Below are 55,254 nucleotides of genomic sequence, written 5' to 3'. Positions count from 1 at the left end.
GAACAGAAAGATATATTCGACCGCGACACCCATCGGCACCCCGTATACCCCTTCCGTCGATAGCATCAGGGTCGAGGTGAGCCGCCGCAGGTCATAGCCCGAATGCCCGTATTGGCCGGGGATCAGATAGCCGAACCACGCATAGCCGAGCGCCACGACAACCATGATGACCAGCGGCCAGCCGACCGTGAAGCGGACAAGCGCGATCAGCGCCAGCATCAGCCCGACGAATATCCACAGATCCGCCGGTCGCGACATCGCGCCGCGCATCACGATATCCATATAGCTGGCGTGGATATGAAAGCCCGGAATCAGCACAATGGCCGCCAGCGCATAAAAGATCACCCGCTGCCAAAGCGGCCCGCGACGCAGGCCAATCGCCGCAAGCCCAGCCGAGGCGACGAGCGAGAAGAACTCTGCCCGAAGAATCAGCGCCGTGATAAGCCCGAAATACGCGCCATAGATCACCAGCGCGGTGATCGCGATTGCCAGCCCCGCGAACCAGACCGAGACGACGAAGCGCTCGGTCGGGTTATGCTCACGCTCCGGGGTAAGGCCAATGGCCTCCATCAACTTGTCGAACATCGCGCCCACCCCCGGCATGGTTGCTTATTTGCTGTCGAAATAGGCCTGTGCGCCGGGATGCAGCGGTATCGGCGTATTCGGCCCCGTTTCCAGCGTGATCGCGGTCGCTTGCGGATGAACCTGCGCAAGTTCTGCCAGATTGTCGAATATCGCGCCGGTCAGCGCCTGCACCTGCGCCGGATCTGCATTCTCGGCGACCAGCAGCGTCGCGGGATCATTGATCGCGACGACCGGTCCGGTCTGGTCGGTATAGGTGCCGGCGGGGATTTCGTAAGGCTGATAATAGGGATAATCCGCGAACAGCTTTTCGACCTTTGCCGGGTCCAGCGACAGCAGGACCATGTCGTCCTGCGCGTCCAGATCAATCAGAGCGGCGGTCGGCGCGCCAGCCAGAACGACAGCGGCATCAACCTGGCCATTCGTCAGCGCGGTCACGCCTTCCGTGTAGGACAGGAACTGCGCATTGCCTGCATCGAACACGCCATATGCCTCCAGCAGTCGCTGTGCCAGAACTGCCGAATTGGAACCGGGCGGGCCCAGATTGACGCGCTTGCCTGCCAGATCCTCTAACGATGCGATGCCAGTGCCGCCCGTGGTCGCGATCTGCAGCACTGCCGGGTAAAGATAGGCCATTCCCGCGACGCTCTGCGGCTCGCCGTCAAATGGACCCTGCCCGTTCTTCGCCTCGAACAGGGTGGAGGATGACGAAAGCCCCATGGTCAGCTGCCCCTCGGCCACGCGACGCACATTCTCGACCGAGGCGCCCGTCACTTCGGCCCGCGCGGTATAGCCGTCCAGATGCTTGTTTATCATATCGGCGATGCCCGCGCCGATGATGTAGAACAGGCCCCCCGTCCCGCCTGTGCCAATGGATACGCGTTCCTGCGCCGCAGCGGGCAGCGCAATCCCTGTCGCAATCAAGGCTGCCGTGATTGTGGTTCTTATCTTCATCTTTTCCTCCTCCGTTGTGTTTTTGATCGCCAGAGGCGCTGTCAGGGCGACAGCGCGATCAGGCTGGCATGCGTGGCCGAGACGAGCTGGCCGATTGCCGTTTCGTTGTCATCTGCCGTGATCTGGCCCTTCGACAGACGCCCGATCCGCTCTGGGTTGATAAGCGTGTAATAGAGCGCGCCCAGCAGGAAATGTGCCCGCCAGACGATGTCGCCGCGCGAAGCGCCCGGCAGGCATTCGCTGATTGCGTCAATGAATTGGCTGGTCGTCTGATCGAAAGCCTGGGCAATGATGCGCTGTGCCTCGGGGTCACCTTCCGCCGACAGAAGCGCCCGCATCCGTGTGAACCTCGTGCCCCCGCCCATGAGGTCGCTGGACGACGTGAACGCCGGCAGAAGATAGGCGCGCAGGATCGCAGTCAGACGGTCCGCCCGGTCGGGGATGCGCCGCGCCTCGCCAAGAAGCTCGATCCGGCGGGCGTTCATCGGGCGGGTATGGCGATCATAAATCGCAGCGAGAATGCCGATCTTGTCGCCATGATGATAGGTGACGTTGGACACCACGACCCCTGCCTGACGTGCAATTTCCCGCAGCGACACGGCAGAAAAGCCGCGTTCGGAAAACAGCGCCTCGGCAACGTCGAGAATCTGCAAGCTCGTATCGGCTTTCAGGGCGGCATTGCGCATCGATCGGTCCTCCTGATGAGTGCGTATCACAATTTAGAACAGTTGTTCAAGTTTTTAATACGATGCGCCCATCGTTCAGACCGGAACGACGATCCGGCGCTTCATGTCTTCCAGCACCACATTGGTCTGCGCACTTTCGATCGCGGGAAGGCGAAACAGGAAGTCGTCCAGGAAGCGGCGATAGGCGGCCATATCGGCGCACAATACCCGAAGGTGGTAATCATATTGCCCCGTCGTCGCGAAGCACTCGACCACCTCGGCGCGGGACGAAAGCTCTGACATCACCCGCTGGACAGCACCGCGATCATGCCGCGAAAGGCGAACGTGAACGATGGCATGAAAGCCAAGCCCGGCGCGGTCGGCATCGACAATCGCCGAATATCCGGCAATGACGCCCGCCTCCTCCAGCAGCCGCACGCGGCGCCAACAGGCAGAGGCAGACATCCCGACCTTGTCGGCCAGCTGCGCATTCGACATGCGGCAATCGTGCTGAAGTGCGCGGATGATCGCCCGGTCAGCCGACGTGATCTCAATATCGGTCATGATTCCTCATCTATTCGGTAGATTATTCCGATTATCTTCGCATTACCGCGTAATTTTGACCAGATTTACCAGATGAACTGACCTATCCTGATCTCATCACAGGAGGAGCCGCCATGCTGGATCAGTCGAATCCGCAAAGCTACGCATTAGAGGATCGCTACGACGCAAAGACCGGGCGGGTTTTTCTGACAGGCACCCAGGCCCTTGTGCGTATCCTCATGGATCAGGCCCGCAGGGACCGCGAGGGTGGCCTGAATACGGCCGGCTTCGTTTCCGGCTATCGCGGGTCGCCCCTTGGCGGCGTGGATCAGGAGCTTTGGCGCGCGAAAAAGCGCCTTGCCGAGGAAGACATCACCTTTCTTCCGGCCGTGAACGAGGATCTTGGCGCGACGGCTGTTCTGGGATCTCAACAGGCGATCCTGGACCCCGACGCGCGGGTCGAGGGCGTGTTTGCGATGTGGTATGGCAAAGGACCGGGCGTCGATCGCTCCGGCGATGCGCTGCGCCACGGCAATGCCTACGGTTCGTCGCCGAAAGGAGGCGTGCTGGTCGTGGCGGGGGACGATCACGGCTGCGTTTCCTCGTCGATGCCGCATCAGTCGGACGTGGCCTTCATGACCTGGTTCATGCCGGTGCTGAACCCGGCTTCGGTTGCCGAATATCTTTCGTTTGGAGAGTACGGCTTTGCGCTGTCACGTTTTTCGGGCACGTGGGTCGGGTTCAAGGCGATTTCCGAAACAGTCGAATCCGGCGCCTCGGTCGAACTGCCAGCCGACCGCGAATTCACGATCCCGCAATTCGATCCGCCGCCGGGCGGGCTGCATATCCGCCCCGCCGACCTGCCAAGCCCAGAGATCGAGACACGCCTGACCCACAAGCTGCGCGCGGTCGAAGCCTTTGTCGAAGCCAACCCCATCGACCGGCGCATCTATGACATCAAGGATGCGAGCTATGGCATCGTCACGACGGGAAAGGGCCATCTTGACCTGATGGAGGCGCTGCGCCTGCTTGGGCTGGACGAAGACGCCTGCCGCCGCCTTGGCATCGACATTTACAAGGTCGGCATGGTCTGGCCGCTGGCACGGCGCGATGCGCTGCGTTTCATGCGCCACAAGGCCGAGGTGCTGGTGGTCGAGGAAAAGCGCGGCATCATCGAAAGCCAGTTCAAGGAACATTTCTACGACTGGCCCGGCGACAAGCCGCAGGCGATGGTCGGCAAGCACGACGAAACCGGCGCGAACCTGATCCCTTTCTCGGGCGAGCTGTCGCCGCGCCTGCTTGCCCCGATCATCGCCGACCGCCTGCACCGCCATTTCCCTGCCGAGAATTTTCCGGCACGGGCCGCGGCACTCGCGCAGGTGCCGGATCTGACGATGAATGTCGCGGGGGCAACGCGGACGCCCTATTTCTGCTCGGGCTGCCCGCACAACACCTCGACCAAGCTTCCCGATGGCAGCATGGCGGCTTCCGGGATCGGCTGTCACGTGATGGCAAGCTGGATGGACCGCAATACCGTCGGCTACGCGCAGATGGGCGGCGAAGGCGTGCCGTGGATCGCGCGGCAGGCCTATAACGGCGGCAAGCACATTTTCCAGAACCTTGGCGAGGGGACGTGGTATCACTCTGGCTCGCTGGCGATCCGGCAATCGGTCGCTGCGCAGGCAAATATAACCTACAAGATCCTGTATAACGACGCTGTCGCGATGACAGGCGGGCAGCCCGTCGATGGCCCGGTCAGTGCCGCAGCCATCGCCCAGACCTGCCGCGCCGAAGGCGTCGGGCGCATTGCGGTGGTCAGCGACACGCCGGAAAAGTTCGACCGCGCCGAATTTCCCGACGCCACCACATTCGATCACCGCGATCGCCTGGATATTGTGCAACGCGAATTGCGCGACATTCCGGGCGTCACGGTGCTGATCTATGAACAGACCTGCGCGACTGAGAAGCGGCGCCGGCGCAAGCGCGGGTTGATGGAGGACCCGGCAAAGGCCGTCGTCATCAACGAACGTGTCTGCGAAGGCTGCGGCGACTGTTCTGTCGCGTCGAACTGCCTGTCTGTCGAGCCGGTCGAGACGCCATTCGGCCGCAAGCGGCGGATCAACCAGAACAGTTGCAACAAGGATTTCTCCTGCCTTGGTGGTTTCTGCCCCAGCTTCGTGACCATCGAAGGGGCGTCGCGCAAAAAGCCCAGATCGGCCGATCTGGATATGGACGCACTGATGTCCGGCATCGAATTGCCCGACCTGCCGGAGCTGCGCCAGCCTTACGATCTGCTTGTCGGCGGCGTCGGCGGAACGGGCGTTGTCACAGTGGGCGCGCTTATCACAATGGCGGCACATCTGGAGGGCAAGGGATCAAGCGTGCTGGATTTCACCGGCTTCGCGCAGAAATTCGGCACCGTTCTGGGATACGTCCGCCTTGCCTCGCACCCGGACGAAATCAACCAGTTGCGGATCGAAAATGGCGCGGCCGATGCAATGATCGGCTGCGATATCGTGGTTGCCTCGGCCCCGAAAGCCTCGGCGCTTTACAGGCCCGGCACGCGCGCTGTCCTGAACCTGGCAGAAATGCCGACTGGCGATCTGGTGCTGAACCGCGATGCCGATCTGCGCGTCGACGCGCGGCTTGGCGCAATCAGCAAGGCGGTCGGGGCCGGCAATGTGATGGCGCTGGATGCGAACCGGGTTTCCCAGAAGCTTCTTGGCGACAGCGTGTTCGCGAACGTGCTGCTGCTCGGCTATGCGTGGCAGGCGGGGCTGGTGCCGGTCGGACTTGATGCGCTTTATCAGGCGATCCGCCTCAACGGCACCGCAATCGAGGCCAATCGGCGCGCTTTCGATCTTGGTCGTGTGCTGGCCGCAGCACCCGATCGCCTGCCCCTGACCGAACCGCCCGCCGCCACCGAGACGTCGGCCAGCCTTCTGGATCGGTTTTCCGCCGAGCTGACCGAATATCAGAATGCCGCCTATGCCGCGCAGTTCCGTGAGGTGATCGGCAACTTCGCAACCGCACTGCCCGAGTTGCCTCCGGCGAAGCGTGAGGCATTGCTGGCCACAGCGGCGCGCGCGCTGTTCAGGTTGATGGCATATAAGGATGAATACGAAGTCGCGCGACTGCTTAGCTCGCAAGCGTTCCGCGAGCGCTTGGCAGGGGATTTTGAAGGCGGAAGAATGGTCTATAATCTCGCCCCGCCCTTCCTGCCGGCGCGTCGGGACACGCGCGGGCGCCCGGTAAAGCGCCGCTTCGGGCCGTGGCTGACACCATTCCTTCGCGTTCTCGCCCGTGGCAAAGCCCTGCGGGGCACGGCTTTCGATCCGTTCGGGCTGCTCGCCGAGCGGCGCGAGGAACGGGAGCTGATCGACTGGTACAAGGGCGTTCTGAAGGCGCTTCCGGCGCGGATCAGCGCCGCTGAGGTCAACACAGCGCTGAAAATCCTGGCCGCGCCGACGGAAATGCGTGGTTATGGCCCAGTGAAACAGGCAGCGATCGCCCGCAATCGCGCCGCAGCTGAGGAGGCGCTGGACGGTCTTGCCGCCAACCTTGCCGCAGCATGAGACGAGAAGCTGAGGCGTGGCCGCGACGCCGTCCGCCAAGGTTGTCCTCTGCAATGCTGGCGCTGCTCAGGGGCGTCAGGGTGCCGCTTTACGCTCGATCAGCAGGGCAGAGATGTCGTCTTCCTGCTGACCACCGCTGAAGCGCAGGACCGACCAGACCATTGCCTCCATCAGACCCAGGCCTTCGCTCATCCGGTTGGTCTGCATGATCGCGGACAGCCCATCCGTGCCCAGCATCTGGCCCGATGGATTGGTCGCATCCCAGATACCGTCCGAGGCAATGACAAGCTTGTCGCCGGGGTTGAGCGTCAGGGTGATCTCTTCGTATCGCGCATTTTCGATCACGCCGATCGGGAAGCCGCCATTTCCGACAAGCTCGACCTCGCCGCTCGCGCGCTGCACCATCGGGTGGGGGTGGCCGGCCTGAACCAGCCTGACCTCGCCGCTTTGCTGGTCGATTACCGCATAAACCATGGTGAAATACGTATCCACGCGCAGATCGGACAGCATCTGGTGGTTTAGATATCGCGCCAGAACTGCGGGAGGCCGCGAATCGTAAAGGCCGTATTCGTCGATGAACAACGCCGCGTTCTGATCGAGCGATGCCGAAAGCTGCGTCGCAAGCCGCGCCGTCATCAGCGCCGCCGCCACGCCGTGACCAGAAACGTCTATGGCAAAAACGCCGAAACGCTGTGCATTGATTGCGAAACTTCCGGTCAGATCGCCCCCGACATGGCCCGCCGGACGCAGCAGGTTGGACACGCTGAAATCACCGAATTGCGTATGCCGTTCGCCAATCAGCCCCTGCTGAAGTCGCCGGGCTTCGTTCAGGTCGCGATCCATCGCGACCTGCGCCTTGCGCAGCGCCTCCAGCGTTTCGGTCAGGCGTGCATTGACCTTGCGTGATTCGTCCTGAAGCAGGAGTATACGTTCGCCGGCACGCAATCGCGCCAGAAGCTCTGCCGCAGAGGTCGGCTTGGTCAGGAAATCGTCCGCGCCACTTTCCAGGCCGAAGGCAATATCGGCGGGCTGATCCTTCGACGACAGCAGGATGAAATAGACATATCCGTCGGTCGCCCCGTTGCGCAGTTTCTGACACAGTTCCGGCCCCGTCATCCCGGCCATGACCCAATCTGACAGGACCACATCCGGGCGGCGCGATGTGCAGAAGGCAAGCGCATCGTCGCCGTTCGTCGCCTCGTTCACCTCGTATCCGGCGCGGGTCAGATGAATGCGAAGCATGGCACGCTGCGCACGGCTTTCATCGACCACAAGCACCATCCTTCGGCGCGCAACCGAAGTCGAGGCAGGTCTGGAAGGGCGAATCCCTGTGGGCATGCGCATGGATTAGCGCAAATTACCTAAGCTTCGGTGAATCGGCGCTCAGGCATCGTCAGGATCGGGAAAAATAGAACGGGCCGCGCCATCCGGCAGCGGCCCGCGAGATCTACGGAGATGGTCCGGTTAGGGATCGAAGATCCGTCCGTCCCAGTCAGGGTTCTGAACCCAAAGGTCTGCCCCTAGGCCGCGGCCCCCCTGACTGTCCCAATACCTCTCTCCAATATCACTCTCGACACTGGACCACCTCCTTTCAATATGTTGCCACGTAAGGAAAGGGTGCCACAGCTTGTGGATAAGTCAACTCAAATTACAGGGCGTGGACGCAAGATATTGCGGACAATGAGACGGAAGGGCACCAGTGCCAGCAAAGCGAGCAACATCTTCATCAGCCAATCCGCCGTGCCAAGCGACGCCCAAAGCGGCGCGTCTGGGCCAAATCCCAGCAGGGGCAGGTGCTCATTCGCCCATGACACATCGTCAGACGGGTCAATGAAGCTGAACCGCGCAGCGAACGCGACCGAGAAGAACAGCGCCGTATCCAGCGCCGATCCGAAGAACGAGGACAGCAGCGGCGCTTTCCACCAGCCGCCATTGTTGCGCAGCGCGTTGAACACCGTGATGTCGAGAAGCTGCGCAAGAAGGAACGCCGCGCCAGAGGCAATCGCGATTCGCAGCGTCGTCTTGTCCATCCCCGCTGCAATCAGAGAGCAGAGCACCCCGACGACGAAGCCTGCCAGCACGATACGACGCGCGGCAGCCGGGCCGTACACGCGGTTCATGACGTCGGTGACGAGAAAGGCGAAGGGATAGGTGATCGCACCCCAGGTCAGCCACGCGCCAAGGTGGTACTGAACCAGTATATTCGAGGCCACGACAATGATGGTCATGGCGACAACGCCGGGAAGGAAGCGGGTCATATACAGTTTCCGTTTTACAAGGTGGCGGAACAACTCGGCCCGCGGTTGCGGACGTTGGCCGCATAGGGCGTGCGCGCGCCACTTGTCAACAGGGTTTACCCACGGCGCAGCTGCTGCGGCACCTTCGGCATCAGGCAGGGATCACTCTGAAACGCGGTATTCGACAAGTTCCGTCCGCTGCACAGGAAGAAAGTTGTCATCGGATATCATTGTGATGCGCATTCCAAGGGCATCCTCCCAGACCGCCAGCCCTTCCAGATTGTCATATTGCAGCGTGCCCGATGTCAGAAGCGTTTCGCCGCCGCTGACACCCCCGTCGTTCAGCACGAACCGCCGCACGCGCGAGCGGAAGCCAAGAATGCCGCGAAAATTGCGTTCCAGAAGATACAGGCGCCCGTCGGGGCCGATATCGGCACCCACCGCCTGCCAGCCCGGATCGGCAGGGATGGTGAAGGGCTGATCCCATTTGCCGTCGTGAAAGCGCCAGACCGGGAAATCCCCGCCCTCCGGCGCATATTCCGGCAGCGTCAGCAGGTCGCCCGCCGCGTCGATGGCAAGCGCCTCGAATCCCTCATTCGTTTGCAGCGCGCGCCATTCCGGCGGCACCGGCACCCGGCGCGCGGGGCGGTCGAAATCGTCATAGCGCGCGATGCGGTTAAGCCCCTCGAAGCTGACCCAGGCCACACCGTCCCGGCCTATGGCAAGGCCTTCGCTGTCGCCAAGACGGCCGGGTTTCAGCGGCTGTCCCTCGCTGTCCTGCAACTGCGCGCGGCCCGACATGGACAGCCCGCGGATGCGACCGGCATTGTCGCGTTCGACATTGCCCCAGCGGACCCACGCGCGGTCCGAAAGGACGTGAAAGCCTGCGCCGTCATCGCTGATCTCTATGCCCGAAAACCCGCCGAAATCTGCATCGGGCAAGGACCAGACATAGCTGCCCACATATTCGACCCGCGCGGCCCCGGAAACAGAGCCAGAGCAGGCGGAAACGAGGACAGCAGCGATCAGCGCGCGGTAGCGACGGCCTGACATTGCCTCGGCATCTCGCTCAGCCGGAAGCTGCGGGGGTGGCGGTAATTCGGGTTCGACGTGCCTTTCGGACGGCTGGAGGGATTGGCACGGTAGGCGATCTCTTGCCGGGCCGCGCCGCAGCCATTGTCGTTGCCCGACAGCGCGGCGACAGGCGCGGCCGGGTTGCTGCATCCGCCGCTGCCGGCGGGGCAGTTCAGGCGGACATGGAAGTGGTAATCGTGGTTCGGTGTCGGGCGCAGCTTCTGAAGCCATGCACCCCGGTCGCGATTGGCATCGCACATCGCGACCTTGATCGCGGCATCAAGAAAAATGCGGTCGACGCGCGGGTCCATCGCCGCCGACTGGATCAGCGCACCGTGAATACCGCTCCAGTTGCCGTTAACGCCCAGACCGTTCTTCGCCACCACCGAGATGGAAGAAATGTTTTCGCGCTGCGCCGGCGACAGGTTCAGGCTGGACGGCGGCAGCATCCAGATATCGGCGTCCAGACCAAGCTGGTGGCTCGCATGACCCGACACCATCGGCCCGCCGCGCGGCTGGCTCATATCGCCGACATACAGGCCGCGCCAGCCGAGCTTTCGCGCCGCCTCGGAAAGACCAATGACAAAGCCGACCATTTCGGGATGGGCCCAGTTGCGATTGCGCGACAGGCGCATCGCCTGCCATGTCGGCCCGCTTTCGGGAAGCTGCGCAGCACCCGAAACGCAGCCCTTGCTGTAACTGCCGATGGCTGCGGGCCGTCCGCCGGTCGGGCCGGGCTCGCTTCCGAAGACGTCCTTTGCCAGCGGGTCGGCGGCCGCGGGCGCGGCCAGCCCCGCCACGGCGGCGATGGTCAGAATGAATTTGCGGATCACTGCTCTGTCTCTCCGTTCTTGTTGACCCATCTTAGCAGCAAGATCGCCAGAAGGAACATCACGATCAACGGAGAGATGCCTATTCGCTGGCTGCCGCTGAAATCGGTCATGCGCGCGATCAGGAATGGCGCGAGGAACGCCGTGGCCTTGCCCGACAGCGCATAAAGACCGAACACCTCTGTCGCGCGCTCCTCCGAGGTGTGGCGCACGGTCAGCGTGCGCGACGCCGCCTGCATCGCCCCGCCCGCCCCGCCGATCAGGACACCGCACAGGAAAAAGATCGCATCGGGCAGTTTCGATCCGGGCGGCAAGGGCATGCCGAACAGCGATTCGCGGCTCATCCCGACAATGATGAGACAGACGGCAATGAGCATCAGGATAGAGGCGAGGATAACCGGCTTCGGCCCCCAGCGACGGTCCGCCTTGCCGCCAAGCCAGGAAATGATCGCGGCTGCAATACCGCTGACGATACCGAAGATTCCGGACAGGATCACGGGCCAGCCCAGCACGGTCCCCGCGTAAACGCCGCCAAAGCCGTAAAGCGCATTCAGCGCATCCCGCGACAACATCGAGGAAATGAGCCAGTTCGCCAGACTGCTGCGCCGTCGCAGGCTGCGGATCGTGGACCAGAGATCGCGCATCGCAACGCCAAGCCGCAACGGCTTGCGCTGACCCGCAGGCTCTTTCACCCAGAAGAAGAAGGGCAGCATGAAGACGATATACCACAGCGCCGTGAAGGGGCCGACAAACCGCGTGCCCTCGCGCATTGCCGGATCAAGTCCGAAAAGCGGCTTCAGCCCCAGCAGGGTGCGACCATTCGCGCCCTCGGCAAAGAACAGAAGCATGATCGCCAGCGCTACCAGACCGCCAACATAACCGAACGCGAAGCCAGATCCGGAAAGCCGCCCGATCTCGTCACGCGGGGCAAGGCCGGGCAACAGCGCGTTGGTAAAGATTGTGGTGAATTCCAGCCCGATCATGCCAAGGCCGAAAAAGGCGATCGCCGTAATCAGCCTTGGATCGGTCGGTGTCAGCCACCACAGGCCCGCGGCGCCGACGACAAGAACCCCCGAAAAGAACCAGACCCAGGGCAAGCGCCGCCCGGTCGTATCCGCGATCGCGCCAAGCACCGGCGCGAGAATGGCGATGATCGCCCCGCTGATCGCCAGCCCGTCGCCCCACATGCTTTGCGCATGCGCACCGGCCTGCGCGGCATCCATCCCGCGCGCGATGAACGCGCTTTTTGCGACTTCTGCGTAATAGATCGAGAAAATAAAGCTGACGAGCAGGGTGTGATAAGGTTGGCTCGCCCAGTCGAAGAACCACCAGCCCCAGATGCGTTTGCGGTTCAAGTGGCCTCCTACCCCATTGCTTAGGCGAGATAAGTCCCATCCGCCCGGTCTTGGCAACCTTCTTTTCACATCCGTCCCGGTGTTCTAGTCTTCTGGCTGCACAAGAGGGGATGGAGCATGCTGACTGGAAGCTGCCATTGTGGCCGCCTGAACTGGCGTTTCGACGGAGCACCGCATGAAGCCACGATATGCAATTGCAGCGTCTGCCGCCGATACGGCGTCATCTGGATCTACGGCTATGAAGCGGATGGTGTCTCGGTGACGGGTGACAGCCGCATATACAAGACCGACCGTGCGCGTCTGGAATTTCACTTCTGCCCGGATTGCGGCTGCATCACCGCGTGGCGCATGGCCGAAGCGACAGCGGATGGGCGGCGCAGAATGGCCGTCAACCTGCGCCTGACCGAGGACCAGGACGTGATCCGCACGATCCCCCTCGGGCGCTATGACGGCCTTCACGAAACCGGAGAGATGAAGCGCGACGGGCGCATGGTCGCCGATCTCATGCCCTGATCGGTGGGGCCTTCAGGCGTTGACGGCTTCTTGCGCGTCCGGCTGCAGGATCGGCGGCCAGGGGCGCGTGCTGTCTGCCTCGATCCACGCGTTAACCCAGTCGGGCAGGTCGGGCTGTTCACCCTGATAACCCATTGCCTCGATCGCCCTTGCAGGCGGCACCATACCGGCCTTGCTGGTGATCGCCCCACGCAACAGCATGTGATTGCAGCATTCGCCCTTTCGCCACATCGACTGTTCCATATAGATGAAACGCTCGTCCCAGCCGATCATCCGCGTGACCATCGTGAAACGGTCAAAGCCCCGGACCCTGCGACGATAGCGGGTCGAGTTTCCGGCGACGGTTATGCCCCAGCCCTCGCGCCGCATCGTATCGACCAGCCCGGTCCGCGCCGCCATCGGGATGCGGCCAAGATCGTAAAGCGTCAGCGTGCGCCCGTTATTCAGTTCGATCCACGGGTCCAGATCCCACGGCCAGCAGATATGGGTCGAGATGTGGCTGTCCAGCGGCCCCAGTTTGGGCGCGTTGCGAAACTTCAGCATTTCCTTGACGAAACGGATCAGCGGATACATGGGCGACCTCCTGTTGATGCGGGGGTAACAGTGCCGTGGCCGGTGTCAACGCGGACGCTACGCAACCTTGCACGAAGGGCCTTCCTGCCTTAGTGCAGTGCAGGAATTTGCGCGGAGTGGAAGCGATGGCGATGAATGGGACGCCGCGCGTCGGCCTGATCGGCTGGCGGGGCATGGTGGGCTCGGTCCTGATGGACCGGATGGAGGCCGAGGGCGACTTCGACCATATCGAGCCTGTTTTCTTCTCGACTTCCAACGCCGGCGGCAAGGCCCCGAATGGCGACCAGCCGCTGGCGGACGCTTACGACCTTGACGCGCTGAAATCCTGCGAGGGGATCATCACCTGTCAGGGTGGGGATTACACGTCTGAAATCTATCAGAAACTGCGCGAGACGGGCTGGAATGGCCACTGGATCGACGCGGCATCGACGCTGCGCATGTCGAATGACGCGCTGATCGTGCTGGACCCGGTGAACCGCCCGCAGATCGACGACGCCATCGCTGCTGGCAACCGCAACTGGGTCGGCGGCAACTGCACGGTGTCGTGCATGCTGATGGGCGTCGGCGCGTTGTATAAGGCCGGGCTGGTCGAATGGATGTCGACGCAGACCTATCAGGCGGCATCCGGCGGCGGTGCCAAGCATATGCGCGAGCTGCTGACGCAATATGGCACCCTGAATGCCGAGGTGCGCGACCTGCTGGACGATCCGAAATCGGCCATTCTGGAAATCGACCGCAAGGTGCTGGCGCGCCAGCAAGCGATGCTGGGAACGGACGAATCGGCCCAGTTCGGCGCGGTTCTGGGCGGCAGCCTGATCCCCTGGATCGACAAGGATCTGGGCAACGGCATGTCCAAGGAAGAATGGAAGGGCATGGCCGAGACGAACAAGATCCTCGGCCTTGGTCCCGACGCGCTTGGCGGGTCGAACGAGCCGGCGATCCCGGTCGATGGCTTCTGCATCCGCATCGGCGCGATGCGCTGCCATTCGCAGGCCCTGACCTTCAAGCTAAACGGCGACGTGCCCGTGGACGAGATCGAGGCGATGATCGCCGAAGATAACCCCTGGGCGAAGGTTGTCCCGAACGAGAAAGAGGCCTCGATGCGCGACCTGACGCCGGTTGCGGTGACGGGCACGCTTAATATCCCGGTCGGGCGCATCCGCAAGCTGGCCATGGGGCCGGAATATGTCGGTGCCTTCACCGTTGGCGACCAGCTTCTGTGGGGCGCGGCCGAACCGCTGCGCCGTATCCTGCGCATCCTGATCGAGGCCTGATCCATGACGACCCTTTTCCAAGCCATCATGATCATCCTTGATGTGATCTGGTTCCTGATGATCGCGCATATCATCATGTCCTGGCTGATAAACTTTCAGGTTCTGAACCTGCGCCAGCCGCTGATCGCGCAGCTTTGGGACGGGCTGAACCGGATTCTGGAACCGATCTATGCCCCGATACGGCGAGTGCTGCCCTATGCAGGCGGCATAGACCTTGCGCCTCTGGTCGTCTTTATCCTGCTGCTGATCGTCCGGCAGGCACTGATCAACAATGCAGGCTTCTTCCTGGGCTATTGATGCCTGCGGACCTTCTTCGCGAGGTCTGGGGCTTCGACGGATTCCGCCCCGGACAGCTTGAAATCGTCGAGGCGGTGGCCGCTGGCCGCGACGTGCTGGCGATCATGCCGACGGGCGGCGGCAAATCGCTGTGCTATCAACTTCCGGCGCTGATGCGGGACGGGGTGACTGTTGTTATCTCGCCTTTGATCGCCCTGATGCGCGATCAGGTGCGCGCTTTGCGCGAGGCGGGCGTGGCGGCGGGTGCGCTGACCTCGGGCAATACCGAGGCGGAGACTGACGAGATCTTCGCCGCTTTGCGTGAAGGTACGCTGAAGATACTTTATATGGCACCGGAACGGCTCGCCTCTGGCGGCACGCTCCCGCTTCTGCGTCGCGCGGGCGTCACCGCAATTGCCGTGGACGAGGCCCATTGCGTCAGCCAATGGGGCCATGACTTCCGCCCCGATTATCTGCGCATTGGCGAACTGAAGCGCGCGCTTGGCGTCCCGCTTTCAGCCTTTACCGCCACCGCCGATCAGGAAACCCGCGCCGAAATCGTCACCCGCCTTTTCGCCGGGCAAGAGCCTGTCACCTTCCTGCGCGGCTTCGATCGTCCGAACATCCATCTGGCATTTCAGCCCAAGGACAGCCCACGCCGCCAGATCATGGAATTCGTCGCCGCGCGCCCCGGCCAGCCGGGGATCGTCTATTGCGGAAGCCGCGCAAAGACAGAAAGCCTCGCCGCCGCGCTGAACGCAGCCGGCCACGCGGCGCTGCATTACCACGGCGGCATGGACCCCGATGCCCGGCGCGAGGCAGAGGCGCGGTTTCAGCGCGAGGACGGGTTGATCGTCGCCGCGACCGTGGCGTTCGGAATGGGCATCGACAAGCCCGACATTCGCTGGGTGGCCCATGCCGATCTGCCCAAATCCATCGAGGCGTATTATCAGGAAATCGGGCGCGCCGGACGCGACGGGTTGCCCGCAGAAACACTGACGCTTTACGGACCGGACGACATCAGGATGCGCCGCGCGCAAGTGGATGAGGGGCCGGCCGACAACGACCGCAAGGACGCCGACCACGCCCGGCTGAATGCGCTGCTGGGTCTGGCCGAAGCGACTTCGTGCCGCCGCGTCAAGCTGCTGGGTTATTTCGGGGACGAGGCCGCCCCCTGCGGCAATTGCGATCTGTGCGACTCGCCGCCCAGCACCTTCGACGCGACAAAGGCGGTGCAGATGGCGCTGTCGGCAATGCTGCGTTCGGGCGAATGGTTCGGTGCCGGCCATATCATCGACATTCTGACCGGAAACGAGACTGACAAGATCCGCGAACGCGGCCATGATCGCCTGCCCACATTCGGCGTCGGCAAAGACTGGTCGAAACCGCAATGGCAGGCGATCATCCGCCAGATGATGGGCCGCGACCTGTGCCGTCCTGACCCGGCACGCCACGGCGCGCTGCATATCACCGGCGACGCGCATCCGATCCTTCGCGGCGAAATCAGCGTCACCTTGCGCGAGGACAGCATAAGGCGCGCCAAGCCCGCCTTTGTCCCGAAGATGCAGGTGGCCGAGGAGGACGCACCGCTGTTTTCGGCCCTCAAGGCCAAGCGCCGGGCGCTTGCCGAAGCGCAGCGCGTCCCCGCCTATGTCATCTTCCCCGACCGCACGCTTCAGGAAATGGCCGAGCGGCGGCCGCAGACGCTGGACGAAATGGCAAGGATCAACGGCGTCGGCGCCAAGAAGCTGGACAGCTACGGCGACGCATTTCTGTCAGTCATTGCGGGCGAAACCCTGCCCATGCACCCGGCGCGCCGCGCCCTTGCCGGACGCGAGGCGGGGCCGCTGTTCGATCGCCTTGCCGAAACGCAGATGCGCCTTGCCCGGGGCGAGGACGGGACCGAAAAGCCGCTCAGCTGTTCGACCAGTCAGCTGAAGCGCATCGCCGAACAGCGGCCCGCCAGCCTTGATGCGCTGTCGCGTCTGCTGGACGATGCGCGCCTGAACCGTTTCGGCGACGCCTTTCTCAGCGAGATCGCGATCGGCTGACCCCTTTGCCCCTGCCGTTTCAATCCGCTAGGCTCCGCGCAGCCAAACAGAAGGAAACGCATCATGGCACTTGGTGAAGGTGACAAACTGCCCTCGGGCAAGCTGCTGCAAATGACAGAGAACGGCCCGGCAGCGGTCGATCTGGCCGACTACCAGACCGGCCGCGTCGCGATTTTCGCGCTGCCCGGTGCCTATACCGGCACCTGTTCGACCCAGCACGTGCCCAGCTTCATTCGCACAGCCGACCAGTTCCGCGGCAAGGGCGTTGACCGGATCGTTTGCATCAGCGTCAACGATCCCTTCGTGATGGGCGCATGGGCGACGGATACCGGGGCCGACAAGGCGGGGCTGACATTCCTGTCCGACGCCGATGGTGCGTTCACGAAGGCGATGGGCATGAATTTCGACGCGCCGCCCGCCGGGCTGCTTGGCCGTTCAAAGCGTTACGCGATGCTGGTCGAAGACGGCACGATCACCGCATTTCAGGCCGAGGAATCGCCCGGCCAGTGCAGCGTCTCGGGTGGCGAATCGCTGCTGGAACGCGCCTAAACCGGGATCATCGTGCCTTGCAGCATGGCCACATGCTTGCGGGCACCGCCCATTTCCGCAAACACATCCGCGGCGACCACCACGATACGGCGGCCGGCGCGGACGACACGTCCTTCGGCGATCAGCCGGTCACCGATGGCGGGCGACATCAGGTTGATCTTCATCTCGACCGTCATCACCTCGGCACCCTCGGGCATGACCGTCAGCGCCGAATAGCCTGCCGCTGAATCACCGATGGAAAATGCCAGCCCGGCATGACCTGCGCCCTGTTGCTGCAAACTTGTCGGCAGGATCGGCGCCGTAATCACGACCTGGCCCGACGCCACGCTGTCTATCGTCGCGCCCAGGGTCTGCATCATCGTCTGTTTGCTGAAGCTGTCGCGAATGCGTTCGTCGATGCTCATGCGCCTCTCCACCATTGGTTTGGGTCAAAGAAAGCCGATCATCCGCCCGGCGACAAGCGCCGCCAGCCACGCAGACAGGGACACCGCGCCACCAATGCGCAGCCCCGTAACGATCCGCCCGCCGGAAATCGCCCGCCTCCAGCCGTCGCTGAAATGAACCACAGCGACGTTCACAAGCGCGATCATGATCAGAAACATCTTCCACCGCAGCGCCGGATTCGCCAGATATTCCGCCGGTCTGACAGAGATCAGCGCTAGCCCCGTCAGCACCGCGATCATAACCCCTGCCGCCGCGACATGGCTGAGGAAGGGTCCGATCACGACAAGCGAAGGCCCGCGCAGCACGCCGATCAGCCGCAGGTCCAGCGGGATGACCGCACCAAGGATCAGGCACACCCCAAGGATATGCGCGGCGTTTACCAGTGCGTAAAGTGTCGCTGATCGTGCCAGAAGCGAAGATGACGGCAGCGCCGAAAGCAGGTCCGCCAGCGCCTGCAAAATCAGCTTTCCGGTATCCGTTCCGGATAGAAGGTATAGTCGCGCCCATCCAGCCGGATGCGGACCGCCTTCATCAGCGTCTCGTCCTGATCCTGCGACTGGTTGCCAAGGACGTGGACCTCGTCGCCGGCGCTTGCCACGCCTTCGATGAAACCGGCGCGTTCGGTGCGGCCCGGATTGCCAAGCTGGACCGTCCACATCTTGCCGTCCGCAGTCTCGACCTGAAGCACCGGATGCGGCGGGGTGATCGCGACGCTGCGGATGGTCCCGGTCAGTTCGGTCAATTCGCCTTCGGCCCAGCCCCAGCCGTGATGCGCAAGGGCAGGCAAGGAAAGCGCCAGCGTGGCGGCGGTCACAGCAAGCAAGCGTCGTAGCGGGTTCATGGCGACTCCTCCGGCTTTGACGGTCAGACTAGTGCCTTTCCGCAGCGGTCCGGAAACTTTCGGTTCACAGTTGGTTGAACGCCTACTCCTCGAACAGCGCGGCCTGCTGCGGGCCCTTGGGCGCGTCCAGCCCGAGATGTCGCCACCCCTTCGCCGCCAGCATCCGCCCCCGAGGCGTCCGTGCGATCAGCCCCTGCTGCAACAGATAGGGCTCGATCACCTCCTCGATCGCATCGCGGCTTTCCGACAAGGCTGCGGAAATCGTCTCGACCCCGACGGGGCCGCCGCCGTAATTCTCGGCGATCAGGCCCAGATAGCGGCGGTCGGCACCGTCGAGACCAAGGTCGTCCACGCCAAGCCGGGTCAGCGCGTTATCGGCGACCGTGCGCGAGATCCGGCCATCGCCCTCGACCAAGGCGAAATCGGCGACGCGGCGCAGCAGGCGGCCCGCGATCCGGGGCGTGCCGCGTGCGCGACGCGCGATCTCTCGGGTGCCGTCCGGGTCAGCCTCGTATCCCATCAGCCGCGCGCCGCGCCGGACGATCTGATCAAGTTCATCGACCGTATAGAATTGCAGGCGCGTCGGGATGCCGAAGCGGTCGCGCAATGGCGTGGTCAGCAGGCCAAGCCGGGTCGTGGCGCCGACCAGCGTGAATGGCTGAAGCTCGATCCGCACCGTTCGCGCCGCCGGTCCTTCGCCGATCATCAGGTCCAGCTCGAAATCCTCCATCGCGGGATAAAGCACCTCCTCGACGGCGGGGTTCATGCGGTGAATTTCGTCGATGAACAGGACGTCGCGCGCTTCAAGGTTGGTCAGGATCGCCGCCAGATCGCCGGCGCGCGCCAGAACCGGACCAGAGGTCATCTTGAAATTCACGCCAAGCTCGCGCGCCATGATCTGCGCCAGCGTCGTCTTGCCCAGACCCGGAGGGCCGTGAAAAAGGGTATGGTCCATCGCCTCGGCCCGCCGGCGGGCGCTTTCGATGAACACCGCGAGGTTCGCGCGCGCTTCGGCCTGACCAACGAATTCCGACAGCGCCTGCGGGCGCAAGGCGCGGCCGGTCTCATCCTCGGGCATCGGTTCAGGGCGAAGCGTCGGATCAGGGATGGCCATTCACGTTCAATCTGTTCAGGGCCTCGATGCGCGATTCGGTCGAGGGGTGGGTGCGAAACAGGCTGTCCATGCGCAGCGCGCCAAGCGGGTTGATGATGAACATGGATGCCGAAGCCGGGTTGCGTTCGGCCGGCACGTTCACCACCTGACCCGCCGCCGCCGAAATCTTGCGAAGCGCGCTCGACAGCCCCTGCGTCTGGCCCGCGATCTCGGCCCCAAGCGCATCGGCGCGATATTCCCGCGTGCGCGAGATTGCCATCTGCACCAGCCCCGCCGCGACGGGGGCAAGGATCATCGCCAGAAGCCCGCCCAGCATCCCGCCACGGCCTTCCCGACCGCCGGTGAACAGCGCCATGTTGCCCAGCATCGCAATCGCCCCGGCGAGCGTGGCCGCAATGGTCATGGTCAGCGTGTCGCGGTTGCGGATATGGGCCAGCTCATGCGCGATCACGCCGGCCAGTTCGTCGCGGTTCAGCGTGCGCAGAAGTCCCTGCGTGACCGCGACGGCGGCATTATCGGGATTGCGCCCTGTGGCGAAGGCGTTCGGCTGATCGGATTGCATCACATAGACCGCAGGCATCGGCAGATTGGCGCGCTTAGCCAGTGCGGCGACCATCTGCACCAGTTCCGGCGCGCTTTGTTCATCGACGCGGACCGCGCCGTTCTGACGCAGCAGCGCCTTGTCACTGTTCCACCAGGCCCAGATATTGCCGACACCCGCGAAGATCAGCGCGATAATCATCCCACCGGTCCCGCCGATCAGCCAGCCAAGCGCCATGAGCAGCGCGGTCAGCGCAGCCATAAGCGTGAATGTGCGAAGCGTGCTGGACATGATGACCTCCCTATTCCTTCGGCGCCAGCGAGCGAAGCGCCATGCGGATCAACGCGGGCATCGCAGCATCGGGTTCCGCTGCGGCAGCGCGCGCAACCGCCGATGCGGCCTCTGACGGATTATATCCAAGGTTGGTCAGGGCGGACAGGGCTTCGGACTGTGCCGCTGCCGCAGACGGCGCGGGCTGTGTCGCAGGGGCGGGTTTCACTGGTGTCGCAGGCGCTTCGGTTTCGATGACCGGGGTGCCGGCATCCACGGTCAGCGCACCACCCATCGCCATGACGGACGGCGCCTTGTCCTTCAGTTCCAGAACCACGCGCTGCGCCAGCTTCGGCCCGACGCCCGGCGCCTTGCGAACGGCCGACCAGTCGCCAAGCGCGATTGCCCGGCCAAGCCCGTCTGCCCCCAAGGTTCCCAGCACCGCCAGCGAGGCTTTCGCCCCGATCCCCTGAACCGAGGTCAGCAGCTTGTGCCATTCCTTTTCCAGCAGCGTCGGAAAGCCGAAAAGCTGCAACAGATCCTCGCGCACCAGCAGATCGGTATAAAGCGCGGCCGCCTGACCGACGGGGGGCAGGCTGGCGGCGGTCCGCTCGCTGACATGAACAATATAGCCGACGCCGCGCACGTCGATCATGACGTGATCGGAGGCCCGGTGCAGGATCACCCCTGCAATCCGCCCGATCATGCCCGCACCTTGATGCGGATGCTGCGCGATTGCAGGTGATGGGCGTGGCAGATCGCGATGGCGAGCGCGTCGGCAGCGTCGGCACTTTCGAAGACCACGCCGGGCAATTGATGCCGGACCATGTGCTGAACCTGCTCTTTGCCGGCATGACCGACCCCGACCACGGCCTTTTTCACTGCATTCGGGGCATATTCGCCGATTTCCAGCCCCGCCTCTGCCGGGGCCAGCAGGGCGATGCCGCGCGCTTGCCCAAGCTTCAGCGTGCCGACCGCGTCCTTGTTGACGAAGGTCTGTTCCACCGCCGCCGCCGAAGGCGCATGGGCGATGATGACAGCGCATAGCCCGCGATAAAGTCGCAGCAGGCGGTCGCCAAGCTCTCCCTTATCCGAATGCACGACACCGTTCGCGATGTGACGCAGGCGCGGACCGTCAAGTTCGATCACCCCCCAGCCCATATTCTGCAAACCGGGGTCAATGCCCAATACTCTCATGCCCTGCCCTCATTTGTTTTCAGCAGGCTAGCACGAAACGCGAACATCGGGGAAGAGGTCCTTTTCAGGGTCCGGGTTTGCTTGACACTGCCCCCCCATTCCTTGAGACAAAAGCAAAACACTTTGCGGAGGACAGATGTCGCCAGCCCTGATCGCAGCGCTGCCCTTCCTGGGCGCCCTACTGCCCGGCCTTCTGATCCGTTCGGGGCGAAATGTCGCGGCAATTTCCTGTGGAACGATGTCGCTTCTGGCGCTGATCGGCCTGTGCCTGCACATCCCCGAGGTCATGGCCGGAGGGGTCGTCACCGCAAGCTTCAACTGGCTTCCGCAGATCGGGCTGAATGCAAGCTTCCGCATCGACGGCCTCAGCCTGCTGTTCGGCATCCTGATCCTTGGGATCGGCATCCTGATTATCATCTATGCCCGCTATTACCTGTCGAAATCGGACCCGGTCGGGCAGTTCTACACCTATCTGATGCTGTTTCAGGGCGCGATGGTCGGCATCGTCCTGTCGGACAACATCCTGCTGCTGCTGATCTTCTGGGAACTGACATCGCTGTCGTCCTTCCTTCTGATCGGGTATTGGAAGCACCTGCCCGAGGGGCGGCAGGGTGCCCGCATGGCGCTGACGGTCACGGGCGCGGGCGGGCTTGCGATGATCGCGGGCATGATGATCCTCGGCAATATCGCTGGCAGCTATAATATCGGCGAAATCCTTAAGGCGAAGGACGCGATTCAGGCCTCTCCGCTTTATCTTCCGGCATTGCTGCTGATCCTCGGCGGCGCGTTCACGAAGTCAGCGCAGTTCCCGTTCCATTTCTGGCTTCCTCACGCAATGGCCGCGCCGACGCCAGTGTCAGCCTATCTGCACAGTGCAACCATGGTGAAGGCCGGGCTGTTCCTGATGGCGCGCCTGTGGCCGGTGCTGTCAGGCACCCCGGAATGGTTCTATATCGTGGCCACCACCGGGCTTGTGACGATGCTGATCGGCGCGATCATTGCGCTGTTCAAGGATGACCTTAAGGCAATCCTCGCCTTCTCGACCGTCAGCCAGCTTGGCATGGTGACGATGCTGCTGGGACTGGGGACCGAGGCGGGGGCCATTGCAGCCGTCTTCCACATCATCAACCATGCGACCTTCAAGGCCGCGCTGTTCATGACCGCTGGCATCATCGACCACGAGGCCGGGACACGATCGGTGCGTCTGCTGGGCGGCTTGCGCAAACTGATGCCAATCACCTTCGTGATCGGAACGATCGCGGCACTGTCGATGGCCGGCATCCCGCCGCTGAACGGCTTCATCTCGAAAGAGATGATGCTGGAGGAGGCGTCGCATACCGTATGGGCAGGCCATCACAACCTTTTCTTCATCGTGGCGGGCGTCGCGGCGACCTTCTCGGTCGCGTATTCCTTCCGCTTCATCTGGCAGGTGTTCTTCGGTCCCGAGCGCGAAGAATATCCCCATCACCCGCATGATCCGGGCATGGGTCTGATCTTCAGCCCCGGCTTCATGGTCGTGCTGGTCGTCCTGATCGGTCTGATGCCGATGACCATGGCGGGCTGGCTTGTCACGGCTTCTGCCGACTCCGTTACGGGGCTGGAGACACATCCGCACCTGGCGCTTTGGCACGGCGTCAACCCGGCGCTGATAACCTCGGCAATTGCGACCGTCCTCGGCGCGGTTCTGGTGGCGCTGCACCCGCTTCTTCAACCGATCTGGGACGCGATGCCCCGCCCCGAAGCGAAAACCATCTTCGACGCCATTATCCGCCGCGTGGTCCGCTGGTCGCAGGCCGCCAATGACGCGCTGCATGATGGCAGGCTGGCACGCGGCGCGGGGATGATGGCCGCGACCATCGTTCTGGCCGGCACGTTTGCATGGGCCACGGGACGCGCCGGGCCGGAAACCCGCGCCATGCTGCCGATCCAGCCTATTCCGGCCATCGGCTTCGTTCTGCTGATCGTTGCGACCGCCTGCATGGTCGCCTTCCACCGCAACCGCCTGCTGGCGCTCGTGCTGATCGGGATTGTCGGGCTGATCGTGTCTTGCGGGTTCGTCTACCTGTCGGCACCTGACCTTGCGCTGACGCAGATCTCGGTCGAGGTGGTGACTGTGATGCTGATGTTGCTGGCGCTGAACTTCCTTCCCAAGCGCACCTGGGTGGAAACCGGCGCGTGGCGTCGCGGTGCGGATGCACTGATCGCAACAGCGGTCGGGCTTGGCATCGGGGGGCTTTCCTATGCCATCATGCGCCGTGATTTCGCGTTCGAGACGATTGCGAATTACCACCTTTCAAACAGCTATAAGCAGGGCGGCGGGGATAACGTCGTCAACGTGATCCTCGTGGACTTCCGGGGCTATGATACCTTTGGCGAGATCACCGTGCTGGGGATCGCGGCCCTTGTCATCTATGCCATGACCGAGACGCTGCTGACCGGGCGTTCGGCCCGCAGGCTGACGAACTGGCGGCACGACCAGCGGCGCGCGGGCGACCGTCACCCGCTGATGCTGGTCGTGGCGACACGGCTGATCCTGCCGATCTCGCTGACGGTCGGGCTGTTCATCTTCCTGCGCGGACACAATCAGCCGGGCGGCGGCTTCATCGCCGGTCTGATCGTCGCGATCTCGCTTTTGATGCAGTATATGGCATCCGGTTTCGCATGGGCGCAGGAACGCCAGCGCGTTCCATTCCACGCCATGATCGGCATCGGCGTCGTTCTTGCGGCTGGCACCGGGATCGGGGCCTGGCTGTTCGGACTGCCGTTCCTGACGTCGAATTACGGCTACTTCAAACTTCCCTTCCTTGAGGAGATAGAGCTTGCCACCGCGATGGCCTTCGATCTGGGCGTGTTCCTGTGCGTTCTGGGCGCTGTCATGCTGGCGCTGAATTCGCTGTCGCGCATGGCCCGCCGCACCGGAGAGGTCATCAATCGTCAACCCATGGATGTCGATCCCTCACGCTCGAAGAAGGAGGCACATTGATGGAAGCCCTCGTCGCAATCGCCATTGGCGCCATGAGCGCGGCAGGTATGTATCTGGTGCTGCGCCTGCGGACATTTCCGGTCGTGATCGGCATGACCATGATGTCCTATGCCATTAACCTTTTCCTTGTCGCGACGGGCAGACTGGCGATCAACAAGCCGCCGATCCTGCACGGGCATGGCGCGGTCGATTACAGCGCCTATACCGACCCGCTGCCGCAGGCCCTGACGCTGACCGCGATCGTGATCTCGTTCGGGATGACTGCGGTCGTCGTGCTGCTGTCGCTTGGCGCCTTTCTGGAGGGCGGCGACGATTACATCGACATGCCCGAGGCCGACCGGACCGAGCGCGGGGAGAAGGAATGAACCACTTCATTATCGCCCCGGTCGTTCTGCCAGCCATAATCGGAGGCCTGATTATCCTGTGGATGCGTCACGATCTGCTGCTGCAGCGCGTGTTTTCGACCGCAGGTTCGCTGGCGCTGCTTGGTGTCGCGCTCTATCTCGCGTTCTATGCGAGCAGCGGCGAGGTGTTCGTCTATCGCCTTGGCAACTGGCCTGCGCCCTTCGGCATCGTGCTGATGCTGGACCGGCTGGCTGCGCTGATGCTGGTGCTGGGCGCGTTTCTGGGGCTGGTTGTGCAGCTTTACGGAATCGGCTCTGGCTGGGACCGAAAGGGCTGGCATTTCCACGCGCTCTGGCAGTTTCAGATGATGGGCGTCATGGGCGCCTTCCTGACGGGCGACGCCTTCAACCTGTTCGTCTTTTTCGAGGTGCTGCTGATCGCGTCTTATGGCCTGATGATTCACGGCGGCGGCGGGCTGCGGCTGCGCGCAGGCGTGCAATACGTGGTCATCAACCTGATGGGTTCGACCCTGTTTCTGGCGGCGCTCGGAACGCTTTATGCGGTGACCGGCACGCTCAACATGGCCGATATGGCCGTGAAGGTCGCGCAGATGCCGGCCGACGATACCGCATTGCTGCGGGCTGGCGCGGTGCTGCTGATGCTGGTCTTTGCAATCAAGGCGGCGCTGGTGCCCCTGCATTTCTGGCTGCCTTCGACCTATGCGAATGCGCCGGGACCGGTGGCAGCGCTGTTCGCGATCATGTCGAAAGTCGGGGTCTATGCGATCATCCGCTTCTACACGCTGGTTTTCCCCGGTGATTCCGTGGTCGAGGGGATCGTCGCGGACATGCTGCTGCCGGCTGCGCTGATTACGCTTGTCGTCGGTCAGGTGGGTGTTCTGGGCGGCCGCAACCTTGGCCGGGTTGCGGCAATGTCAGCAATCGCTTCGATCGGAACGCTGGTCATCGCTGTGTCGATGTTCACACAACCCGCGATTTCGGCGGCGCTTTATTACACCATCCATTCGACGCTGGCTGCGGCGGCGCTGTTCCTGATCAGCGACATGATCGCCGCGCGGCGCAACGGCGACCTGTGGCTGACGCTTCGGCCGAAAATCCAGGACAGCGGGCTGATCGCATCCTTCTTCTTTGCGGCTGCGATTGCTGTTGCTGGCCTGCCGCCCCTGTCGGGCTTCATTGGCAAGCTGCTTGTCCTTGATGCGACGCGCATCGACCCGTGGTGGGTCGGGATCTGGTCCACGATCCTTGTGACCTCGCTCTTTGCCATTGTCGGCTTTTCACGCGCCGGTTCGACCCTGTTCTGGCTGCCCTTCCAGCTTCAGCGGGCCGAAAGGATCGCCGAGGCAGAGGGCAGGCCCGCGCCGAAGGCACCGATCCCGCCAAAGCTGGAGCCTGACGAGCATATTCAGGATATCGGGGATGCCGTTTCGCCGACCCTGACCTTCGTATCGGCGGGGCTGTTGCTGGCTGGGCTTGTTGCACTGACCCTGTTTGCGGGACCGGCGCTTCACATGACCGACTCCATCGCGGCGCAACTTTTCGACACCGCTCCATATGTTGAATCCGTGCTGGTCGAGCAGGAGGGCGCGCGGCCATGAGACGCATTTTCCCCCACCCCATTCTTTCCGCGATGCTGATCCTGTGCTGGCTTCTGCTGGTCAACGACTTCCGCTGGGGATCGCTGGTTTTCGGGGTGATCCTGGCGGTTCTCATCCCGGCCCTGATCGCCCCCTACTGGCCGTCACGCTCGGCGCTGCGTTCGCCCGGCAAGTATGTCAGCTATCTGTTCCTGGTCATCTGGGACATCATCGTCGCCAATATTCAGGTCGCGAAGATCGTGCTGTTCATGCCGAATTCGCGGCTGCAGCCCGCCTGGATCGTGATCCCGCTTGAAGTCCGCTCGCCCGAGGCGATTACGGTTCTGGCCGGAACGATCACCCTGACGCCCGGCACGGTCAGCTGCGATCTTTCGGAATGCGGGCATTCGCTGCTGGTTCACTGCCTGCACGCACCCGACCCTGACAGCGTCGTCACCGATATCAAGTCGCGATACGAATCGCGCCTGAAGGAGATCTTTGCATGATCGCCTATGCCATCTATTTCGCCTTTGCCTGCTTCGGCGTCGCGCTTCTGTTCAACCTGTATCGGGTTGTCATTGCCGTCGGCGTGCCGGACCGGATTCTTGCGCTGGATACGATGTCGATCAACATGATCGCCATTCTGGCGCTTTTCGGCATCAAGGAAGGCACGGGCATGTATTTCGAGGCCTCGCTGCTGTTCGCGATGATGGGCTTCGTGTCAACGGTGGCCTATGCCAAATTCATCCTGCGCGGCGACATTATCGAATAGGGGGCGGTCATGGATATGTTCATTGAAATACTCGTCTCGGCGATGCTGGTCATCGGGGGTATCTTCGGCTTCGTCGGGTCCTACGGGCTGGTCAAGCTGCCGGAACCGATGACCCGCCTACACGCCCCGACCAAGGCCGCAACCCTGGGCGTGGGCGGCGTGCTGCTGGCCTCGATGATCTATTTCGCGTGGTTCGGCGATCATGTCAGCTGGCACGAGCTGCTGATCGCGCTTTTCATCTTCCTGACCGCGCCGTTGACCGGACTGATGATCGCCAAGGCGAATATTCATCTGCAATGGACCAAGGACGAACTGCCCCCGACCGGGACGGGAACGCCGTGGGCCACGCAGTCGGATCGGCCCAGCATCATGGATGACGGCGCCGATCTGCGCCTGACCAGCGAAGGCGACTGAAAAAGGCGCCCGGATCGGGGCGCCTTTCGCGAAAAGTGGTGGGTGCCGTCAGATCAGCCCGGCGTGGCGCATTGCCTCGTCAACGGCGTTCCGCGTCGATTGTGTCAAACCAACGAGCGGCAGGCGCACACGCTCATTCACCATGCCAAGCTTTGACAGCGCATATTTCGCCGCCACCAGACCCGGTTCAATGAACAGCGCGATGTGAAGCGGCATCAGCTTGTCCTGCAGTTCCAGCGCCTTGCCCCATTCGCCATCCAGCGTCGCCTGCTGAAATTCCGAACACAGCTTCGGCGCGACATTGGCGGTGACGCTGATACAGCCCACACCGCCATTCGCATTGAACGCCAGCGCGGTGTCGTCATTACCCGAAAGCTGGATGAAATCCGGCCCGCAGGTGATGCGCTGCTGGCTGACACGTTCCAGCTTGCCGGTCGCGTCCTTGACAGTGGTGATGCGCGGCAGCTTTGCCAGCTCGCCCATCGTTTCGGGTGTCATGTCCACAACCGAACGGCCGGGAATATTATAGATCACAAGCGGGATGTTCGTGGCATCGTGGATCGCGGTGAAATGCGCGATCATGCCCGCCTGCGTCGGCTTGTTATAGTAAGGCGTCACGATCAGCAGCCCGTCAGCCCCCGCGCCTTCGGCATGCTGGGCAAGCCCGATCGCTTCGCGGGTCGAGTTCGAGCCCGCACCCGCGATCACCGGAACGCGCTCATCGGCGATGCGCACAACCTCGCGCACCACGGCACGGTCTTCGTCATGGCTCAGCGTCGGTGACTCGCCGGTCGTGCCGCATGGCACCAGCCCGTGGCTGCCCTGATCGATCTGCCATTCAACGAATTTCTTGAGCGTGTCCAGATCCAGCTCGCCGTCCGGGGTGAACGGCGTGATCAGTGCGGGCATCGACCCTTTGAACATGACACGCTCCTGTCGCATGAGGTTATAAATGTCGCAGGACACTAGACGCGGCGGCTGGATTTGCCAAGGATGTGAATTGCAGCCGGCGCGACGCCGCCGCACATTGGGCGCAATGATGTATCCTTTCCGTGACATAATACTGGCCGGACTTTTCGCGGTCGCCGCCGCCCTGCCCGCGCGGTCGGAATCGCTGCCCGATATGGCGACAGCGCTGACCGCGGCGGGGGCAAAAAACTGGACTGCGGCGAATGATGCCGCGGCGAAATCCGGCCCACTGGCCGAGCGTTTGGTGAGCTGGCACGAACTGCGCGCCGGGCGGGGCAGCTTCGCCGACTATCTGACCTTCGCACGCGATCACGCCGACTGGCCGGGTATGGAACTGCTTTACAAGCGGGGCGAGGCAACGATTTCCGCCACGACCCCGGCACAGGATGTGATCGACTGGTTCGCCGGACACGAACCGCAAACCGGGGCCGGTGCGTCCGCGCTTGTCGCGGCGCTGAAAGCCCGCGATCCCGATGCCGCCCGCACCGAAGCACAGCGCATCTGGACCAGCCTTCCGATGAGCGCGGCAGAAGAAACTGCTTTCCTTGCCGCGAACGGGGCCGATCTGGCCAATCTGGCCGATGCGCGCGTCTTCATGCTGCTGGATCAGTTCGAATGGCAGGCCGCGCAACAAGGGCTGTCGCGCATGACCGACGCCGCGCGTCCGCTGGCCGAGGCACGGATCGCGACGCAAGCCCGGCGCGGCGGCGCCGATGCCCTGATCCTTGCGCTGCCCGAGGCGCAGCGCGACGATGCCGGTCTTGCGATGGACCGTTTCCGTTGGCGGGTGCAGGCCAAGATGGGCGATCTCGCGGAAGAGTTGATGCTGGAACGCTCGACCTCTGCCGAGGCGTTGCGCAGGCCGGATGTCTGGGCGGATGCCCGCGCCGATTACGCCCGCGCGCATCTGCGGGACGGCGAATGGGCCAAGGCAGAGGCGATTGCCGCACCGCATTTCCTTTCACCGGGAAGCGAGGCCTTTGCGGATCTTGAATTCCTTGCCGGCTACGCGGCGCTGCGCGGCGGCGTGGCAGACCGCGCGCTTCAGCATTTCATCCATCTTGCCGACGGCACCAAGGGTGTCGTCAGTCAGGCCCGCGCCTTCTATTGGCAGGGCCGCGCGAACGAAGCCGCAGGCAAAGCCGACGCCGCGCGCACCGCATTCGAGGCCGGGGCGAAACTGCAATCGACTTATTACGGACAGCTCGCCGCCGAACGCATCGGCGCCCCGCCCGACCCGGCGCTTTCGGTTCCGGGTCGTGCGGACGCTGCCCTGCCGCAATGGCGGCGCTCTGCACTGCTGGAAAACGAGGTGTTTCAGGCGGGCATATTCGCCTTTGCTGCGGGCCAGCCCGACCTTGGCCAGCGTTTCCTGCTGCATCTGTCCGAAAGCGCCACGCCCGAGGATATAGCCCGCATGGCCCGCGTGACGCTGGAAATGCGCTATCCCTGGCACGCCTTGCGCCTTGCCAAGCGCGCGGCGGCACAGGGCGCAGTGTTTCCCGCCGCTTATTTCCCGCTGACCGGACTTGAACACGAAAAGCTGGACCTGCCGGCAGAACTCGTCATGTCGATCTCTCGCCAGGAATCAGAGTTCAATCACACCGTTTCGTCGCATGTCGGCGCGCTTGGGCTCATGCAGCTTATGCCGGCGACGGCGCAGCAGATGGCGGAAAAGACCGGGCTGCATTACGACCGCGCCCGGCTGACCGAAGACCCGTTCTATAACGCCCGCCTTGGCACCGCGTATCTGAACACCCTGCGCGAGCGTTTCGGGCCGTCATCGGCGCTCGTCGCTGCGGGCTATAACGCAGGGCCGGGGCGGTCGCGCCAATGGACCGAACGGTTCGGCGACATCAGGACTGAAACCGATCCGGTCGACTGGGTCGAAATGATTCCCTTCGACGAGACCCGCAACTATGTCATGCGCGTGACCGAGGCGCTGCCGATCTATCGTGCGCGGATCGCGGGTCATCCGGTCCCACCGACGCCGACGAAGGATCTGACCGGCGACGGCTATGTTCCACCGCCGCCAAAGCCGCGCCAGACCCTGGCCGAGGTGCTGACCCGTTCGAACCCGCCCCCGCAGCAAGGAGATCCGCTGTCAGCCGCTGCTGCCGCATTTGCCGAGACAGAGGCACTTGCGCCGGCCCCGGTAAGCGCCGCGCCGGTCGGCACACGGCCCGCGCCGCGTCCGGATGCTGCAGCTTCGGCAAATCCGGCCGGCGGCTAAGGCATTACAGGCGCGTGCCCCGGCTCATATGGCGCTTTCCGGCATAACCCGGCGCGCGCTCGACCCGGAAGCCTGCCGCTTCCAGCGCGCGACGGACGTGACCGGCCGCGGAATATGTGGCAAAGGTTCCACCCGGAGCCGTGTGCGCACCGACTTCGCCCATCAATGCAGAACCCCAGAGTTCAGGGTTCTTCGCGGGCGAAAAGCCGTCAAGGAACCACGCATCCGCCGCACCCTGCCAGCGCGACAGCGTGTCGCGCGCATCGCCGATGACCAGGTCGACGTCGACCAGACCGACCCGGAACCGGCGCGTGCCATAGCCGAGGCGAAGTTGTTCGGTCAGGCCGGAGAGCTCCGGGAATGCCTGATGCGCGCGCGCAAGCTGCGCATCATCCATCGGAAAAGCTTCGAAGCTGGTGAAGCGGATCGGCTGGGTCGCGATCTCGGCCAGTGCCAGCAGGTTCAGCCCCGTCCCGAACCCAAGTTCAGCAACATGAAAGCCTGGCCTCAGCCTTTGGGGCAGGTCATTCCCGCCCAGAAAAACGTGCCGCGTCTCGGCCAGACCGCCAGCGAGGCTGAAATACGGATCGTCGAAAATGGTCGAAACCGGCACGCCGCCATCGCGCCAATCCAGTTTGGGAGACTGGTTCTGAATGCTCATCGGGTTTAACTCCTTGCGGCGGCACAACTGGCGAAAGGGCGACGGAATGGCAAGCGTCACCGTGATTGGGGCGGGAATAGCGGGGCTTTCCGCCGGCTGGGAAATCGCCCGGCGTGGCCACAGCGTGCGCGTGATCGAAGCCAACGGGATCGCCGCAGGTTCATCGGGCGGAACGGTCGGCGCGCTGGCACCGCATGCGCCCGATAGCTGGAACGTCAAGAAACAGGTGCAGCTCGACAGCCTTCTGGACGCGCCACGCTTCTGGCAGGAGGTCGCGGAAACATCTGGCCGCGATCCGGGATATGCCCAGACCGGACGCATCCAGGCCGTATCGGCCGCCGATCTGCCAAAGCTGCGCGCCCGGATCGAGGGCGCGCAGCGGCACTGGCAGGGTGCCGCACGGATGTGGTTGACGCAGACGCGCCCCGAAAATGCGCTGATTCCCGACAGTCCCGATAGCTGGTGGCTTCTGGACGATCTGACCGCGCGCCTGTCGCCTCGCCAAGCCTGCGAGGCGCTCGCCGCAGCGATCCGCACGAAAAGCGGCGATGTGACAGTGGGGCAGCGGGCAGAAATCGGCGCGGTGTCGGGGCTGGTGATCTGGGCCAACGGCGCACCGGGTCTTGCCATGCTGGGCGACGATCTTGGCCGGAACGCTGGTCAGGGCGTCAAAGGTCAAAGCGCGCTGCTGGATTTTTCCGCACCTGACGCACCGCAGATCTATGCCGATGGCCTGCATATCGTCCCGCATGCGGACGGAACGGTCGGGATCGGCTCTACCTCGGAAAATAGTTTTGCGCATGATGCTGTGGACGGCCTGCTGGACGCGGTGATCGCCCGCGCCCGGATCACCTGCCCGACCCTTGCGGATGCGCCCATTCTGTCGCGATGGGCGGGCATCCGGCCGCGTGCCCGTTCCCGCGCGCCGCTGATCGGTGCATGGCCGGGCAGGCCGGGACAGTTCGTGGTGAATGGCGGCTTCAAGATCGGGTTCGGCATGGCCCCCGTCACGGCAAGGATGATTGCCGATCTGGTTCTGGACGGGCGCGACACGATCCCCGAAGCCTTCAGGCTTCAGGGCAGCGGCGACACCCCGATCAGCGGCTGATGCAGCTGCAGGATCAGCAGCCAAAGCAGCAGCGCAATCATCAATCGCATCACGGAAGGCGCGCCGCGCGGCCGCCACCGGCCGGAGATCAGCGCAGCGCCGGGCCAGAGGGATGTCCGCCTGGCAAGCATGTGAAAGTCGGGCAGACTGCGCCGGGCACGGATTTCGGCCCCGATGACGCCTGACAGCGCGAATGCCAGCATGACGCCGAACAGCAGAACATGGGCCAGATCACCATTGGCCAAAAGATGCGCACCCGCCCAGATGGCAAGCGCCCACATCAGCGGGTGGCGCGTCAGCCCGATGATGCCGGGGCGGTCGGGGTCAAATCCGTCCGCCCGCCCCAAGAACGAAAACGGATTGCGCCGCCCGACAGCCAAGACCGAGAGCAGCAGCGCAAGCGGCATCGCGATATTCACCAGCCAGCGCTGCCAGATCGCCTGCGGCCATATTTCGACGTAAGGCGCGCGGCCGGCTGCCAGCAGCAGCCAGTAAAGTAAGCCCAGTGACAGCAGGCTGAAGGCAAGGATATAACCGGCCCGCCCCAGCATTGTGACAAGGCGCGATTTCAGCCGCGGCCGCATCGGGATCATATGTGCCGCCAGAAAGGCAATGAAGGCGGTAATGAACTCTGCCCAGCCTGACATGACACCCTTGTCTTGAGATCGCGCGCCGCTCGTGTTTGGCTGACAGGATCTAACCAGAATCGCTAACCGATACCAGTATGACCCGACCCGTCATCATCATCGCCCATGGCCAGCCCTCGGACCCTGGCCCACAACAGGCCGCGATCGAGGATCTTGCCGCTGCCGTGTCGCAGCTTGCTGCGCGCCCGGTGCTGGGTGCGACGCTCGCCGATGCGGATGCGCTGGCGCGGGCCGTCGCGGATGCACCGCGCGCGCTGATCTATCCGATGTTCATGGCGGCGGGCTGGTTCACCGGCAAGGAACTTCCCCGCCGGCTTGCCGCACTTGGGGCGGCTGATCCCTATCTCCATGCGCCATTCGGCCTTGACCCGACGCTGGCAGAGCTGTGCCTGACGAAGTTGCGCGATGCCGCATGCGATGCCGGGCTGAGCCTGAACGATGTGACGCTGCTGCTGATCGCGCATGGTTCGAAGCGGGCGCGCGGCTCTGCCAACGGGGCCGAGGCGATGGCGGAACTTCTGCGTCTGCGCCTTGGCCGCGTTGTCACCGGCTTCATCGAGGAAGCGCCCTTCTTGCGTGACGCCGCCCGCGATCTTGGCCCGAATGCCATTGCGCTGCCTTTCTTCGCGACCCGGGCCGAACATGTGACAGACGATATACCGCAGGCGCTGGCGGAAGCGGGTTTCGAAGGCAGGCTTCTTGACCCGATCGGCCTCGCGCCAGAGGTTCCCGCGCTGATAGCCGCCGCGCTTGACCGGGCTGACGCAGCGATTGCGTCGCGGCGCGCGGACGCTTAGGTTCCGGCCATCGACGACATCAGGAGTTCATCCATGACCCAGCAGCAGCAGCGCCTGCACCTCGTTTTCGGGGGCGAGCTGAAAGACCTTGACGGGACAGAGTTCCGCGACACCTCGGCCATTGACGTGGTCGGCGTGTTCCCGGACTTCGCATCGGCCCATGCAGCATGGAAGGGCGCGGCACAACGCACCGTGGACAGCGCCCAGACCCGCTATTTCATCGCCCATCTGCACCGCCTGATGGACGAAGGCCGCGAGACAAGCCCGACGGCGGAACTGGGCATCTGATCGTGGCGCAAGGGCATGGGCTGCGCGGCTGGATGCAGCGCTGGCGCGAGCCACATTCCGCGTCCGCCGCCGCCCCGCTGCCCGAACTTGCCCTGCCCACCGGCGACGGTCCTCTGATCTGGCTGCGCATCGGCGGCGACGTCGCCTCGCTTCCGGATGGTGGGCTGCCGCCGACGCTGATCCAGCTTCTCATGCAGTTGCGCAGGCGCGGGCTGCAGATCGCCGTCAGTCGCGCTGCGGGGGGGCCGCCCGATCTTGCAACGCGCGGCATCAGCGCCGTGCCTGACGCTGCGCTGAGCGTGGGGCAGGCGGATGCCCATATTTCCGCGATGCGCCCGGCGGCGATCCTTCTGATCGGCGCCGATCTGCCGCGCCCGCTGATCGAAGCAGCGCTGGCGCGCGACATCCCGATCGTGCTGGCCGAAACCCGCCTCAGCGCCTCTGAACGCGGTTGGGGCTTGGCCAGTCTGGGCCTTGGCAGGCGGTCGGTTCTGTCGCAACTGACGCTGCTTCTGCTTCCCGACGCCGCCAGCCGTGATGCGGCGATCGACATGGGCGTCAGCGAAAGCCGGATCGAAGTGACCGGCCCGATCACCCAGACGAGAGAGCCGCTGAAGCATCTTGAGGCCGAGCGTGAATCGCTGGCCGAAGCGTTCACGGGCCGCCAGCTTTGGCTCGCGATCAACGTGACAGAGCCAGAAGAGCAGGCCCTGATAGATGCCCACATGACGGTGCTACGCTACAGCCATCGCGCCATTCTGATTGCCCTTCCGGACGATCCGCGCCGGGCAGACGCCATGGCCAGCCGGATGAGCGATGCGGGCCTGATCGTTGCGCAACGCAGTCTGGACGAGGACCCGACAGACGAGGTGAATGTCTACCTTGCCGACGACCTGTTCGAGCTGGGGCTTTGGTATCGGCTTGCGGCATCCTGCTTCATGGGTTCTACCCTCGCAGGGCCGACGACGACCGCCCGCGATCCGTTCGAAGCCGCGTCGCTTGGTTCCGCTGCCATTCACGGCCCGCAGGATGGTCCCTTTTCTGCTGAATGGGCGCAGCTTGACGGCGCAGGTGCAGCGCGCAGGGTCGAAGATGGATCTGGCCTCGCGCAGGCGGCGGTGGCCCTTCTTGCCGCCGATCAGGCCGCCCAGATCGCGGCGAATGCCTGGGCCGTCTCGACCGGGGGGGCGGGCGTTGCCAACAGGATCGCCCACGCCATCCGTGACCTTGCGACCGGAGACACCGCATGAGCCGACGCCCGCCAGCCTTCTGGTTTGCCCGCAAGCCCGGCCTTTCGGCCACGCTGCTGCGCCCGCTTGGCGCTGCTTACGGCGCGGCGACGGCGCGGCGGCTGGCGCGCGGCAACCCCGCCGAACTTGCTGTTCCGGTCATCTGCGTCGGGAACATAAATGCGGGTGGCACCGGCAAGACGCCCACGGTTATCGCGCTTGCGCAGCGCCTTCAGGCAAAAGGCATCGCCGTTCATATCGTCAGCCGGGGTTATGGCGGGACAACGCGCGCGCCCACGCGGGTCGATGAACGCCGCCACAACGCAGCCGAAGTGGGGGATGAACCGCTGCTGATGTCCGCCTTCGCGCCCGTCTGGGTGGCCGATGACCGCCGCGCTGGCGCGGAGGCGGCAATCGGCGACGGTGCGGCGCTTATTCTGCTTGATGACGGCTTTCAGGACCCGGCGCTGAAGCACGATCTGTCGCTTGTTGTCGTCGATGCCGCGAAGGGTTTCGGAAACGGTTTGTGCATTCCCGCCGGCCCGCTGAGAGAGCCGGTCGCAGCCGGTATTGCGCGCGCGGACGCGGTCCTTTCGATCGGACCGTCTGCGATGCAGGACCGCTTTGCTGCCGAATGGGGTCAGGCACTTGATCTGCCGCACCTGAAAGGTGCGCTTGCGCCGCTTGAGACCGGGATCGACTGGCGCGATCATCGTGTCCTTGCCTTTGCAGGCATCGGCCATCCCGAGAAATTCTTTGCCACATTGCGCGATCTCGGTGCCGATCTGGTGCGGGGTGAAGCGCTTGACGATCATCAGCCCTTTACGCCCGCGCTGTTGCAGCGCCTTCAGACCGAGGCGAGGCTGACCGGCGCGCAGCTTGTCACGACCGAAAAGGACGCCGTGCGTCTGCCGCAGGACTTTCGGCGCAACGTGCTCGCCCTGCCGGTCAGGCTGGAACTTGAGGATTGGGAACCGCTTGACCGTATGCTTCAGCCGCTGATCGGGTCGTCCTGACCAAGGCGCGGCGACGGCCTGTCTATGGCCAGTGTCGCTTCGGAAAACGTCACCGGCAGACGCACGCCCGGAACCCCGCCCGGCGCGATCTGCATGGCACGCGCGACGACCTGCGGATCGGCAAAGACATCCCCCATATCGTTGATCGGCCCCGCCGGGATGCCCTGCGCCTCAAGCGCGGCAAGCAGCAGGTCACGCTTCTGCCCCCGTGTCACCGCCGAAATCGCTGCGGTCAACGCGTCCCGGTTGCGGATGCGGTCGGCATTCGTAGCATAGTCGGGCGCAGTCGCCAGTGCGGGCAGGCCCAGCACATCGCATAGCCTGCGGAACTGGCTGTCATTGCCGGTGGCGATGATGATCCACCCATCGGCGCAGTCAAAGACCGCATACGGCACAAGGTTAGGATGTGCGTTTCCCATCCGAGAGGGCGCATCGCCGGTCGCCAGATAGTTCATCGCCTGATTGGCCATGATCGCGACGGCGACATCCAGCAGCGCCATGTCGATATGCTGGCCGCGCCCGGTCCTGTGGCGCATCTCGACCGCCGCGAGTATCGCGGTCGAGGCATATATCCCGGTGAACAGGTCCGTGACCGCGACACCAACCTTCTGGGGCTGGCCGTCCGGCTCTCCGGTGACGCTCATCAGGCCCGACATGCCCTGAATGATATAGTCATAGCCGGCGCGATGCGCATAAGGGCCGGTCTGGCCGAAGCCCGTCACACTGCAATAGATGAGGCGCGGGTTCAGCGCCGAAAGGCTGGCATAATCCAGCCCGTATTTGGCCAGCCCGCCCAGCTTGAAATTCTCGATCAGAATATCGGCATCGGCGATCAGATCGCGCACCTTCTGCTGACCCTCGGCAGTGCGAAAATCCGCAGTGACTGACTGTTTTCCACGATTGGCAGCGTGGAAATAGGCGGCCGACCGGTCGCCCTCGCGGTCGATGAAGGGGGGACCCCACCGGCGGGTATCGTCGCCTTCCGGTGCCTCGACCTTGACGACGTCCGCACCAAGATCGGCAAGGATCTGGCCGGCCCAGGGACCGGCCAGAATGCGCGCAAGCTCGACGACCTTGAGACCGGTGAGCGGCGTCATCAGTTGGCCGCAGGCGCGGCCGCGTCCGTGGCAGGTGCGGCGGCGTCACCCGAACTGGCTTCTGCTTCGGCAAGCTTTTCGTCGATCTTGGCCTTCAGATCTTCCCAAGGCTGGTTCTCGACCTGCTCGCCGCCGATCATGAAGGTTGGCGTGGCCTTGATACCGTCTTCCTCGGCATTCTTCTGGAAGGTCGCGACCAGATTGGCGACCTGCGCCTGATCGTTCCAGCACGCGTCCATCTGCTCGGCGGTCATGCCAGCCTTCGCGCCGATCTTGCGCAGGTTATCGACAAGCGCGGCACCGTCCTGCGCCCCCAGCCATTCGGACTGTTCGTCCATCAGCATGCCGGCAATCGGATAAAACTTCGCAGGCTCGCAACGCGCCATGATCCCGGCCCACAGACCGACCTGATCGAAATAGACGTCGCGCATCGCGAAGCGGACCTTGCCGGTGTCGATATATTCGCTTTTCAGCGTCTCGAAGCTGTCCTTGTGGAACGCGGCGCAGTGCGGGCAGGTAAAGCTCGCATATTCATAGATCGTCAGCGGCGCGCTTTCCTCGCCCAGAAACAGGTCTTCCTGAATGACAGGCTCGGCCGCGGCGGGCGCGGGGGCTGCTTCAGCCGTGGTGGCATCCGCTGCGGGCGCGGGGGCTGCGGCATCCGGCACCGGGGTCGCATCCTGTGCGGCAGCGGGAAGCGCCAGCGCGGCAGAGATCAGCGACGCAGACAGGAAATGACGGATTTCGAAGCTCATGAATGGGCCTTTCGGTTGGGTTTGGCCGCACGGGCCAGCTTAAGCGCCGCCAGCCGCGCGACGGCAGCCTGCAGCGCAGGATCGGATATACCCGCCGCCAACGCCGCAGCGGCGCGCCGGGTTTCAGGGTCGGGCTCGGCATCTTTCGCAACCGAGGCGCCATAGTCGAAATCGGCCTGACCTTCGGCAAAGCCGGTTGGCGCGGTCTGCGTCAACGTCACGCGCGAAATCGCGTTATAGCCATAGCAGGCATTCACCCGCTCTCGGATCGCGGGAAGCTGCATTTCCAGAAGCGGCGCATAGGCACCCGTGGTCAGAAGCGTCAGCGTCGCGCCAAAGCTGCGCCGCCCATGCGATATCCTGACCGGGCGGGCTTTTGCGGCGGTATCGGCCCCGACGACCTCGACCCAGTTGGTCAGAAGCCGCGCCACGGCGAAACCCCGCCCTTCGGCGGCATGTCGGATCGGCTTATCAAGCAGGCTGGACGCCTGCCGGAAACCGCGCGACCGGCGGGGGGGCTGTGACATGCGGGCTCCGCAGGTTAAGAACGGCGTCAGTTTAGCAAGCCGCCGCAGGTATGCCAGTGAGACCGACCAAAAAAGCTGTGAGCCATGCGTGATCTCGCCCCTGTCCTGCTGGACTGGTATGACCGCCATGCGCGCGACCTGCCCTGGCGCGTTTCGCCAGCCGCGCGGGCGCGCGGCCAGCAGCCAGACCCCTATCGCGTCTGGCTGTCAGAGATCATGCTGCAGCAGACAACCGTTGCCGCCGTGCGCGACTATTTCCTGCGTTTCACGACGCTGTGGCCGACGGTGAAGGCACTGGCGGCGGCAGATGACGCGCAGGTCATGTCCGAATGGGCCGGTCTTGGATATTACGCGCGGGCCCGCAACCTGCTTGCCTGCGCGCGGGCCGTGGCCGCCGCAGGTGGATTTCCTGCGACGCGGGCAGAGCTGCAGAAACTGCCCGGCATCGGGCCTTATACCTCTGCCGCGATCAGTGCCATCGCCTATGACCAGCCGGAAACCGTGGTCGATGGGAATGTGGAACGTGTCGTCGCCCGCCTTTTCGCGGTCGAAACACCCCTGCCCGCCGCCAAGCCCGAACTCGTCGCGCTTGCCGATACTCTGACACCGACCGGTCGTCCCGGCGATTTTGCGCAGGCGATGATGGATCTGGGCGCGACGATCTGCGCGCCGCGCAAGCCCGCCTGCGCGATCTGCCCGCTTGTGAAGGACTGCGCCTCCCGCGCTGCCGGTATCGCGGCAGAGCTGCCGCGACGCAGTCCGAAACCGGAAAAGCCGCAGCGTCACGGCATCGCGTGGGTGGCGCTGACGGATGATGCAGTGCTGCTGGAGAGACGCGAACCGAAGGGGCTGCTTGGGGGGACGCTGGCTTTCCCGTCAAGCGGATGGGACGGGACGGACCTGCCAGCCCCGTTAGAGGCAGACTGGCACAGCCTCGATCCGGTAGAGCATGTTTTCACGCATTTCACGCTGCGGCTGGATGTGCGGCTGACCTGCGCCGGGGGCGCAGCCACACGCGGCGTCTGGACGCCGCGGCACGAGTTTTCGCCCCTCGGGCTGCCCGGCCTGATGCGCAAGGTCTGGACGCGTGCCGAGCGCGCGCTGCGTGACTGATTATTCTTCGCGTCCGCGCTCGATCCGGGCGTATTCGCTGGCCTTGCGGCCTTCATCGCCATCGCGCGAATGTGGCCTGCGATGCAGGGCTTCGACGGCGGGATGCAGGCCGGATTCGCGTTCCTGCGTCGTGTAGGCGCGCACGCGGCCAGAGCCGCTGCGATGTTCGTGATCGGTGGGTGACTTGGTCATCGAACTTTCCTCCTCCAATTCAGCCAATATAGGGCCGAATCGGCGGGACACCAAGTCAGGCAGCCTGCATACCGGGACCAGAGGTCAGAATCGCGTGCAGCGCCGCCGGGTCGGAATTGGCCCGCAGCTTCGCGCGCAGGTCGTTGTCGCGCAGCGTCCGCGACACCAGCGCCAGCGCCTTCAGATGATCCACGCCGCTGTCTTTCGGCGCGAAAAGCGCAAAGACCAGATCGACCGGCTGACGGTCGACCGCATCAAAGTCCAGCGGCTTGTCGAGCTTCACGAAAACGCCCGCCACGGTGTCCAGCCCATGCAGCCGCGCATGAGGCAGCGCCACGCCGTTGCCAACGCCTGTCGGGCCAAGACTCTCTCGTTCCTGCAGGGAATCGAGCGTCTGACTGGCATCAAGGCCATAGACCTGATGCGCCAGATCGGCGATGTCCTGAAAAAGCCGCTTCTTGGACGTCACCTGCGGATAGGTCCGTACGGCGCCCGGCTTCACGATATTGCTGAGTTGCATGCTGATCCGTCTTTCTGACGCCCCGGACACCGGCCCGAGGCGTCAAACCGCGCTGCGGCTTATCTGATGTTGCGCGGGTCGATCCAGCCGATATTGCCGTCATCGCGGCGATGCACGACGTTCACGCCCCCATGTTTCTCGTTGCGGAACACCAGCAGCGGCGCGCCGGCAAGTTCCATCTGCATGACAGCGTCACCGACCGAAAGCGTCGGAACGCGCGATTCCATTTCCGCGACAATGACCGGCTGCAGGCCCGTATCGTCCTGCGATTCCCACTCATCCTCGTCGGCGGGAAGCACATACATGCCGGCTGCGCCGTATTCAACCGGCTCGGACCTGTCCTTATGATGATCCTTCAGGCGTCGTTTATAGCGACGCAGCTGCTTGTCCATCCGCTCGCGGGCTTCTTCGAATGCAGCATAGATTTCCGCTGCGTCGCCCTTGGACTGAACCGTCAAACCTGTGGAAAGATGCACAAGAACATCGCAGACCAGCATATGCGCCTTCTTCGAGAAGGTGACGATGGCTTCGGTCGGGCGCTGAGAGTACTTCCCGATGGTTTCCCCCAGTTCGTTCTGCACGTGCTGGGTCAAGGCCTCGCCGATGTCGATCTGCTTACCACTGATCTGATAACGCATTCTTTTATCCCTTTCTTCGTCCGGCCCCCGCCGGACTCTGGCAGGGACGCACCGGATCGGGCCAGTCTGCGACCGGGCCGCGGGTCTGTCAACGACGGGCTTGATGCGCAATCCGCGCCAACCGCCGGATTTCTCAGGAAAGGCTGAATGTATCGCCCAAATATACTTCGCGGACGCGGGGGTCGGCGATGATCTGATCGGTGGTGCCGGACATCAGCACATGACCGTCATGCAGGATATAGGCACGGTCGACGATTCCCAGTGTCTCGCGGACATTGTGATCGGTAATCAGCACACCGATCCCGCGCGATTTCAGATCATGGACCAGCCCGCGAATATCGCCGACCGCAATCGGATCGACCCCGGCGAAGGGCTCGTCAAGCAGAAGATATTTCGGATTCGAGGCAAGGCAGCGCGCGATCTCGGCGCGCCTGCGCTCCCCGCCCGAAAGCGCCATTGCCGACGCGTTCCGGATATGCCCGATGGAGAATTCGCCCAAGAGTTCCTCCAGCCGGTCACGGCGGCGATGGGCGCTCGGCTCCACCACCTCCAGCACGGCGGAGATGTTCTGTTCGACCGTCAGGCCGCGGAAGATCGACATTTCCTGCGGCAGATAGCCGATGCCCATGCGCGCACGCCGGTACATCGGCAGTGCGGTCACGTCCTGCCCGTCGATATAGACATGTCCCGAATCAGGCGCGACAAGGCCGGCTATGCAGTAAAAGCAGGTGGTCTTGCCCGACCCGTTCGGACCCAGCAGCGCGACGACCTCGCCCCGCGCGAGGTCCATGGAAACGTCGCGGATGACGGGGCGCTTTCGGTAGGACTTGCGCAGATTTCGAACGGCGAGGCCCTCTGCCGGCACAGTCTCGGCCATCAGTTGCTGCCCGGTTGCAGAACGGACCGCACGCGCCCGGATGCCTGCGCCGTGCCATCCGCCAGATTGACAAGGATTTTGTCACCCGACATGACATTTTCCCCTTGGGTCAGCAGAACGTCACCAATCAGCGTGATATTTCCGCTGGACACCTCGTAAGTCGCCTGCTGCGCTTCTGCAGCGTCAGCACCATTGACCAGCGTGACGTTGCCCGTCGCCTCCAGATTGTCGATCTTTTTGGTATCGCCCTGCACATACTGCACGACGACCTTGTCGGCAGACAGCTTCATCTGTCCCTGCCCGATGCGAACATTGCCGGTGAATTCCGCCTGCCCGTTCGACTGGTTGACGGTCAGGTTATCAGCCGCAAGCTCTACCGGGGCAGAGGTATCGGCCTTCATCCCGCCAAATGCCACGGTCTGCGCGGCGACCGGCAGAGCGGTCAGCCCCGACATGAGAAATGCGAAAATCGTAGCGCGGCGCATCATCGTTCCTTTCAGGGCGGATCAGGGTTGATATACCAGACGCACGTCGCCTGATAAATTCAATAGCTGCTGACCGTCATCGGTCCGGGTGATCTCGACCGTCTGCGCGTCAAGCCGGCCCATCGGTGCAAATGCGGTCAGCCCGCCGGTTCCCAGAAGCCGATCCGTTTCCATATCGCTTTCGACCTGTGGCACCGTCATCGCCCATCCATCAGATGTCGTCATACGAACGCCGCCGGACATCAGCACGACCTGTCCGTCAAGCTTCGCATCGGGCGCGGTCAGATCGGCCGCAAGCCCGTCCTTCGTGCGCCATGTCAGCCGTAAACGCTGTGCCGAACTGTCGGTGCCAGCGCCGGGCCGAGCCTCTGCCGCGGTAAGCGTCACCTCTGCCCCGCCATCGCTGACGCCAGCGAATTCGGGGCGGGTCATGCGCGGGTCGCGGGCCAGATCTTCGGCATCGACCTCTGCATAGGGCAGCGCATCATCAGGATTGGGGGTCCGACTGACAAGGAACATTGTCGAAAGGATCGCCAGCGCGGCCAGCGGCAGAATGATCCTGAGCCATGCGATCAGCCGAGAGCGCAGCATCAGACCATCCCGGCACGCAGGCAGTCGTGGATATGCAGGATGCCGCGCGGCATTCCTTGATCGACCGCGAAAAGACAGGTGATCTTGCGGTCCTGCATCTGGGCAAGCGCCGCCTCGGCCAGTTGATCGGCGCCGATCGTGCGCGGGTTCGCAGTCATCACATCAGCGGCGCGGTGATCCAGCAGCCCGTCCATGTGCCGGCGAAGGTCGCCATCGGTGATGATCCCGACCAGCCGCCCGTCGGCCCCGGTGACGCCGGTCACGCCGTAGCCTTTCTGACTGATGGTCAGCAGCGCCTCGGTCATGGGCGTGTCTTCCGTGACCAGCGGCATGTCTTCGTGCATCAGATCGCCGACGCGGGACAGCAGCGCGCCCAGCTTGCCGCCGGGATGGAAGGTGCGGAAATGTTCGGGCGTGAAGCTGCGATGTTCCATCAGCGCCACCGCCAGCGCATCGCCAAGCGCAAGCGTCATCGTGGTCGAGGTGGTTGGCACGATCCCCTTGCCGCATGCCTCGGGCGACGCCGGCAGGATCAGCGCCACATCCGCCTGGCGGATCAGCGTCGAGCCTTCGCGGCTGGCAATCCCGATCAGCGGAATGCTGAAGCGGCGGGTATGGGCAACAATATCGGCGATTTCGGGTGTCTCGCCGGAGTTGGAAATCACGATAACCACATCGCCTTCCGCCACCATGCCCAGATCTCCGTGGCTGGCCTCGGCCGGGTGGACGAATTGCGACGGCGTACCGGTGCTGGCGAAGGTCGCCGCGATCTTGCGGGCGATATGGCCGGATTTGCCCATGCCCGACACGACGACGCGGCCCCGCGCGGCCAGAATCGTTTCGATCGCGCGATCAAACGTATCGCCAAGACTGGCAGACAGGGCCGCCAGACCATCAGCCTCGGTCGCGATGACGCGGCGGGCGGTATCCAGATATTCGCTCATCGCTGGCATCTAGTGATGGAAGATGTCGTTTTCATCCCCCCAGCCCATCAGGTCCAGCTGGGCGCGGGTAGGAAGAAAATCGAAGCAGGCATGCGCCAGTTCAGTCCGGCCTTCGCGGGCCAGCAGCTTTTCCAGTTCGTCCTTAAGCTGATGCAGATACAGGACGTCCGATGCCGCATATTCCAGCTGCGCCTCGGTCAGCTCGGCAGCTCCCCAGTCCGATGTCTGCTGCTGCTTTGACACATCGACGCCCACCAGCGCCTGAAGCAGATATTTCAGCCCGTGCCGGTCGGTATAGGTGCGGATCATCTTGGACGCGATCTTCGTGCACCAGACCGGCGCGGTCACGACCCCGAAGGCATTCAGCATGGCGGCGATGTCGAAGCGCCCGTAATGGAACAGCTTCACGACGCCGGGATCGCTCAGCATCCGCGTCAGGTTCGGCGCAGAGGTCTGTCCCGGCGCGATCTGCACCAGATGCGCGTCCCCATCGCCCGACGACATCTGCACAAGGCACAGCCGGTCGCGGCGCGGGTCCAGCCCCATGGTTTCGGTGTCAATGGCGACCACCGACCCAAGGTCCAGCCCATCGGGCAAATCGTTCTGATACAGGTGGATGGCCATGATAAACTCCTGTTTCAGAGGTCTATACGGCGCTTTTCGCCGAAGGTCAGCCCTTCACCGATCAAAGCGCCGTCAGCGCGCCACGGGAACCTGTGCGACGGGCGGCGTCTCGACCACGGGCAGGGTTTCGACATTCAGCGTCGCCTCGACGATGGGCGCGTTCAGGTTCTTTGTCTGCATGAAGATCCGCCCGATATACTCGCCAAGGATACCCAGGAACATCGCATTCAGCGTCATCGACATCAGCAGCAAAATGACCAGTGTCGCAAAGCCCGGCGGCCATTGCTGACCGAACAGCAGCTTGCCGATCAGATAGCCCAGCAGGATCAGGAAGGTGAAAAGCCCGGCGAACAGCGACACGGTCGAGGCCAGCCGAAGCGGCACCAGCGAGTGATTGACCATGCCGTCCACCGCCAGCGAAAGCATCGCCTTCAGCGGGAATTTGGACTCCCCTGCTGTGCGGGCGGCGCGGTCGTAATCGAAGCCGACCTGCTTGAACCCCATCGCCGAGATCATGCCACGCATATAGGGAGAGCGATCCTCGCTGCGCCGGATCTGGTCCAGAACAACCCGGTCGGTCAGCCGGAACTCACCCGCATTGCGCGGCAGGTCGTCGGGGCTGATCCGGTCAATGAACCAGTAAAACCCGCGCCGCAGGGCTGCCACGACCGGCCCGTCGGGCAGCTTCTTGCGGATGCCATAGACGACCTGATTGCCCTGCCGCCACAGATCCAGCATCTGCGGTATAAGCTCTGGCGGGTCCTGAAGGTCGCAGTCCAGCTGGATCGCGCAGTCGCCGCGCGCGGCCTTATAAGCGAACATGACCGAGTTCTGATAGCCGACATTGCGCGAAAACCGGAAAACCCGCACGCGCGAATCCTCGGCCGCGATCTCGCTGAGGATAGCGAACGTACGGTCGGTCGAATGGTTGTCGGTGAAGATGATCTCTGCCTCTATATCGGGCAGACCCTCCAGCACGGCAGCCATGCGGTCGTAGCAGTCACGGACATTGGCCTCTTCGTTATAGGCGGGGACGAGGAGGGAAATGAAACTCATGCAAGATGCCTTCTTCGCGATGTGGCATCGCGCTCGCGCTGCCAGTCAATGACCTGCGCGATGCCTTCGCGCAGCGTTACGCGCGGCATCCAGCCGAGCGAAGCCAGCTCCGCCGAAGGCGGGCAGGAAACGATGTCGTCTGCGCCTTGATCGGCGGACACGACCTGAGAAAGCGCCGTCTCGGACTGTCCCGTCAAGGTGGCGATGATGTCGCCAACGTCGCCGAGACGCTGCGGATCACCAGTCGAAAGATTGATCGTCGCGGGCAACTCGCCGGCATGATCGGCAATCAGCTGAAGCGCGGCGACGACATCATCGACATGCAGCAGATCCCTGCGCGCGCCGGGCTGGCGCGGTGCCTCGAACCGGCCGTTCAGCGCCTTGGCAATTGCCTCGGGGATGAAGAAATCCTCGGACTGGCCAGCGCCATATGTAAGGCACAGGCGCGCCGTTACCGCGGGTATCCCGGTCCATTCGCGCCAGATGCGCTGCAGATGCGTGCCCATCAGAAGCGAAAGGCCATAGATATTCGCGGGCGCATCCTCGACCGCGGTGTCGGTCGATATCTCGGCAAGGGTGCCGGTGCGGACCACGGCGGCAGGCGGGTCGGGCAGGTCCGAAATCGCGTCCAGCATGATCCGCAGCGGGTCGACATTGGCGCGCAACGCCTGATCCACCTCGCCCAGCCCGCTTTTGCGGCGAAACCGCGTGGCCGCCGCAATCAGGAACACGCGCTGCGGATTTTCGGCATCCAGCACCTTTTTCACCGCGCGCGGATCAAGAACATCAACGGTATGAAGCCGGATCTGCGGCAGCACATCTTCAAGCCGCCAAAGATCGCTGCCGGGCCGCGTCAGCACGGAAACGTCGTCCCCACGCTTCAGGCAATCCCTGACGAGGTGCGCGCCGATAAACCCGGTTCCCCCGGTAATTAGGACTCGCACCATACACCACCTCTTCCAGCCTAAGTAACAACATGCGGAGAGGGCAGAGGCAAGATGAACCGACCACCCGCAGCTTCATAGTCAGCAAGCTGGCGGCGTATTTCATCGAAGAAGTTCCACGCCAGAACCAGCAGATAATCCGGCTTGCGTTCGGCGATTGCGGATGGGTCAAGGATCTCGATTCCCATCCCCGGCGAAAGCAGGCCCTGCTTCAATGTATTGCGGTCGACGAGATAATCCAATGTCTCCGGGCCAATCTGGAAGAAGTTCAGCAAAGTATTGCCTTTCGCGGGCGCGCCATAGCCTGCGATGGTCTTTCCTTCGGCTTTCAGCTTTCCAAGAAGGTCGCGAAGGTCGTCCCCAATCTGCCGGGCGCGGTCGGCAAAGGCCGTGAAGGCAGCCTCGCTGCCCATTCCGGCCTCCTCCTCCTCGGCGAGCATCCGCAGGACTTCGGCGCTTGGGGCGCTGGCGGCGCCGGCTTTGCGTATGAAGACCCGCATTGATCCGCCATGAACAGGCAGATAGGTCACATCGACAACGGCCATGCCGGTCCGCTCGGCCAGTTTGACCAGCGATTTCAGGCTCATCTCCGACATATGCTCGTGATAGACATTGTCGAACTGATTGGTGCGGATGATGTCACGCGCCCAGGGAACCTCGATCACGAACCAGCCGTCGTCAGCCAGAAGCAGATCGACCCCCTGCATGAACGCCGTCAGATCACCGATATGGTTCAGCGTGTTGGTGGTCGAGATCACCTTGGCCGGTCCGCGCGCGTCGCGCAGTTCGCGGGCGGTTTCGGGGCCGAAATAGGCGACATGCACCTCCACCCCTTTCTCGGCAGCCTTCTCTGCCAGATTGGCAGCAGGGTCGACGCCAAGCGTTTTCGCGCCAATTCGGTTCGCAAAACCGAGCATGAGGCCGTCATTGCACCCGATATCGACGATCAGCCCGCCATCCGCACGATCTGCCAGAACCTTCGCCAGCCCCTCGAAATGGCTGTGCATCGTCGTCGCGCCCGAGGGGATATAAAGATAATGCCTGAAGAATCCGTCAGGAATCTGATCGGCAACCTGGATCATCCCGCAATCGAGACAGGCTTGCGTGTTCAGCGGAAAGGCGGGCTGCGGCTTATCTGCATCTTCCGGGCGAACAAACATGTTCGCGGGCGGGTGATCGCCCATCGGCAGGAAAAGCATCATGCGCGGCGAAAGGCAGGCGCGGCAATTGTCCATGACACTCGGGCGCGAATCGGTCATCGAAGTGTTCCTCAACGGTATTGGTTGGCGAAGGCGGTGAAGGAATCGTGCATGTGGTCGATCTGTGGCTGATCGAGCCCGTGATGGCAGGCCAGCAGGATACCGCCGCGCATGACCTCGTCGGCGACGGGATAACCGTCGGCCCTGGTCCGCGATTCGATGTTTTTCATCGCCGGCTGGCGCAAGATGTTGCCGGTAAAGACGGGCCGCGTCTGGATATCGCGCGTTTCCAGCCAGATCTGCATCTCGCGCCGTGTGAAGGGCGCGGATTCGCGAATGGTCAGCGGGAAGGCCAGCCAGCCCGTGCGCGAATCGGGCAGTTGCCGCGGCAGGATGAACCATTCCTCGAACTGGCGGAAGAAATTCAGATGCTGGGCAAAGTTTTCCTCGCGTGCCGTGATGTTACGGTCCAGCTTGCCCAGTTGCACAAGCCCGAATGCCGCGCTGACCTCTGAGGGTTCGAGGTTGTAGCCAAGTTCCTCGAAAAGGAACTTGGCATCGTACGAAATCCCGTCGAGACTGACATTGAAGCGGTTTTCGATTGCCTCACTGCCTTCCTGGAAAAGCGAAGAGGTGCGCCCCCAGCTTCGCAGCAGCAATGCGCGCCGGCCGAGATCATCGTCATTGACGCACAGCATTCCGCCATTTCCAGCGCCGTTGATGACGTGGCTGCCGTAAAAGCTGGTGGTCGAAATATCCGAATTCACCCCGGTCGAGACGCCGCCGATCGTTGCGCCAAGCGTGTCAGCGCTGTCTTCGATCACCTTCAGGCCGTGCTTATCCGCGATCTTTCGGATGCGGACCCAGTCAGGCAGGTTTCCGATCAGCGACGGGATCATGATGGCCTTCGTGTTCGGGCCGATCATTTCCTCGATCTGGGTCGCGTCAGCATTATACGTCCCCTCCTCCGCGTCGATGAAGGCAGGGATCAGGCCATGCTGCACGATCGGGGCAACGGTGGTCGCGAAGGTCAGTGCCGGCGTGATAACTTCGGACCCGGTCGGCAGATCCAGCAGCGCGACAGCGATAAAGTTCGCTGAAGAGCCGGAATTGACCATGATTCCGTGGCGCTTCTCGAACAGGGCGGTGACCCCCTCCTGCATCTCGCGGACGTGCTTCCCCATCTGGGTCGAACTGCGCAGAACCTTGACCACGGCGTCAATCTCCTCTTCGCCGTGGACTGTCTGACCATAATTCACGCGCATCTCGATCTCCTATTCTTCGTGCCGTGGGGAAGGCGTCATCAACGCCTCGAATTCCTTTATCTGTGTGAGGGTAAGCGCATTCAGGTCCGCGGCCTCAGCATGGGCGCGGTACCATTCCGCTGTCATGCGCAGCGCATCGCGAAGTCCAAGCCGGGGTCGCCAGCCGAGATGCAGACGCGCGCGCGTGCTGTCCAGCCGCAGAAGCCCCGCCTCGTGCGGGGCATCGGGGTTGTGGCGGAAGGCGAAGCGCGGGCCGTTATCGCCCCAGCATTCGGCAAAGATGCGACAGATGTCGCCGACCGGCACCGTCGCGTCGATATCGGGGCCGAAGTTCCAGGCCTGCGCTGCCGCTGAGGCATCATCACCCAGCAACCGCGCCGCGACAGTCAGGTAGCCCGATAGCGGTTCCAGAACATGCTGCCAGGGACGGACGCTGGCCGGGTTCCGGATCTCGACTTCCTGCCCGGCTGCGGTCGCGCGCACGATGTCGGGGATAAGTCGGTGCGGTGCCCAATCGCCGCCGCCGATGACGTTCCCCGCCCGTACGGATGCCAGCCGCGCCGTTCCGGGCGCGCTGAAGAAAGACCGGCGATAGGCCTGTGCGACTAGCTCCGTGCAGGCTTTCGAGGCGCTGTAGGGGTCAGATCCGCCAAGCGGATCAGCTTCCCGATACCCCCAGTCCCATTCGTTGTTTTCATAGCATTTGTCGCTCGTCACCACGACCGCCGCCCGGACGGACGGCATGTGGCGCGCAAGTTCCAGCACATTGGCGGTGCCGGTGACATTGGTCGCGAAGGTCGCGACCGGCATGTCATAGCTGTCGCGGACGATGGCCTGCGCCGCCATGTGGATGATCAGTTCTGGCTGAAAGTCAGCGACCGCATCCCACAGCGCAGCGCCGTCGTTGATGTCACAGAAGCGGCTGTCACAACGGCGATCCACCCGAATGACATCGAACAGGGCCGGATCGGTTTCGGGCGCCAGCGACACGCCACGCACCTGTGCGCCAAGGCGATCAAGCCAGAGCGTCAGCCAGCTGCCCTTGAAGCCCGAATGGCCGGTCAGCAGCACCCGTCGACCGGCAAAGATGCCGCCGAACGGATCGCCTGAACCTGCTTCCCCAGCAGCAACCATCAGATGACCGCCCTTGGCGCCGATTGGGCGTCCTTGCCGACATTGTCGAAATCCAGCCATGGCGGCGGGTCGCGGTCGCTGACCTCGTTCAGGGCATTACGGTCGCGGATGGTGTCCATCGGGTGCCAGAACCCGTAGTGACGATAGGCCACAAGCTGACGATCCTCGGTCATCTGCACCATCGGGGCCTGCTCCAGCGGCTCGTTATCGTCGGTGAAATAGTCGAATACGCCCGGTTCGAAAACGAAGAAGCCCCCATTGATCCAAGTCTCATAGCGGCGCACCTTCTCGGTGAAGGCGTGGACCTGCCCCCCGTCGCCAAGTTCCATATTCCCGAAGCGCGCGGGTGGCTGCACGGCGGTCACCGTCGCAAGCTTCCCATGCGCGCGGTGGAATTCAAGCAGCTTGCCGATATCGACATTCCCCAATCCGTCCGAATAAGTGACCATGAAGGTCTCGTCCCCGATCCATTCGCGAAGCCTGCGGATACGTCCGCTGGTCATCGTCAGCGCCCCGGTATCGACGACGCTGACATTCCACCCACCAGAAGAGATCGGCTTCAGTTGCAGCCCGCCGGTATCGACATCAACGCTGATATCATTAGCAATCAAATGATAATTGGCAAAAAACTGCTTCAACATCAAGCATTTATATCCGCCCGCAACGATAAATTCGTTATGGCCGAAATGGCTGTAGATATCCATGACGCGGGCGATGATCGGCCGGCCCCCGACTTCGACCATCGGTTTCGGGATGGCCACGGTTTCCTCGGCCAGTCGCGAGCCGAGGCCGCCTGCGAGCAGGATTGTTTTCATTGGGTGTCTCCAGTCTGTTCTGTTGCGGCGGCCGCGCGGGGTGAAAGCCACAGCCGCGCGCTGCCATATCGGTCGGTTATCGCGGGAAGGTCCTGGGGCGTATAGCCGTTCGCGCGGGCGTAATCTTCAAAGGGGGCTTCAAGGCCGGGATCGAACCCGGTCATGATCGCCGAAGGCGGGCTGGCTTCGAACAGGGCGGGAAGATCGTCAGCCCCGGCCATGGCGTAAAGCGGTCGCAGCTCCGCGTCGGTATAGGGCGCGATGCGATACGCGAAAGGCCCGGCGGCAAATTCCGGATAGATCTCCAGCCCTGCCGCAAGCGGATAGATCGGCGAAAGCGTGGCGACCGGCCCTGCCCCGTCCAACCCGCTGTCGGACAGTATCTGGCGCAGAAGATCGGCCCCACGCTGCACCTTTGCCGTGGTAAACTTGTCGGGGTGACGAAGCTCGTTCAGGCCAAGCCCGAGCCGCGGCAACGCGATCACCAGCATCAGCGCCATCGCGACCCTGACCGCTATCGCCAGCCCGCGATGCGCGTCGAGCGACAGCGCGCGCCAGCCAAGCGCCGCCAGCAGAGGCAGCCCCACAAGCGGGCCGATGTAATATTGTGGAAAGCCCGGTGTCGGCACGAAGGCCAGCAGCGCGGCGGTCGCGGTCGCCGCCGCGACGATAAGCAGCGCGCTGTTGCTGTCGTCAGGCCGCGCCGGATCGCGGCGCATCATGGCCCAGGACAATACCGCCACAAACAGCGCAAGCAGTGGTGCGCCGACCATCCAGACCGACCAGGCCAGCATCAGCTTGTCCGACGATCCAAGCGCCAGCCCGGGTTCCGACGCAGCATTGTCCTGCCAGAATGCGATATGCGGGCCGGCATGATAGGCTGCGATATGGGCGAAGAACAGGTCGGTTTGCGTCACCGCAAGCCAGATCAGCGGCAGCGCACCAACGATACCGCCAAGCGCCACCGGCAGGGCCAGTTTGCGCGCCCTGTCGGCCGCGTCCATACGCCGCGGCAGCAGAAAACACCCGATGGCGACCGCCGGAATGAACGCAATCGCACTGGCCTTCATCCCCGCCGCGATGGACAGCATAACCCCCGCCGCAAACAGTCGTGTGAAGGACAGGTCACGCTCTGCCAGCGAAATCGCCAGCAGCCCAAGCCCGAGAAGCGCGAAGGGCAGCGGCAGCAGGTTGTTGGTCGCAGCCATACCGGCTTGACCCAACAGCACCTCTGCGCTGATGAAGCTTACCGGCCCGAACAGCGCCATCACCGCCGACCGGGTCAGCCGCCAGCCGATCCAGGCCGCGCTGCCCAGAAGCAACAGCCAGGCCAGAAAGATCGTCAGCCGCGCTACGGCAAGCAGCCCCATCCACGGCAGCGCAAGATGCATGGCGCGGAACAGCCATGCCGAATAGGGAACGTGATTGTAGAACAGGTCGCTGTAAAGCGCGTGATCCTCAAGCAGAACAGCCGGGGGTACGAACATGAATTCGTCGCGGCGCAGCTCATATCCCATGATCCGCCCGAACAGCGCCGCCAGAAGCAGCGCAATCAGCGCGGCCACCGCCACATCCCTTAGCGCGATGCCACGCCGTGCGCCTGCGTGGCTGCCAATCACTTGCCGGTCGCTCATCCGATCCTCCTGCGGGCGTGATAGCCCATGACCCATCCGATCAGCAGCCACGAGGCGGCGACCACAAACGGCAGCAGCAAAAGCTGCGCCATCAGCGGCCCGATGCCATGCGACAATACCAGCCGCAACGCCAGGGCGTTGGCGGAATAGATGAGAAGATAGGCCCCGATATAGGCGGGCAGACGGCCCCAGCCGCTGACCGCAAAAACCAGCTTCGCGTGCATCTGGAAGTTCCACAGCGCGCCAAGCAAAAACTGCAGGATCAACGCCAGCTGTGGCGGCGCGCCGAACAGTACCGCCAGCGCGTAGATCCCATAGCCGACGGCGGTATTCACAACACCCACAGCCACGAAGCGCAGAAATGTGCGAATTCCGTCATTGCCCCGGCGGGCAGAGGAACCTTCGGTCTTTTTCATTTCTGTCGGCCCGGGACTTCTGCCTGTGGGGCGGAACGCGATGCGCAGCGCATTCCCCCGTCAGAACCATCGGGGCAGCGAACGCCCCGCGCGACATGATTTTCTGCCGCCCTCGTCAAGCGTACCTTTGGTTCGCAGTTCACACCAAACACCGGAAGTTTAACAAAAACACTATCTGAACAGACTGCCGCAGCTGACCGCGATTCTCAAGAAAAAGCTTATGCCCCAGTTAATCGCCGTCATTGTCCATATTCTCGTCATGGTTGCAGATTCACACCATATTGTATCCCTGTCCGCTTCAACCATCATATTGTAATGATTGTGTAAATAAATCCGCGCATCGTCGCGGTTTTTGCATCGAATATCCATGGCAGGGTGCAAATCGAGGCCCTTTTAGACGCGTCAATCGCCGTGCATTCCAAAAGTCTGCAACCGCTATTTTGCAGGACTATTGTCGTGGTGAATCTGTCCCCATCAGGCATCGAGCGTTGGTGTCGCACAATTCAGGGTTGTGCGTCGGCGCGAAAAAAATTCCGGACAACCTTTATTTGAGAACGGCGCTGCCCTGACAATCGGCGATAATTCCGCCGCAACTGGTCTTGGAGCCGAAATAGGCGACAGGTCGGCCGTCGCATAGGGCACCCGCCTCTCCCTCCAGAATCACCCCGCCGCAGGCACATTTGTCGCCAACCCGCGCGATTGCGCGGCCCTCGACCACGCCGCTTCCACCTTCAACAATCACGTTCGAGCCGTGGCGGGGACACAGATGCTTGTCACCAACGCGTGCGACGGTACGCATCAGCTTTCCTCCTCGTCGAAGCTGGCGCATTCCTCGCAAAGCGGCAGACCCTCGCGCGCGGCCATCTGAAGGGTCGGCACTTGCGATCCCCCGGTCCCGCCCATGATGACGTTGCCCTTCAGCCAGATGGTCGGCGCCTCCAGCGTGATGCCGCTGGCATCTATCGTCATCTTGCCGCCCGGCCCCTTCACCTGGATCTTCTGAAACGCCATGAGCGTGTGAACCTTGGTGTTGTTGGTGATCGATTCGCCGACATCCAGCGTGTAGCGCCCGAAAACCTCGCCTTCGAAATTCCGCCCCGCCTCGTAAAGGTGGTCGGAATAGATCGACTGCTTGTGAACATTGCCGACGCGGTGAATGTGATCCTTGCCGTAGTTTTCCTGCTGATTGCGGCCGACATCATAGCGCATGTCGTTGCCGATACTTTCGGAGTGGTTGTTGCCGACGCTGATGGTCTTGTCGTGACCGATGGATTCCGACTGATCGTTGCCGACGCTCTTGCTGCGATCATGCCCGATCGAATGCGACTCGTCGTTTTCGATGATGGTGTTGTGGTCCTTCTGGGCGTGCATGAACACTTCTTCGCGCCCGGATTCATCCTCGAATCGGAATTCGTTATAACCGCTGCCTTTATGGCTGTCGGATTTGAATGTTGAGACGGTCTTGTTCGCCGGCAGATCATACGGGACGGAGTTCCTGCCGTTATAGACGCAGCCCGTCACCAGAGGTTTGTCGGGGTCGCCTTCAAGGTAATCGACGACCACCTCCATCCCGATGCGGGGTATGACCATTCCGCCCCAACCATTGCCAGCCCAGTTCTGCGAGACTCTGCAGCGCATGGAATATTTCTCGTGCAGGTCCCAGTGGAACTTCACCAGAATCCGCCCGTATTCGTCGCAGTCGATCTCGCCCTCGCCGACAACCTCGGCGGTTTGCGGGCCCTGGACCACCGGAACGCGGGTCCGGCGCGGCGGCGCCATCGGGGCCGTGTCGGGCATCAGCACATAGCGGCCCGTGAACGCATAGCCGTCGCTGTCCTGCCCGCCAGAGCCATAGGCCTCGCTGACAAAATGATGCGTCGCTGACAGGCACAGATAGCTGTCGCCCGTGCC

The 55,254-nt window shown here is 63.3% G+C and carries 60 protein-coding genes (1 of these 60 only partly in view); 19 read left to right on the top strand and 41 right to left on the bottom strand.

Features of this window, described 5'->3' with window-relative positions; translation table 11 throughout:
- The 4 genes from FQV27_RS16030 to FQV27_RS16015 all read right to left on the bottom strand — a co-directional run.
- A protein-coding gene (locus tag FQV27_RS16030) for a TRAP transporter permease (RefSeq protein WP_147100493.1) crosses the window boundary here: on the bottom strand, positions 1–585 show its 5' portion. Its footprint begins 1,347 nt before the window's first position; only the first 585 of its 1,932 coding nucleotides appear in the window; it begins with the start codon at positions 583–585; the stop codon falls past the left edge of the window.
- Between the two features lie 24 nt (positions 586–609).
- The gene (locus tag FQV27_RS16025; protein WP_147100491.1) at positions 610–1,536 is read right to left on the bottom strand and encodes a TAXI family TRAP transporter solute-binding subunit; all 927 of its coding nucleotides are present in this window, start codon (positions 1,534–1,536) and stop codon (positions 610–612) included.
- Between the two features lie 41 nt (positions 1,537–1,577).
- A complete protein-coding gene (locus tag FQV27_RS16020; protein WP_147100490.1) occupies positions 1,578–2,222 on the bottom strand; it encodes a TetR/AcrR family transcriptional regulator in 645 nt (214 codons plus the stop codon).
- 75 nt (positions 2,223–2,297) lie between these two features.
- Entirely contained in the window at positions 2,298–2,765 is a 468-nt protein-coding gene (locus FQV27_RS16015) for an Lrp/AsnC family transcriptional regulator (RefSeq protein WP_147100488.1), read from the bottom strand.
- Between the two features lie 113 nt (positions 2,766–2,878).
- Between FQV27_RS16015 and FQV27_RS16010 the strand changes: the two genes are divergently transcribed.
- Positions 2,879–6,319, top strand: a complete 3,441-nt coding sequence (locus tag FQV27_RS16010) for an indolepyruvate ferredoxin oxidoreductase family protein (RefSeq protein ID WP_147100486.1) — start codon at positions 2,879–2,881, stop codon at positions 6,317–6,319.
- 75 nt (positions 6,320–6,394) lie between these two features.
- On the opposite strand, the gene FQV27_RS16005 is transcribed toward FQV27_RS16010, so the two are convergent.
- From FQV27_RS16005 to FQV27_RS15985, 5 genes are all read right to left on the bottom strand, one after another.
- Positions 6,395–7,600, bottom strand: a complete 1,206-nt coding sequence (locus FQV27_RS16005) for a PP2C family protein-serine/threonine phosphatase (RefSeq protein WP_246133134.1) — start codon at positions 7,598–7,600, stop codon at positions 6,395–6,397.
- Positions 7,601–7,962: 362 nt separating this feature from the next.
- The gene (locus FQV27_RS16000) at positions 7,963–8,577 is read right to left on the bottom strand and encodes a VUT family protein (protein WP_147100482.1); all 615 of its coding nucleotides are present in this window, start codon (positions 8,575–8,577) and stop codon (positions 7,963–7,965) included.
- Between the two features lie 141 nt (positions 8,578–8,718).
- A complete protein-coding gene (locus tag FQV27_RS15995; protein ID WP_147100480.1) occupies positions 8,719–9,609 on the bottom strand; it encodes an esterase-like activity of phytase family protein in 891 nt (296 codons plus the stop codon).
- Complete coding sequence (mepA, locus tag FQV27_RS15990) at positions 9,582–10,463, bottom strand: penicillin-insensitive murein endopeptidase (RefSeq protein ID WP_147100478.1); 882 nt, start codon at positions 10,461–10,463, stop codon at positions 9,582–9,584. Before mepA ends, FQV27_RS15995 begins: the two co-directional genes overlap by 28 nt.
- Positions 10,460–11,815 (bottom strand): MFS transporter, encoded by a 1,356-nt coding sequence (locus tag FQV27_RS15985; RefSeq protein ID WP_147100476.1) that lies wholly within the window; start codon positions 11,813–11,815, stop codon positions 10,460–10,462. The genes mepA and FQV27_RS15985 overlap by 4 nt, the downstream gene beginning before the upstream one ends.
- Before the next feature lie 117 nt (positions 11,816–11,932).
- Between FQV27_RS15985 and FQV27_RS15980 the strand changes: the two genes are divergently transcribed.
- Positions 11,933–12,328, top strand: coding sequence for a GFA family protein (locus FQV27_RS15980; protein WP_147100474.1), 396 nt, complete (start codon positions 11,933–11,935; stop codon positions 12,326–12,328).
- 12 nt (positions 12,329–12,340) lie between these two features.
- Here FQV27_RS15980 and FQV27_RS15975 read toward each other — a convergent pair whose 3' ends face one another.
- Complete coding sequence (locus tag FQV27_RS15975; protein WP_147100472.1) at positions 12,341–12,901, bottom strand: acyl-CoA thioesterase; 561 nt, start codon at positions 12,899–12,901, stop codon at positions 12,341–12,343.
- Between the two features lie 125 nt (positions 12,902–13,026).
- On the opposite strand from FQV27_RS15975, the gene asd reads away from it, so the two are divergent.
- From asd to FQV27_RS15955, 4 genes are all read left to right on the top strand, one after another.
- Complete coding sequence (gene asd / locus FQV27_RS15970; RefSeq protein ID WP_222611716.1) at positions 13,027–14,175, top strand: aspartate-semialdehyde dehydrogenase; 1,149 nt, start codon at positions 13,027–13,029, stop codon at positions 14,173–14,175.
- 3 nt (positions 14,176–14,178) lie between these two features.
- On the top strand, positions 14,179–14,472 hold the full coding sequence (locus FQV27_RS15965; protein WP_147100469.1) for a YggT family protein: 294 nt from the start codon (positions 14,179–14,181) through the stop codon (positions 14,470–14,472).
- Positions 14,472–16,502 carry a DNA helicase RecQ gene (gene recQ, locus FQV27_RS15960; RefSeq protein ID WP_147100467.1) on the top strand — a complete coding sequence of 677 codons (2,031 nt, stop codon included), beginning with the start codon at positions 14,472–14,474 and terminating at the stop codon, positions 16,500–16,502. The genes FQV27_RS15965 and recQ overlap by 1 nt, the downstream gene beginning before the upstream one ends.
- A gap of 63 nt (positions 16,503–16,565) precedes the next feature.
- A complete protein-coding gene (locus FQV27_RS15955; RefSeq protein WP_147100465.1) occupies positions 16,566–17,051 on the top strand; it encodes a peroxiredoxin in 486 nt (161 codons plus the stop codon).
- Here the strand turns inward: FQV27_RS15955 and FQV27_RS15950 are convergent.
- The 7 genes from FQV27_RS15950 to ruvC form a co-directional block, all read right to left on the bottom strand.
- Positions 17,048–17,455: a PaaI family thioesterase gene (locus tag FQV27_RS15950; protein WP_147100463.1), complete on the bottom strand. Its 408-nt coding sequence runs from the start codon at positions 17,453–17,455 to the stop codon at positions 17,048–17,050. The genes FQV27_RS15955 and FQV27_RS15950 overlap by 4 nt on opposite strands.
- Before the next feature lie 24 nt (positions 17,456–17,479).
- Positions 17,480–17,953: a DUF2214 domain-containing protein gene (locus FQV27_RS15945; RefSeq protein ID WP_222611715.1), complete on the bottom strand. Its 474-nt coding sequence runs from the start codon at positions 17,951–17,953 to the stop codon at positions 17,480–17,482.
- A gap of 2 nt (positions 17,954–17,955) precedes the next feature.
- Positions 17,956–18,336, bottom strand: coding sequence for a DUF6152 family protein (locus tag FQV27_RS15940; RefSeq protein ID WP_147100461.1), 381 nt, complete (start codon positions 18,334–18,336; stop codon positions 17,956–17,958).
- An 82-nt stretch (positions 18,337–18,418) separates the two neighbouring features.
- A complete protein-coding gene (gene ruvB / locus FQV27_RS15935; protein WP_147100459.1) occupies positions 18,419–19,450 on the bottom strand; it encodes a Holliday junction branch migration DNA helicase RuvB in 1,032 nt (343 codons plus the stop codon).
- Positions 19,437–20,282 (bottom strand): zinc metalloprotease HtpX, encoded by an 846-nt coding sequence (htpX, locus tag FQV27_RS15930; protein WP_147100458.1) that lies wholly within the window; start codon positions 20,280–20,282, stop codon positions 19,437–19,439. The genes ruvB and htpX overlap by 14 nt, the downstream gene beginning before the upstream one ends.
- A gap of 10 nt (positions 20,283–20,292) precedes the next feature.
- Positions 20,293–20,967, bottom strand: coding sequence for a Holliday junction branch migration protein RuvA (gene ruvA, locus FQV27_RS15925; RefSeq protein ID WP_147100456.1), 675 nt, complete (start codon positions 20,965–20,967; stop codon positions 20,293–20,295).
- The gene (gene ruvC, locus FQV27_RS15920; protein ID WP_147100454.1) at positions 20,964–21,458 is read right to left on the bottom strand and encodes a crossover junction endodeoxyribonuclease RuvC; all 495 of its coding nucleotides are present in this window, start codon (positions 21,456–21,458) and stop codon (positions 20,964–20,966) included. Before ruvC ends, ruvA begins: the two co-directional genes overlap by 4 nt.
- 136 nt (positions 21,459–21,594) lie before the next feature.
- Between ruvC and FQV27_RS15915 the strand changes: the two genes are divergently transcribed.
- Genes FQV27_RS15915 through FQV27_RS15890 form a run of 6 tightly spaced genes read left to right on the top strand, consistent with a single transcriptional unit; the run spans position 21,595 to position 27,569 of the window.
- Positions 21,595–24,441, top strand: coding sequence for a monovalent cation/H+ antiporter subunit A (locus FQV27_RS15915; protein WP_147100453.1), 2,847 nt, complete (start codon positions 21,595–21,597; stop codon positions 24,439–24,441).
- Positions 24,441–24,806 carry a Na+/H+ antiporter subunit C gene (locus tag FQV27_RS15910; protein ID WP_147100451.1) on the top strand — a complete coding sequence of 122 codons (366 nt, stop codon included), beginning with the start codon at positions 24,441–24,443 and terminating at the stop codon, positions 24,804–24,806. The genes FQV27_RS15915 and FQV27_RS15910 overlap by 1 nt, the downstream gene beginning before the upstream one ends.
- A complete protein-coding gene (locus FQV27_RS15905; RefSeq protein ID WP_147100449.1) occupies positions 24,803–26,404 on the top strand; it encodes a monovalent cation/H+ antiporter subunit D in 1,602 nt (533 codons plus the stop codon). Before FQV27_RS15910 ends, FQV27_RS15905 begins: the two co-directional genes overlap by 4 nt.
- On the top strand, positions 26,401–26,889 hold the full coding sequence (locus FQV27_RS15900; RefSeq protein ID WP_147100447.1) for a Na+/H+ antiporter subunit E: 489 nt from the start codon (positions 26,401–26,403) through the stop codon (positions 26,887–26,889). Before FQV27_RS15905 ends, FQV27_RS15900 begins: the two co-directional genes overlap by 4 nt.
- Positions 26,886–27,155 carry a K+/H+ antiporter subunit F gene (locus FQV27_RS15895; RefSeq protein ID WP_147100444.1) on the top strand — a complete coding sequence of 90 codons (270 nt, stop codon included), beginning with the start codon at positions 26,886–26,888 and terminating at the stop codon, positions 27,153–27,155. The genes FQV27_RS15900 and FQV27_RS15895 overlap by 4 nt, the downstream gene beginning before the upstream one ends.
- Before the next feature lie 9 nt (positions 27,156–27,164).
- A complete protein-coding gene (locus FQV27_RS15890; RefSeq protein WP_377768685.1) occupies positions 27,165–27,569 on the top strand; it encodes a Na+/H+ antiporter subunit G in 405 nt (134 codons plus the stop codon).
- 48 nt (positions 27,570–27,617) lie between these two features.
- On the opposite strand, the gene dapA is transcribed toward FQV27_RS15890, so the two are convergent.
- Complete coding sequence (gene dapA, locus FQV27_RS15885) at positions 27,618–28,493, bottom strand: 4-hydroxy-tetrahydrodipicolinate synthase (RefSeq protein WP_147100440.1); 876 nt, start codon at positions 28,491–28,493, stop codon at positions 27,618–27,620.
- Between the two features lie 76 nt (positions 28,494–28,569).
- Here dapA and FQV27_RS15880 point away from each other — a divergent pair, with 76 nt between their 5' ends.
- Positions 28,570–30,771, top strand: coding sequence for a lytic transglycosylase domain-containing protein (locus FQV27_RS15880; protein WP_246133133.1), 2,202 nt, complete (start codon positions 28,570–28,572; stop codon positions 30,769–30,771).
- 4 nt (positions 30,772–30,775) lie between these two features.
- Here the strand turns inward: FQV27_RS15880 and mnmC2 are convergent, their stop codons facing one another.
- A complete protein-coding gene (gene mnmC2 / locus FQV27_RS15875; RefSeq protein ID WP_147100438.1) occupies positions 30,776–31,432 on the bottom strand; it encodes a tRNA (5-methylaminomethyl-2-thiouridine)(34)-methyltransferase MnmC2 in 657 nt (218 codons plus the stop codon).
- Positions 31,433–31,478: 46 nt separating this feature from the next.
- Between mnmC2 and FQV27_RS15870 the strand changes: the two genes are divergently transcribed.
- Positions 31,479–32,540 carry an NAD(P)/FAD-dependent oxidoreductase gene (locus tag FQV27_RS15870; protein ID WP_147100435.1) on the top strand — a complete coding sequence of 354 codons (1,062 nt, stop codon included), beginning with the start codon at positions 31,479–31,481 and terminating at the stop codon, positions 32,538–32,540.
- Here FQV27_RS15870 and FQV27_RS15865 read toward each other — a convergent pair.
- Entirely contained in the window at positions 32,507–33,187 is a 681-nt protein-coding gene (locus FQV27_RS15865; RefSeq protein ID WP_147100429.1) for an NnrU family protein, read from the bottom strand. The two genes, FQV27_RS15870 and FQV27_RS15865, sit on opposite strands and share 34 nt — an antisense overlap.
- A gap of 77 nt (positions 33,188–33,264) precedes the next feature.
- Between FQV27_RS15865 and FQV27_RS15860 the strand changes: the two genes are divergently transcribed.
- The 4 genes from FQV27_RS15860 to lpxK are packed head-to-tail and all read left to right on the top strand — an operon-like array spanning position 33,265 to position 36,517.
- Entirely contained in the window at positions 33,265–33,984 is a 720-nt protein-coding gene (locus FQV27_RS15860) for a sirohydrochlorin chelatase (protein WP_147100427.1), read from the top strand.
- A 33-nt stretch (positions 33,985–34,017) separates the two neighbouring features.
- Complete coding sequence (locus FQV27_RS15855) at positions 34,018–34,272, top strand: DUF4170 domain-containing protein (protein WP_147100423.1); 255 nt, start codon at positions 34,018–34,020, stop codon at positions 34,270–34,272.
- 2 nt (positions 34,273–34,274) lie between these two features.
- Complete coding sequence (locus FQV27_RS15850) at positions 34,275–35,522, top strand: 3-deoxy-D-manno-octulosonic acid transferase (RefSeq protein WP_186827329.1); 1,248 nt, start codon at positions 34,275–34,277, stop codon at positions 35,520–35,522.
- Complete coding sequence (gene lpxK / locus FQV27_RS15845; protein ID WP_147100419.1) at positions 35,519–36,517, top strand: tetraacyldisaccharide 4'-kinase; 999 nt, start codon at positions 35,519–35,521, stop codon at positions 36,515–36,517. Before FQV27_RS15850 ends, lpxK begins: the two co-directional genes overlap by 4 nt.
- On the opposite strand, the gene FQV27_RS15840 is transcribed toward lpxK, so the two are convergent.
- Genes FQV27_RS15840 through FQV27_RS15830 form a run of 3 tightly spaced genes read right to left on the bottom strand, consistent with a single transcriptional unit; the run spans position 36,493 to position 38,896 of the window.
- A complete protein-coding gene (locus tag FQV27_RS15840; RefSeq protein ID WP_147100417.1) occupies positions 36,493–37,617 on the bottom strand; it encodes a CaiB/BaiF CoA transferase family protein in 1,125 nt (374 codons plus the stop codon). The two genes, lpxK and FQV27_RS15840, sit on opposite strands and share 25 nt — an antisense overlap.
- Positions 37,614–38,369 (bottom strand): DsbA family protein, encoded by a 756-nt coding sequence (locus FQV27_RS15835; RefSeq protein ID WP_147100415.1) that lies wholly within the window; start codon positions 38,367–38,369, stop codon positions 37,614–37,616. Before FQV27_RS15835 ends, FQV27_RS15840 begins: the two co-directional genes overlap by 4 nt.
- Entirely contained in the window at positions 38,366–38,896 is a 531-nt protein-coding gene (locus tag FQV27_RS15830) for a DUF721 domain-containing protein (protein WP_147100413.1), read from the bottom strand. Before FQV27_RS15830 ends, FQV27_RS15835 begins: the two co-directional genes overlap by 4 nt.
- An 84-nt stretch (positions 38,897–38,980) precedes the next feature.
- Between FQV27_RS15830 and mutY the strand changes: the two genes are divergently transcribed.
- Positions 38,981–40,009 carry an A/G-specific adenine glycosylase gene (gene mutY / locus FQV27_RS15825; protein ID WP_147100411.1) on the top strand — a complete coding sequence of 343 codons (1,029 nt, stop codon included), beginning with the start codon at positions 38,981–38,983 and terminating at the stop codon, positions 40,007–40,009.
- Here mutY and FQV27_RS15820 read toward each other — a convergent pair whose 3' ends face one another.
- From FQV27_RS15820 to FQV27_RS15735, 18 genes are all read right to left on the bottom strand, one after another.
- Positions 40,010–40,201, bottom strand: coding sequence for a hypothetical protein (locus FQV27_RS15820; protein ID WP_147100409.1), 192 nt, complete (start codon positions 40,199–40,201; stop codon positions 40,010–40,012).
- 55 nt (positions 40,202–40,256) lie between these two features.
- Positions 40,257–40,721 carry a PTS sugar transporter subunit IIA gene (locus FQV27_RS15815; RefSeq protein ID WP_147100407.1) on the bottom strand — a complete coding sequence of 155 codons (465 nt, stop codon included), beginning with the start codon at positions 40,719–40,721 and terminating at the stop codon, positions 40,257–40,259.
- A 59-nt stretch (positions 40,722–40,780) separates the two neighbouring features.
- Positions 40,781–41,359 (bottom strand): ribosome hibernation-promoting factor, HPF/YfiA family, encoded by a 579-nt coding sequence (gene hpf / locus FQV27_RS15810; protein WP_147100405.1) that lies wholly within the window; start codon positions 41,357–41,359, stop codon positions 40,781–40,783.
- Positions 41,360–41,492: 133 nt separating this feature from the next.
- Positions 41,493–42,236: an LPS export ABC transporter ATP-binding protein gene (lptB, locus tag FQV27_RS15805; protein WP_147100403.1), complete on the bottom strand. Its 744-nt coding sequence runs from the start codon at positions 42,234–42,236 to the stop codon at positions 41,493–41,495.
- Entirely contained in the window at positions 42,236–42,721 is a 486-nt protein-coding gene (gene lptA, locus FQV27_RS15800; RefSeq protein ID WP_342779894.1) for a lipopolysaccharide transport periplasmic protein LptA, read from the bottom strand. The genes lptB and lptA overlap by 1 nt, the downstream gene beginning before the upstream one ends.
- A gap of 21 nt (positions 42,722–42,742) precedes the next feature.
- Positions 42,743–43,312, bottom strand: a complete 570-nt coding sequence (locus tag FQV27_RS15795; protein ID WP_147100398.1) for a hypothetical protein — start codon at positions 43,310–43,312, stop codon at positions 42,743–42,745.
- The gene (locus FQV27_RS15790; protein WP_147100396.1) at positions 43,312–44,256 is read right to left on the bottom strand and encodes a KpsF/GutQ family sugar-phosphate isomerase; all 945 of its coding nucleotides are present in this window, start codon (positions 44,254–44,256) and stop codon (positions 43,312–43,314) included. The genes FQV27_RS15795 and FQV27_RS15790 overlap by 1 nt, the downstream gene beginning before the upstream one ends.
- 9 nt (positions 44,257–44,265) lie before the next feature.
- Complete coding sequence (locus tag FQV27_RS15785) at positions 44,266–44,880, bottom strand: ribonuclease D (RefSeq protein ID WP_147100394.1); 615 nt, start codon at positions 44,878–44,880, stop codon at positions 44,266–44,268.
- A gap of 72 nt (positions 44,881–44,952) precedes the next feature.
- Positions 44,953–45,936 carry a glycosyltransferase family 2 protein gene (locus FQV27_RS15780; RefSeq protein ID WP_147100392.1) on the bottom strand — a complete coding sequence of 328 codons (984 nt, stop codon included), beginning with the start codon at positions 45,934–45,936 and terminating at the stop codon, positions 44,953–44,955.
- The gene (locus tag FQV27_RS15775) at positions 45,933–46,883 is read right to left on the bottom strand and encodes an NAD-dependent epimerase/dehydratase family protein (RefSeq protein ID WP_147100390.1); all 951 of its coding nucleotides are present in this window, start codon (positions 46,881–46,883) and stop codon (positions 45,933–45,935) included. Before FQV27_RS15775 ends, FQV27_RS15780 begins: the two co-directional genes overlap by 4 nt.
- A gap of 17 nt (positions 46,884–46,900) precedes the next feature.
- On the bottom strand, positions 46,901–48,139 hold the full coding sequence (locus FQV27_RS15770) for a class I SAM-dependent methyltransferase (RefSeq protein ID WP_147100388.1): 1,239 nt from the start codon (positions 48,137–48,139) through the stop codon (positions 46,901–46,903).
- 11 nt (positions 48,140–48,150) lie between these two features.
- Positions 48,151–49,344, bottom strand: coding sequence for a DegT/DnrJ/EryC1/StrS family aminotransferase (locus tag FQV27_RS15765; protein ID WP_147100386.1), 1,194 nt, complete (start codon positions 49,342–49,344; stop codon positions 48,151–48,153).
- 9 nt (positions 49,345–49,353) lie between these two features.
- A complete protein-coding gene (gene rfbG, locus FQV27_RS15760; RefSeq protein ID WP_147100384.1) occupies positions 49,354–50,478 on the bottom strand; it encodes a CDP-glucose 4,6-dehydratase in 1,125 nt (374 codons plus the stop codon).
- On the bottom strand, positions 50,478–51,293 hold the full coding sequence (rfbF, locus tag FQV27_RS15755) for a glucose-1-phosphate cytidylyltransferase (RefSeq protein ID WP_147100382.1): 816 nt from the start codon (positions 51,291–51,293) through the stop codon (positions 50,478–50,480). Before rfbF ends, rfbG begins: the two co-directional genes overlap by 1 nt.
- On the bottom strand, positions 51,290–52,927 hold the full coding sequence (locus FQV27_RS15750; RefSeq protein WP_147100380.1) for a hypothetical protein: 1,638 nt from the start codon (positions 52,925–52,927) through the stop codon (positions 51,290–51,292). Before FQV27_RS15750 ends, rfbF begins: the two co-directional genes overlap by 4 nt.
- Positions 52,924–53,343 carry a GtrA family protein gene (locus FQV27_RS15745; RefSeq protein WP_147100378.1) on the bottom strand — a complete coding sequence of 140 codons (420 nt, stop codon included), beginning with the start codon at positions 53,341–53,343 and terminating at the stop codon, positions 52,924–52,926. The genes FQV27_RS15750 and FQV27_RS15745 overlap by 4 nt, the downstream gene beginning before the upstream one ends.
- Positions 53,344–53,887: 544 nt before the next feature.
- Positions 53,888–54,142, bottom strand: a complete 255-nt coding sequence (locus tag FQV27_RS15740) for a PAAR domain-containing protein (RefSeq protein WP_147100375.1) — start codon at positions 54,140–54,142, stop codon at positions 53,888–53,890.
- The coding region (locus FQV27_RS15735) for a type VI secretion system Vgr family protein (protein WP_147100373.1) at positions 54,142–55,254 on the bottom strand (1,113 nt) is incomplete at its 5' end. The genes FQV27_RS15735 and FQV27_RS15740, both read right to left, overlap by 1 nt.

It is taken from the genome of Paracoccus aurantiacus, from assembly GCF_007993065.1.
Taxonomy (GTDB): Bacteria; Pseudomonadota; Alphaproteobacteria; order Rhodobacterales; family Rhodobacteraceae; genus Paracoccus; species Paracoccus aurantiacus.
This window is presented reverse-complemented; position numbering and strand designations above follow the sequence as displayed.

Coding starts and splice junctions, on each gene's coding strand:
- FQV27_RS16025 (WP_147100491.1), bottom strand. CDS start 1,536: ATGAAGATAAGAACCACAATCACGGCAGCCTTGATTGCGACAGGGATT.
- FQV27_RS16020 (WP_147100490.1), bottom strand. CDS start 2,222: ATGCGCAATGCCGCCCTGAAAGCCGATACGAGCTTGCAGATTCTCGAC.
- FQV27_RS16015 (WP_147100488.1), bottom strand. CDS start 2,765: ATGACCGATATTGAGATCACGTCGGCTGACCGGGCGATCATCCGCGCA.
- FQV27_RS16010 (WP_147100486.1), top strand. CDS start 2,879: ATGCTGGATCAGTCGAATCCGCAAAGCTACGCATTAGAGGATCGCTAC.
- FQV27_RS16005 (WP_246133134.1), bottom strand. CDS start 7,600: ATGGTGCTTGTGGTCGATGAAAGCCGTGCGCAGCGTGCCATGCTTCGC.
- FQV27_RS16000 (WP_147100482.1), bottom strand. CDS start 8,577: ATGACCCGCTTCCTTCCCGGCGTTGTCGCCATGACCATCATTGTCGTG.
- FQV27_RS15995 (WP_147100480.1), bottom strand. CDS start 9,609: ATGTCAGGCCGTCGCTACCGCGCGCTGATCGCTGCTGTCCTCGTTTCC.
- FQV27_RS15980 (WP_147100474.1), top strand. CDS start 11,933: ATGCTGACTGGAAGCTGCCATTGTGGCCGCCTGAACTGGCGTTTCGAC.
- FQV27_RS15975 (WP_147100472.1), bottom strand. CDS start 12,901: ATGTATCCGCTGATCCGTTTCGTCAAGGAAATGCTGAAGTTTCGCAAC.
- asd (WP_222611716.1), top strand. CDS start 13,027: ATGGCGATGAATGGGACGCCGCGCGTCGGCCTGATCGGCTGGCGGGGC.
- FQV27_RS15965 (WP_147100469.1), top strand. CDS start 14,179: ATGACGACCCTTTTCCAAGCCATCATGATCATCCTTGATGTGATCTGG.
- recQ (WP_147100467.1), top strand. CDS start 14,472: ATGCCTGCGGACCTTCTTCGCGAGGTCTGGGGCTTCGACGGATTCCGC.
- FQV27_RS15955 (WP_147100465.1), top strand. CDS start 16,566: ATGGCACTTGGTGAAGGTGACAAACTGCCCTCGGGCAAGCTGCTGCAA.
- FQV27_RS15950 (WP_147100463.1), bottom strand. CDS start 17,455: ATGAGCATCGACGAACGCATTCGCGACAGCTTCAGCAAACAGACGATG.
- FQV27_RS15940 (WP_147100461.1), bottom strand. CDS start 18,336: ATGAACCCGCTACGACGCTTGCTTGCTGTGACCGCCGCCACGCTGGCG.
- ruvB (WP_147100459.1), bottom strand. CDS start 19,450: ATGGCCATCCCTGATCCGACGCTTCGCCCTGAACCGATGCCCGAGGAT.
- htpX (WP_147100458.1), bottom strand. CDS start 20,282: ATGTCCAGCACGCTTCGCACATTCACGCTTATGGCTGCGCTGACCGCG.
- ruvA (WP_147100456.1), bottom strand. CDS start 20,967: ATGATCGGGCGGATTGCAGGGGTGATCCTGCACCGGGCCTCCGATCAC.
- ruvC (WP_147100454.1), bottom strand. CDS start 21,458: ATGAGAGTATTGGGCATTGACCCCGGTTTGCAGAATATGGGCTGGGGG.
- FQV27_RS15915 (WP_147100453.1), top strand. CDS start 21,595: ATGTCGCCAGCCCTGATCGCAGCGCTGCCCTTCCTGGGCGCCCTACTG.
- FQV27_RS15910 (WP_147100451.1), top strand. CDS start 24,441: ATGGAAGCCCTCGTCGCAATCGCCATTGGCGCCATGAGCGCGGCAGGT.
- FQV27_RS15905 (WP_147100449.1), top strand. CDS start 24,803: ATGAACCACTTCATTATCGCCCCGGTCGTTCTGCCAGCCATAATCGGA.
- FQV27_RS15900 (WP_147100447.1), top strand. CDS start 26,401: ATGAGACGCATTTTCCCCCACCCCATTCTTTCCGCGATGCTGATCCTG.
- FQV27_RS15895 (WP_147100444.1), top strand. CDS start 26,886: ATGATCGCCTATGCCATCTATTTCGCCTTTGCCTGCTTCGGCGTCGCG.
- FQV27_RS15890 (WP_377768685.1), top strand. CDS start 27,165: ATGGATATGTTCATTGAAATACTCGTCTCGGCGATGCTGGTCATCGGG.
- dapA (WP_147100440.1), bottom strand. CDS start 28,493: ATGTTCAAAGGGTCGATGCCCGCACTGATCACGCCGTTCACCCCGGAC.
- mnmC2 (WP_147100438.1), bottom strand. CDS start 31,432: ATGAGCATTCAGAACCAGTCTCCCAAACTGGATTGGCGCGATGGCGGC.
- FQV27_RS15870 (WP_147100435.1), top strand. CDS start 31,479: ATGGCAAGCGTCACCGTGATTGGGGCGGGAATAGCGGGGCTTTCCGCC.
- FQV27_RS15865 (WP_147100429.1), bottom strand. CDS start 33,187: ATGTCAGGCTGGGCAGAGTTCATTACCGCCTTCATTGCCTTTCTGGCG.
- FQV27_RS15860 (WP_147100427.1), top strand. CDS start 33,265: ATGACCCGACCCGTCATCATCATCGCCCATGGCCAGCCCTCGGACCCT.
- FQV27_RS15855 (WP_147100423.1), top strand. CDS start 34,018: ATGACCCAGCAGCAGCAGCGCCTGCACCTCGTTTTCGGGGGCGAGCTG.
- lpxK (WP_147100419.1), top strand. CDS start 35,519: ATGAGCCGACGCCCGCCAGCCTTCTGGTTTGCCCGCAAGCCCGGCCTT.
- FQV27_RS15835 (WP_147100415.1), bottom strand. CDS start 38,369: ATGAGCTTCGAAATCCGTCATTTCCTGTCTGCGTCGCTGATCTCTGCC.
- FQV27_RS15830 (WP_147100413.1), bottom strand. CDS start 38,896: ATGTCACAGCCCCCCCGCCGGTCGCGCGGTTTCCGGCAGGCGTCCAGC.
- mutY (WP_147100411.1), top strand. CDS start 38,981: ATGCGTGATCTCGCCCCTGTCCTGCTGGACTGGTATGACCGCCATGCG.
- FQV27_RS15820 (WP_147100409.1), bottom strand. CDS start 40,201: ATGACCAAGTCACCCACCGATCACGAACATCGCAGCGGCTCTGGCCGC.
- FQV27_RS15815 (WP_147100407.1), bottom strand. CDS start 40,721: ATGCAACTCAGCAATATCGTGAAGCCGGGCGCCGTACGGACCTATCCG.
- hpf (WP_147100405.1), bottom strand. CDS start 41,359: ATGCGTTATCAGATCAGTGGTAAGCAGATCGACATCGGCGAGGCCTTG.
- lptB (WP_147100403.1), bottom strand. CDS start 42,236: ATGGCCGAGACTGTGCCGGCAGAGGGCCTCGCCGTTCGAAATCTGCGC.
- lptA (WP_342779894.1), bottom strand. CDS start 42,721: ATGCGCCGCGCTACGATTTTCGCATTTCTCATGTCGGGGCTGACCGCT.
- FQV27_RS15795 (WP_147100398.1), bottom strand. CDS start 43,312: ATGCTGCGCTCTCGGCTGATCGCATGGCTCAGGATCATTCTGCCGCTG.
- FQV27_RS15790 (WP_147100396.1), bottom strand. CDS start 44,256: ATGAGCGAATATCTGGATACCGCCCGCCGCGTCATCGCGACCGAGGCT.
- FQV27_RS15785 (WP_147100394.1), bottom strand. CDS start 44,880: ATGGCCATCCACCTGTATCAGAACGATTTGCCCGATGGGCTGGACCTT.
- FQV27_RS15780 (WP_147100392.1), bottom strand. CDS start 45,936: ATGAGTTTCATTTCCCTCCTCGTCCCCGCCTATAACGAAGAGGCCAAT.
- FQV27_RS15775 (WP_147100390.1), bottom strand. CDS start 46,883: ATGGTGCGAGTCCTAATTACCGGGGGAACCGGGTTTATCGGCGCGCAC.
- FQV27_RS15770 (WP_147100388.1), bottom strand. CDS start 48,139: ATGACCGATTCGCGCCCGAGTGTCATGGACAATTGCCGCGCCTGCCTT.
- FQV27_RS15765 (WP_147100386.1), bottom strand. CDS start 49,344: ATGCGCGTGAATTATGGTCAGACAGTCCACGGCGAAGAGGAGATTGAC.
- rfbG (WP_147100384.1), bottom strand. CDS start 50,478: ATGGTTGCTGCTGGGGAAGCAGGTTCAGGCGATCCGTTCGGCGGCATC.
- rfbF (WP_147100382.1), bottom strand. CDS start 51,293: ATGAAAACAATCCTGCTCGCAGGCGGCCTCGGCTCGCGACTGGCCGAG.
- FQV27_RS15750 (WP_147100380.1), bottom strand. CDS start 52,927: ATGAGCGACCGGCAAGTGATTGGCAGCCACGCAGGCGCACGGCGTGGC.
- FQV27_RS15745 (WP_147100378.1), bottom strand. CDS start 53,343: ATGAAAAAGACCGAAGGTTCCTCTGCCCGCCGGGGCAATGACGGAATT.
- FQV27_RS15740 (WP_147100375.1), bottom strand. CDS start 54,142: ATGCGTACCGTCGCACGCGTTGGTGACAAGCATCTGTGTCCCCGCCAC.